Source organism: Chryseobacterium paludis (assembly GCF_025403485.1).
Lineage (GTDB): Bacteria > Bacteroidota > Bacteroidia > Flavobacteriales > Weeksellaceae > Chryseobacterium > Chryseobacterium paludis.
Genome location: NZ_CP099966.1, coordinates 980,418 through 1,038,088 on the forward strand (window position 1 = coordinate 980,418; position 57,671 = coordinate 1,038,088).

Annotated in this window: 55 protein-coding genes, 1 tRNA gene and 1 pseudogene (2 of these 57 cut by a window edge); 26 read left to right on the top strand and 31 right to left on the bottom strand. The window is 33.8% G+C overall.

Annotated elements, in window-relative coordinates; genetic code table 11:
* Positions 1-104 carry the end of a MocR-like pyridoxine biosynthesis transcription factor PdxR gene (pdxR, locus tag NG806_RS04070; RefSeq protein ID WP_261512062.1) on the top strand. 1,360 nt of this gene lie to the left of the window's left edge, so only the last 104 of its 1,464 coding nucleotides appear in the window; the start codon falls outside the window, past its left edge; the stop codon is at positions 102-104.
* 165 nt (positions 105-269) lie between these two features.
* Positions 270-710, top strand: a complete 441-nt coding sequence (locus NG806_RS04075) for a GNAT family N-acetyltransferase (RefSeq protein ID WP_261512063.1) — start codon at positions 270-272, stop codon at positions 708-710.
* Between the two features lie 69 nt (positions 711-779).
* On the opposite strand, the gene NG806_RS04080 is transcribed toward NG806_RS04075, so the two are convergent.
* Positions 780-1,343, bottom strand: a complete 564-nt coding sequence (locus NG806_RS04080) for a 5' nucleotidase, NT5C type (protein ID WP_261512064.1) — start codon at positions 1,341-1,343, stop codon at positions 780-782.
* Between the two features lie 81 nt (positions 1,344-1,424).
* Between NG806_RS04080 and NG806_RS04085 the strand changes: the two genes are divergently transcribed.
* Positions 1,425-2,174: a DeoR/GlpR family DNA-binding transcription regulator gene (locus NG806_RS04085; RefSeq protein WP_214825446.1), complete on the top strand. Its 750-nt coding sequence runs from the start codon at positions 1,425-1,427 to the stop codon at positions 2,172-2,174.
* A gap of 349 nt (positions 2,175-2,523) precedes the next feature.
* Here the strand turns inward: NG806_RS04085 and NG806_RS04090 are convergent, their stop codons facing one another.
* From NG806_RS04090 to NG806_RS04100, 3 genes are all read right to left on the bottom strand, one after another.
* A complete protein-coding gene (locus NG806_RS04090) occupies positions 2,524-2,700 on the bottom strand; it encodes a hypothetical protein (protein ID WP_214825445.1) in 177 nt (58 codons plus the stop codon).
* Positions 2,701-2,774: 74 nt separating this feature from the next.
* Entirely contained in the window at positions 2,775-3,722 is a 948-nt protein-coding gene (locus NG806_RS04095; protein WP_261512065.1) for an MBL fold metallo-hydrolase, read from the bottom strand.
* Positions 3,723-4,569: 847 nt separating this feature from the next.
* The gene (locus NG806_RS04100) at positions 4,570-4,944 is read right to left on the bottom strand and encodes a helix-turn-helix domain-containing protein (protein WP_214825444.1); all 375 of its coding nucleotides are present in this window, start codon (positions 4,942-4,944) and stop codon (positions 4,570-4,572) included.
* Positions 4,945-5,149: 205 nt separating this feature from the next.
* On the opposite strand from NG806_RS04100, the gene NG806_RS04105 reads away from it, so the two are divergent.
* Together NG806_RS04105 and NG806_RS23075 are read left to right on the top strand one after the other, a co-directional pair.
* A complete protein-coding gene (locus NG806_RS04105; RefSeq protein WP_261512066.1) occupies positions 5,150-5,926 on the top strand; it encodes a GLPGLI family protein in 777 nt (258 codons plus the stop codon).
* A gap of 127 nt (positions 5,927-6,053) precedes the next feature.
* On the top strand, positions 6,054-6,218 hold the full coding sequence (locus NG806_RS23075; protein WP_449243617.1) for a bacteriocin-like protein: 165 nt from the start codon (positions 6,054-6,056) through the stop codon (positions 6,216-6,218).
* Positions 6,219-6,489: 271 nt separating this feature from the next.
* Here NG806_RS23075 and NG806_RS04110 read toward each other — a convergent pair whose 3' ends face one another.
* Positions 6,490-6,951: a hypothetical protein gene (locus tag NG806_RS04110; RefSeq protein ID WP_261512067.1), complete on the bottom strand. Its 462-nt coding sequence runs from the start codon at positions 6,949-6,951 to the stop codon at positions 6,490-6,492.
* A 241-nt stretch (positions 6,952-7,192) separates the two neighbouring features.
* Between NG806_RS04110 and NG806_RS04115 the strand changes: the two genes are divergently transcribed.
* The gene (locus NG806_RS04115) at positions 7,193-7,501 is read left to right on the top strand and encodes a hypothetical protein (protein ID WP_214825438.1); all 309 of its coding nucleotides are present in this window, start codon (positions 7,193-7,195) and stop codon (positions 7,499-7,501) included.
* A gap of 560 nt (positions 7,502-8,061) precedes the next feature.
* On the opposite strand, the gene NG806_RS04120 is transcribed toward NG806_RS04115, so the two are convergent.
* The 3 genes from NG806_RS04120 to NG806_RS04130 form a co-directional block, all read right to left on the bottom strand.
* Positions 8,062-9,096 (bottom strand): hypothetical protein, encoded by a 1,035-nt coding sequence (locus NG806_RS04120; protein WP_261512068.1) that lies wholly within the window; start codon positions 9,094-9,096, stop codon positions 8,062-8,064.
* Positions 9,097-9,207: 111 nt separating this feature from the next.
* Positions 9,208-10,212 (bottom strand): hypothetical protein, encoded by a 1,005-nt coding sequence (locus NG806_RS04125; RefSeq protein ID WP_261512069.1) that lies wholly within the window; start codon positions 10,210-10,212, stop codon positions 9,208-9,210.
* A 274-nt stretch (positions 10,213-10,486) separates the two neighbouring features.
* Positions 10,487-10,558: transfer RNA gene (locus NG806_RS04130), tRNA-Arg, on the bottom strand.
* A gap of 166 nt (positions 10,559-10,724) precedes the next feature.
* Here NG806_RS04130 and NG806_RS04135 point away from each other — a divergent pair.
* The 6 genes from NG806_RS04135 to NG806_RS04160 all read left to right on the top strand — a co-directional run bounded on the left by NG806_RS04135 (position 10,725) and on the right by NG806_RS04160 (position 19,182).
* Positions 10,725-11,522 (top strand): SDR family oxidoreductase, encoded by a 798-nt coding sequence (locus NG806_RS04135; protein ID WP_261512070.1) that lies wholly within the window; start codon positions 10,725-10,727, stop codon positions 11,520-11,522.
* A gap of 76 nt (positions 11,523-11,598) precedes the next feature.
* A complete protein-coding gene (locus tag NG806_RS04140; RefSeq protein WP_214825430.1) occupies positions 11,599-12,513 on the top strand; it encodes a helix-turn-helix domain-containing protein in 915 nt (304 codons plus the stop codon).
* Positions 12,514-12,779: 266 nt separating this feature from the next.
* Positions 12,780-13,931, top strand: coding sequence for an efflux RND transporter periplasmic adaptor subunit (locus NG806_RS04145; RefSeq protein WP_261512071.1), 1,152 nt, complete (start codon positions 12,780-12,782; stop codon positions 13,929-13,931).
* A 6-nt stretch (positions 13,932-13,937) separates the two neighbouring features.
* Positions 13,938-17,105, top strand: a complete 3,168-nt coding sequence (locus NG806_RS04150; protein ID WP_261512072.1) for an efflux RND transporter permease subunit — start codon at positions 13,938-13,940, stop codon at positions 17,103-17,105.
* A gap of 4 nt (positions 17,106-17,109) precedes the next feature.
* Positions 17,110-18,495: an efflux transporter outer membrane subunit gene (locus NG806_RS04155; RefSeq protein ID WP_261512073.1), complete on the top strand. Its 1,386-nt coding sequence runs from the start codon at positions 17,110-17,112 to the stop codon at positions 18,493-18,495.
* A gap of 87 nt (positions 18,496-18,582) precedes the next feature.
* Positions 18,583-19,182: a hypothetical protein gene (locus NG806_RS04160; protein WP_261512074.1), complete on the top strand. Its 600-nt coding sequence runs from the start codon at positions 18,583-18,585 to the stop codon at positions 19,180-19,182.
* A 22-nt stretch (positions 19,183-19,204) separates the two neighbouring features.
* On the opposite strand, the gene NG806_RS04165 is transcribed toward NG806_RS04160, so the two are convergent.
* Entirely contained in the window at positions 19,205-19,765 is a 561-nt protein-coding gene (locus NG806_RS04165) for an AAA family ATPase (RefSeq protein ID WP_261512075.1), read from the bottom strand.
* A 15-nt stretch (positions 19,766-19,780) separates the two neighbouring features.
* Complete coding sequence (locus NG806_RS04170; protein WP_214825422.1) at positions 19,781-20,767, bottom strand: GlxA family transcriptional regulator; 987 nt, start codon at positions 20,765-20,767, stop codon at positions 19,781-19,783.
* A 121-nt stretch (positions 20,768-20,888) separates the two neighbouring features.
* Here NG806_RS04170 and NG806_RS04175 point away from each other — a divergent pair, with 121 nt between their 5' ends.
* The gene (locus tag NG806_RS04175; RefSeq protein WP_261512077.1) at positions 20,889-21,338 is read left to right on the top strand and encodes a DUF1569 domain-containing protein; all 450 of its coding nucleotides are present in this window, start codon (positions 20,889-20,891) and stop codon (positions 21,336-21,338) included.
* A gap of 67 nt (positions 21,339-21,405) precedes the next feature.
* Entirely contained in the window at positions 21,406-22,554 is a 1,149-nt protein-coding gene (locus NG806_RS04180; RefSeq protein ID WP_261512078.1) for a hypothetical protein, read from the top strand.
* A gap of 45 nt (positions 22,555-22,599) precedes the next feature.
* Here the strand turns inward: NG806_RS04180 and NG806_RS04185 are convergent, their stop codons facing one another.
* Together NG806_RS04185 and NG806_RS04190 are read right to left on the bottom strand one after the other, a co-directional pair.
* Entirely contained in the window at positions 22,600-24,039 is a 1,440-nt protein-coding gene (locus NG806_RS04185) for a S41 family peptidase (RefSeq protein WP_261512079.1), read from the bottom strand.
* A gap of 85 nt (positions 24,040-24,124) precedes the next feature.
* A complete protein-coding gene (locus NG806_RS04190) occupies positions 24,125-25,981 on the bottom strand; it encodes a helix-turn-helix transcriptional regulator (protein WP_261512080.1) in 1,857 nt (618 codons plus the stop codon).
* 231 nt (positions 25,982-26,212) lie between these two features.
* On the opposite strand from NG806_RS04190, the gene NG806_RS04195 reads away from it, so the two are divergent.
* The 5 genes from NG806_RS04195 to NG806_RS04215 are packed head-to-tail and all read left to right on the top strand — an operon-like array spanning position 26,213 to position 29,293.
* Entirely contained in the window at positions 26,213-26,536 is a 324-nt protein-coding gene (locus NG806_RS04195) for a DUF4870 domain-containing protein (RefSeq protein ID WP_261512082.1), read from the top strand.
* 22 nt (positions 26,537-26,558) lie between these two features.
* Entirely contained in the window at positions 26,559-27,032 is a 474-nt protein-coding gene (locus tag NG806_RS04200) for a hypothetical protein (RefSeq protein ID WP_261512083.1), read from the top strand.
* A 12-nt stretch (positions 27,033-27,044) separates the two neighbouring features.
* Positions 27,045-27,536 (top strand): hypothetical protein, encoded by a 492-nt coding sequence (locus tag NG806_RS04205; RefSeq protein WP_261512084.1) that lies wholly within the window; start codon positions 27,045-27,047, stop codon positions 27,534-27,536.
* A 43-nt stretch (positions 27,537-27,579) separates the two neighbouring features.
* Positions 27,580-28,563 carry a hypothetical protein gene (locus NG806_RS04210; RefSeq protein WP_261512085.1) on the top strand — a complete coding sequence of 328 codons (984 nt, stop codon included), beginning with the start codon at positions 27,580-27,582 and terminating at the stop codon, positions 28,561-28,563.
* A gap of 4 nt (positions 28,564-28,567) precedes the next feature.
* Complete coding sequence (locus NG806_RS04215) at positions 28,568-29,293, top strand: hypothetical protein (RefSeq protein WP_261512086.1); 726 nt, start codon at positions 28,568-28,570, stop codon at positions 29,291-29,293.
* Positions 29,294-29,568: 275 nt separating this feature from the next.
* On the opposite strand, the gene NG806_RS04220 is transcribed toward NG806_RS04215, so the two are convergent.
* Together NG806_RS04220 and NG806_RS04225 are read right to left on the bottom strand one after the other, a co-directional pair.
* Positions 29,569-30,339 carry an alpha/beta hydrolase gene (locus tag NG806_RS04220; protein ID WP_214825391.1) on the bottom strand — a complete coding sequence of 257 codons (771 nt, stop codon included), beginning with the start codon at positions 30,337-30,339 and terminating at the stop codon, positions 29,569-29,571.
* Positions 30,340-30,396: 57 nt separating this feature from the next.
* Positions 30,397-31,506, bottom strand: a complete 1,110-nt coding sequence (locus NG806_RS04225) for an epoxide hydrolase family protein (protein ID WP_261512087.1) — start codon at positions 31,504-31,506, stop codon at positions 30,397-30,399.
* Positions 31,507-31,869: 363 nt separating this feature from the next.
* Between NG806_RS04225 and NG806_RS04230 the strand changes: the two genes are divergently transcribed.
* Positions 31,870-32,508: an NAD(P)-dependent oxidoreductase gene (locus NG806_RS04230; protein ID WP_214825384.1), complete on the top strand. Its 639-nt coding sequence runs from the start codon at positions 31,870-31,872 to the stop codon at positions 32,506-32,508.
* Between the two features lie 62 nt (positions 32,509-32,570).
* Here NG806_RS04230 and uvrA read toward each other — a convergent pair whose 3' ends face one another.
* Entirely contained in the window at positions 32,571-35,363 is a 2,793-nt protein-coding gene (uvrA, locus tag NG806_RS04235) for an excinuclease ABC subunit UvrA (RefSeq protein WP_261512088.1), read from the bottom strand.
* Between the two features lie 655 nt (positions 35,364-36,018).
* Between uvrA and NG806_RS04240 the strand changes: the two genes are divergently transcribed.
* The gene (locus NG806_RS04240; protein ID WP_261512089.1) at positions 36,019-37,830 is read left to right on the top strand and encodes a TonB-dependent receptor plug domain-containing protein; all 1,812 of its coding nucleotides are present in this window, start codon (positions 36,019-36,021) and stop codon (positions 37,828-37,830) included.
* Between the two features lie 52 nt (positions 37,831-37,882).
* Entirely contained in the window at positions 37,883-38,599 is a 717-nt protein-coding gene (locus NG806_RS04245; RefSeq protein WP_261512090.1) for a DUF2490 domain-containing protein, read from the top strand.
* Here the strand turns inward: NG806_RS04245 and NG806_RS04250 are convergent.
* The 10 genes and pseudogenes from NG806_RS04250 to NG806_RS04295 form a co-directional block, all read right to left on the bottom strand.
* On the bottom strand, positions 38,596-39,042 hold the full coding sequence (locus NG806_RS04250; RefSeq protein ID WP_214825373.1) for a phosphohydrolase: 447 nt from the start codon (positions 39,040-39,042) through the stop codon (positions 38,596-38,598). The genes NG806_RS04245 and NG806_RS04250 overlap by 4 nt on opposite strands.
* Positions 39,043-39,122: 80 nt before the next feature.
* Entirely contained in the window at positions 39,123-39,458 is a 336-nt protein-coding gene (locus NG806_RS04255) for a YegP family protein (RefSeq protein ID WP_214825371.1), read from the bottom strand.
* A gap of 102 nt (positions 39,459-39,560) precedes the next feature.
* Positions 39,561-41,342, bottom strand: a complete 1,782-nt coding sequence (locus NG806_RS04260) for an acyl-CoA dehydrogenase family protein (protein ID WP_214825369.1) — start codon at positions 41,340-41,342, stop codon at positions 39,561-39,563.
* Positions 41,343-41,400: 58 nt separating this feature from the next.
* Positions 41,401-41,712, bottom strand: a pseudogene (locus tag NG806_RS04265) (four helix bundle protein).
* A gap of 87 nt (positions 41,713-41,799) precedes the next feature.
* A complete protein-coding gene (locus NG806_RS04270) occupies positions 41,800-42,981 on the bottom strand; it encodes an acetyl-CoA C-acyltransferase (protein WP_214825364.1) in 1,182 nt (393 codons plus the stop codon).
* Between the two features lie 120 nt (positions 42,982-43,101).
* On the bottom strand, positions 43,102-45,507 hold the full coding sequence (locus tag NG806_RS04275; RefSeq protein WP_214825361.1) for a 3-hydroxyacyl-CoA dehydrogenase/enoyl-CoA hydratase family protein: 2,406 nt from the start codon (positions 45,505-45,507) through the stop codon (positions 43,102-43,104).
* 62 nt (positions 45,508-45,569) lie between these two features.
* Entirely contained in the window at positions 45,570-46,019 is a 450-nt protein-coding gene (locus tag NG806_RS04280) for a MarR family winged helix-turn-helix transcriptional regulator (RefSeq protein ID WP_200249134.1), read from the bottom strand.
* Between the two features lie 166 nt (positions 46,020-46,185).
* On the bottom strand, positions 46,186-47,109 hold the full coding sequence (locus NG806_RS04285; protein ID WP_261512092.1) for an ABC transporter ATP-binding protein: 924 nt from the start codon (positions 47,107-47,109) through the stop codon (positions 46,186-46,188).
* A 500-nt stretch (positions 47,110-47,609) separates the two neighbouring features.
* Positions 47,610-48,581, bottom strand: coding sequence for a FecCD family ABC transporter permease (locus NG806_RS04290; RefSeq protein ID WP_261512093.1), 972 nt, complete (start codon positions 48,579-48,581; stop codon positions 47,610-47,612).
* A 25-nt stretch (positions 48,582-48,606) separates the two neighbouring features.
* Positions 48,607-49,170: a TlpA family protein disulfide reductase gene (locus NG806_RS04295; RefSeq protein ID WP_261512094.1), complete on the bottom strand. Its 564-nt coding sequence runs from the start codon at positions 49,168-49,170 to the stop codon at positions 48,607-48,609.
* A 29-nt stretch (positions 49,171-49,199) separates the two neighbouring features.
* Here NG806_RS04295 and NG806_RS04300 point away from each other — a divergent pair, with 29 nt between their 5' ends.
* Together NG806_RS04300 and NG806_RS04305 are read left to right on the top strand one after the other, a co-directional pair.
* On the top strand, positions 49,200-50,324 hold the full coding sequence (locus NG806_RS04300) for a flavin reductase family protein (protein WP_214825352.1): 1,125 nt from the start codon (positions 49,200-49,202) through the stop codon (positions 50,322-50,324).
* A 14-nt stretch (positions 50,325-50,338) separates the two neighbouring features.
* Positions 50,339-50,938, top strand: a complete 600-nt coding sequence (locus NG806_RS04305; protein ID WP_390882597.1) for a SanA/YdcF family protein — start codon at positions 50,339-50,341, stop codon at positions 50,936-50,938.
* Here the strand turns inward: NG806_RS04305 and tamL are convergent.
* A complete protein-coding gene (gene tamL, locus NG806_RS04310; RefSeq protein ID WP_214825348.1) occupies positions 50,935-53,544 on the bottom strand; it encodes a translocation and assembly module lipoprotein TamL in 2,610 nt (869 codons plus the stop codon). The genes NG806_RS04305 and tamL overlap by 4 nt on opposite strands.
* Between tamL and NG806_RS04315 the strand changes: the two genes are divergently transcribed.
* The gene (locus tag NG806_RS04315) at positions 53,530-54,261 is read left to right on the top strand and encodes a TrmH family RNA methyltransferase (RefSeq protein ID WP_261512095.1); all 732 of its coding nucleotides are present in this window, start codon (positions 53,530-53,532) and stop codon (positions 54,259-54,261) included. The genes tamL and NG806_RS04315 overlap by 15 nt on opposite strands.
* A gap of 35 nt (positions 54,262-54,296) precedes the next feature.
* Here NG806_RS04315 and NG806_RS04320 read toward each other — a convergent pair whose 3' ends face one another.
* From NG806_RS04320 to porQ, 5 genes are all read right to left on the bottom strand, one after another.
* Positions 54,297-54,794, bottom strand: a complete 498-nt coding sequence (locus NG806_RS04320; protein ID WP_214825344.1) for a phosphoribosyl-ATP pyrophosphatase — start codon at positions 54,792-54,794, stop codon at positions 54,297-54,299.
* Between the two features lie 3 nt (positions 54,795-54,797).
* Positions 54,798-55,106, bottom strand: a complete 309-nt coding sequence (locus NG806_RS04325; RefSeq protein WP_214825341.1) for a phage holin family protein — start codon at positions 55,104-55,106, stop codon at positions 54,798-54,800.
* 83 nt (positions 55,107-55,189) lie between these two features.
* The gene (locus NG806_RS04330) at positions 55,190-55,537 is read right to left on the bottom strand and encodes a YtxH domain-containing protein (protein WP_214825338.1); all 348 of its coding nucleotides are present in this window, start codon (positions 55,535-55,537) and stop codon (positions 55,190-55,192) included.
* Positions 55,538-55,633: 96 nt separating this feature from the next.
* Positions 55,634-56,308, bottom strand: coding sequence for a (d)CMP kinase (gene cmk / locus NG806_RS04335; protein ID WP_261512097.1), 675 nt, complete (start codon positions 56,306-56,308; stop codon positions 55,634-55,636).
* 64 nt (positions 56,309-56,372) lie between these two features.
* On the bottom strand, positions 56,373-57,362 hold the full coding sequence (gene porQ, locus NG806_RS04340) for a type IX secretion system protein PorQ (RefSeq protein WP_214825333.1): 990 nt from the start codon (positions 57,360-57,362) through the stop codon (positions 56,373-56,375).
* Between the two features lie 168 nt (positions 57,363-57,530).
* Between porQ and pyrH the strand changes: the two genes are divergently transcribed.
* On the top strand, positions 57,531-57,671 hold the start of the coding sequence (pyrH, locus tag NG806_RS04345; protein WP_214825331.1) for a UMP kinase. The gene runs 567 nt beyond the window's last position; the window shows 141 of its 708 coding nt (coding positions 1-141); the start codon lies at positions 57,531-57,533; the stop codon falls past the right edge of the window.

Sequence of the window (57,671 nt, forward strand, 5' to 3'; positions counted from 1 at the left end):
AAAATGAGGTTTTTGCAAGCAATGGAATGAGGATGGGATTTGCGTCATTGAATGAAAAGGAAATGAGACTGGCGTTGAGTATACTGAAAGAGGCGATTGATTAGTTTTGAATTTTGAATTATTGTTGTTATAGCTCTTTATTGTAGTTTTTTTATCCTAAATGCTCACGTTATTAAATTTTTATGTTGATTTGGGCTATATCATATTTCACAATTGGCATATATAGAACGAAATGATCTGTTTTAAATTTGTATTAAATAAAATACATTATGCAGAGTCAATATACCATTTCAGATTTTACGACCGATCTGGAGATTCAACAGTGCTGGGAAGTGATCTCTTTATTAAGACCTCATCTCGATAAAAATAACTGGAAAGAAATCATTCATGAAATGATGGAAAATGAGAAGTACAGGATTTCTGGAATTATGGAAAATGATCAGTGTGTGGCATTTGCCGGATACCGGGTTATGAACTCCTTACACAGCGGACATATTATTTATATTGATGACCTTTGTACCCTGGAATCTCATAGAGGAAAAGGTTTAGCCTCTCAACTACTGGAATATGTAGAGCATATTGCCAGGTCCAATGCGATGGATGCGGTAGTTCTTGATACTGACTTCACTAATAATACTGCGCAAAAGGTTTATCTGAAAAGCGGATTCAGGCTTGCGGCGCTTCATCTTGCACATCCATTGAAAAAGTAAGATCATTTTTATAATATAAAGAAAGGTAACCAATAGATTGATTACCTTTTTTATAGATATGATATCCGATTAAATAGCTTCAGATTGACTTAGGTTTCTAATATTACTAAATAAATCCCTCACCTCATCCCAACTGTGTACCCGCTGATGATGATCTATACTACTATTGTGTCCGGCATTGAACATAATGGGTCTGCCTTTACAGAAATCAAGATTTTTAATATGGTCATCTATCAGATAATCGGTGTCGATAACACTTTTATCACCACACATGATTATATTTTTCCATGATATAAAAGGGAAATGCTCCTGCAGCCATTCGTATTTTTCATATAATGAAAGTGGAAACTCCATAGCAGCAGTCACAATATAAACATCATAATCATTCATCAATTCTTTAACTACTTCCACTGCATTAGGCATTACCGGCAGAGTGCGGAAAAAACCGGGAGTCTGTAAAAATTTTAAGACTGCTTCTCTATCTGGAAAAGCTTCGGGTTCCGGTTTACCGATCATATCTTCTCTACTGATTAAAATACCGTGATCTCTGTGATACCAATCGATAAGTTGCGCTTCTACATCTGCTATTACACCGTCCATATCTATCGCAATGGTTTCTTTCTTATTTTTCATTTTGCAATTATTTGCAACAAAGATATGTATTATTGCATAAAGTTGCATTATTTTGCAATAAATATTTTCTATATTTGTGTTATGATAAAAGCTGAAAGACAGGATCTCATTCTCGAGTATTTAGTAAAAGATAAAAAAGTATTGCTTGATCAGATCAGTAAAATACTTAAAGTATCTGAAGATACCGTGCGTAGAGATATTAAAGAATTATCAGATAAAGGTCTGTTAAAAGCTGTCCGTGGTGGTGCTATTCAAAGGTCTTCAATGCCGCTTCATTTTAAAGACCGTCAGAATATCGACGTCCCGCACAAGAAGATCATTGCCGAAAAGGTATTGGAATATATTAAACCCGGAATGGTTCTGTTAGTTGACTCAGGAACTTCAGCACTGGCGGTAATTGCTAATTTACCAAAGGATATTGCTTTAACTGTAGTAACCAATAGCTTTCCGGTTGCTTCACTTTTGGAAGATCATAAAGAAATTGAAGTTTTATTTATGGGTGGAATGCTGAATAAAATTTCATTCTCTACAAATGGGTATGAGACGATTCAAAGTATAAGGAATATCAGAGCTGATATCTGTTTGCTGGGCGTATGTAGTATCGATCTGAATTTTGGAGTTACCGGTGATGATTATGAAGACAGCCTGGTTAAAAGGGTGATGATAGAAACTTCAAAATGCACGATTGCTCTTTCGACTTCAGATAAATTGGGGAAATCCGAATCCTTTTATATCTGTGCTGCCAATTCACTGAATATTATTATCACTGAGGCAGATCCAAAATCAGATTATTTAAAACCTTATATAGATGCCGGGATTGAGGTTAGATAACGATCGGTATTAAAAACTGAAGACAAAGAAAAATTTCATTCTTTGTCTTCAGAGAAATTTTAATCGATTATGATGGCCATGCATAGTCCATTGGGGCCTGCCTGAGATCTCGGACGGCATGCACCGTTGATGCAACACCAATCGTCACCGCATTCTAAGCTTTCAGGACATGGCGGATAGCCACCGTAGATCATTCTTAATTGATTTCTTTCTAAGGATTTCAGATTTTTCATAGTACATTGTTTTTTTGGATATAATTAAATTTACATGAAGATGAGATAGCATTGCCTATATCATCTAATAATCAAACGACAAAGAATATGATTATTCTTTGCCGTTTGAAAAAATTCTATTCGATTGGTGGTGCCATACATAATCCATTGGGTCCCGCCTCTGATATAGGACGGCAGCCACCATTGATGCAGCATTTTCCAGGGCCACATTCCAGATTCTCAGGACATGCGGGTACGCCACCATTAATTACTTTTAACTGATTTCTTTCTAATGATTTCAAATTGTTTTTCATAGTACATTGTTTTTAGTTGTAAAACAAATGTAATGAATTATATGATAGGATGTTAAGTATTTGGTTATATCTCCTTATAAAGTGATTTTTTCCCCTTGTACAGGGAAAATATACTTGATTCCCAGAGCATTTTTTTCTTTCAGTTGCTTCTTGATTTTTTCAATATGATCACCTACAGGTTTCAGATGGGTAATAATGACAGGAACGTGATGCAGTTTTCCTGGCTTACAGAATCTGTTCAGAGTATTTAGTTCCTGTTCCAGTAATTTTGGAGTAAGGTGGCCAAATAAAGATTTGTCGGGCTGTTCATTAGGGAAGGAAACCTCTATTAGAATTCCCTTTAATTTTTGCTCATTAATATAAGGAGCAATCTGTTTCCATAAATTTTCAAGTTTATTGCTTTTTTCTATAAGATCGCTTCCGGTATCTCCTAAATATAAAAGATAATCACCATCATGTCTTACGAGAAAAGCTGTACTCTCATATGGATTGACATGACTTAGCGGAAATGCAGTCACATACATTTCGGTATCAGTGATCGGTATTTCCTTACCATCCTCAAGACTTACCATCTTATATTTGCTTAAACGGGGAGCTTCACCGGAATCGGTAAAGTTGGCCCAGCTTTCCCATGAGAAATATTTATCTGTAATGATTTTCCCTACGGTAGGAAGGGTATACACAGACTTTTTTGTATCATCTGGACTATTTAAGATCATTCCGCTTACATGATCGAGGTGTGCATGAGAAATCAGGTATCCCTTGATATTTTGTTGCATAACCTGCGATGCAGAGCTTTGTTTAAAATTTCCTTTCTGTATGGCTTTTTCAATTCCTGAACGTATCGTTCCGGCATCAAGCGCTATATAGTTTTCAGAATTTACCGGAGCAGCCATATAACTGGATAAATTACTTTCATCACCACCACCATAAGTTCCCAGTGGAATCACTTTAAAACTATTCTGTGCTGAACAAACAGCTACCGACAAAAAGATAGTCAGATTGAAGAAATATTTTATCATATAGAGTATCGTTGTATTGAGAATTGATCAATCAATGCAAGTACAAATTTAATTCAAAAATATACTTGTACAAAATTACAATCAACAGGAAAGCGGAGTATAAAACTATTAAAATTATGTTAAAGTTTGTATTGTCTCAATTCTTGGCACAATATTTCAATGTAAGAACACAACTCATGTTTAATTTGAGTTTTCATGGTTATTAGTTTTTATCCTCAACTTCGGTTGGGGATTTTTTTGTTTAAAAGAAAACCCTCCATTCAGAGGGTTCCAGTGGCTATAATATGATAAGATCTAAAAAAAGTGTCTCAAACAAAAGCTTCCCGGATCAAGGGGAAGCAATAAAATAATAAGTGATGCTTGATTATTAGTTTTCCCCTTAAAAGTAATAAGTATTTGTATATCAATTATATGATCGTAATCATAAAGATTTGTTTAACATTTTTAAACCAGATCCTATCAATTAGCTAAATAAAAAAGGAGCCTTTCTAAATTGAAAGACTCCTACGCTTATTATGAATTTTAAAGGTATTATAAACTTCCCAAAATAGGGAAGTAAATGTACAAAATGGAATGTAAATTTTTATTATATTGTAAATATAGTAATAAATTTTGATATTATTGTTAATAATAATCATATAATTCGTTATTGTAATTATTATTCTTAATAATAATTGATTATTTTTATATGTGGTATGTGGTTGTTTTTAGCGCTTTTAATGCATGAATTCCATGAAAATACAAGTTTTACTTGTGCCAATTTTTCGAAATGAAAATAGCAGAAATAAGAGAGCATATTAATAAAAAAAAATCATCCCGTTTCGGAGATGATTTTTTATTTATTTATTTATTTTCCTGATCCTATCTGTTGTTTCAGTTTATCGTTTTCCTCTTTTAAAAGAGCTATATAATCCTGTAAATTTTTTATGACTGAAATACTCACATCATTATTAAAATTGGTCACATTACCACCTCCTGAAGAACCTGGGCTATCATTAAAAACAGGGTTTTCAACAATTACTTTCGCTTCTTCCATTTCGTAAATTTCATCAACCTGGACTTCAAGGAAAGCAGCAATCTTTTCCCATTCATCTTTAAAGATTTTTACGTCACCGCTTTCCTTCCTGCTGTAATTAGATACATCCGTTGCAATGATATCAGCAATCTGCTGTTGCGTATAACCTTTTCTCTTTCTTAGCGAACGTAATTTTTCTTTTTGCATATCTGACATTTTTACAAATTTGCAAAAAAAAATGATAACTTCTATGGAAATGGGAAGGCATTTGGGAAGAGGTGCTTTTTTATTTATTCTTTTTTTAATTAAAGTTTCATGTTGTAAATTTATTCTGCATAATTTTTTCTAAAAAGGCGGTAAACAAGTTTGAATTCTTCCGAAAAAAATTATTACATTATTCACAAAAACAAAAATGAAATTATTTGCTTTTTTATTTTTCTTATCTCATTTTGTTTATTGTCAATCTAATAGATTTGTGTATGAATATAAGTCTGTTAAAGACACTATAAAAAATGATACAACAAAAGCAGTAATGTATCTGGATGTATATAAGGAAGGCTCTATTTTTTATGATGTCCAAAATTTTAAAAATGATTCAATTGCATCAATACAAGGTGAAAAATTAAGTAGTTTTGAAAACAGGGTTTATAAAAAATATCCAAACTATGATGTTTCTCTAATTGTCTCGTTGTATAGTGATATTTATATAGTTTCTGATTTAAGAAAAATGGATTGGAAAATTTCTTCAGAAAAGAAGGAAATTAATAAATTCTCTACCCAAAAAGCTACTTTACACTTTGCCGGAAGAATATGGACAGCTTGGTTTTCTACGGATATTCCTATATCTGATGGCCCTTATAAATTTCATGGTTTGCCCGGTCTTGTTTTAAAAATAGAGGATAATACCCATACACATAGTTTTGGATTAGTTGCTATTGAAAAATTAAATCGTATTTTAAGTTACAAAACAAGCAGTAAAAAAATGCTATCCATTGATCATGAAAAGTATAGAAAATTATATAAAGAATATCGAGGAAATCCCAGCAAAAACTTGATGGGTCTAGATATTATAGAGACTCAGGATGGAAAAAGCAACAGTGAATTTAAGAGAAATATGGAAAAATATTACAAGAATAGAACTAAAAATAATAATAATCTTTTAGAGGTTGATTTATTGAAAACTAAATAAATATTAAAAGTGTAAATTACTTTTGTTGTTTGATTTAAGGGTGTAGATTTTCGTAATCATATTTTGTATATTAAATCTATAGTTGGAGAATAATTCTTATATTTAATACCTAATTAAAATAAAAACAATGAATAATTTCAAAAAAATTTCCAGAGAAGGACTAAAACAAGTTAAAGGTGGCGGAGGCATAGATGGTGTTTGCAAACCTCACTTCAAGCTTATTTGCGAAGCCACGGGTATTTGCGGACCAGAACCAGACGCTGCTTGTAATTGCTATTGCGTTCCAATATAATAAATACAATCCCTCAATCTGAGGGATTTTTCATATAAAAAAGGAGCCTTTCGAAATTGAAAGACTCCAGGGGCTGTAAAATGTATAAGTTGCAAAAATTATTCAAATAAAAGCTTCCCAAAAGAGGGAAGCACTACGATTGTAAAAAACGATGAATTATTATTAGACTGGTTTTCTAAATCAAATTTAGCAACAGATTTTAAATTTATTTATGATCGTAATCATAAAGTATTGATTTGGAATGTTTTCAACTTCAAGCCTGTAAAAAATATCAACTGATCTGGCCACGAACCTCTTTGTAATTTTCTGTAAATAGAACCGAATCAACTTTCATTTCTAAAAGCGATAAAATTTTATTGAACTCTGGTTTAAGGTAAACACTCATATTGAGTTCCAGCTTCCCGCCAGAGTAATATATCGTTGCTGATGGTGTTTTAAATTTTCCTAGCCTAATCATATCTATTTGTGTAATGTCACTCCACAAAAAAGAATGTTTCTTCAGACCACCAACAAAACGTACACTGTCATTCGAAATAATAAGTTTTACCCGGGTATAGATAAACATTGAAACGGCAATTAGAAAAATAAAAGCGGCTAAAAAGATAATCCATCCAGCATTTTTTATTTTGAGCACATACCCTCCCAATATTAACATTAAAAGGCTTACAATGCGGTATATAGTTTTTTGCCATCGGGGTGCAGAAAAAACTTCTTCTTTAAGTATTGGTTGCATTATTTAAAAATATAAAAAACAGGTAATAGTGCAACCAATAATTCAAAACAATTACCTTATCTGATTAAATTTTAGCCAAATAATACGGATAAATAATTGTAAATCATCGAGTCATATAAATTGTATATATTTAAGTTTAATAAAAAACTAAAACCTATGAGAACATTAACCATTACAAGTTGTATTGGAGTCCTAGCTATTTGTTTAGGAGAAGGTAATTATTAGTCTTAATTTTGAAAATATGAAAAATTTTATTTTATTCTCTTTGATGATATGTTGCGGTTGTAGTAAAACAGTTAGCCAGCCTATTATTGATTATAGTCCGGATTATGGAGACCAAAGAAATATGATTTCTGATCTTAAAAAAAAGCAAAATGAACAAACTATTGTTTTAATTGGAAGTAAGGTTTATTCATATGATGATTTTAATTCATTAATAAAAAAAGAGAAAATTAAAACTTTTAATATTATTAACAAAAAAGAAGAAATTGAAAAATTAAACTATTCATATAATAAAATAAAGACAATTATTTTAGCAGAAATGAAATAATATAAGGCCGCATTAGCAGCCTTTTTATTTAAATTACATATTCTATTACATGAGAAAAATACTTATACTTACATTTCCGATTGGTCAGCACGATTGGTCTTATGAGGGGGTAGCATTTAAAACTTCAAGTGATCTTCAAAGAATGGTCATTTTTATACAACAAATCTTAATGAACTAGGATGGGCGGAAATGGCTGGACATATGAAGGAGTTGCATTTTATGCAGTAAAATAATAGTCCCATTTAAATATCCCATTTGAAATTTTATCCCTGACCTTGGTTGGGGATTTTTTAAATTAAAAAAGGAGTCCTTCAATTGCGAAAGACTCCTATCCAGTAATATTAAAAAGATCTAAAAAAGTATTCTAAAAAAGCTTCCCGTTGGAGAGAAGCTCAACTGTAAAAATGATGAATTATTATCGGAATACTTTCCATTTCAAATTTAATAACAGATTTTAAGTTGGTTTATGATCGTAATCATAAAGTGTTGAATTAAACCATTTTCAATGCTTGAAGAGTAAATTGGTTATACAAGTCGGAAAGAGATGACACTTTGCTCTTTCATTTTTTAATTTTATTTGTTTTTGGGTATATCCTGTACAAGGTATTGTCAATGATACAAGCGAGTGTATCCATATCATTTTTAGGAATATTCAATTGTTCTGGGTAGGCCAATGTTCTCTCTTTGTATTTAAAGTTAAAATTTTTAGTTCCAAAAGGAATGCTGAAATAATTTATATGGTGCTGCCTGAAAGAAACACGTAGATAATGTGTATGAATAAAATTACTTTCTATGGTTGGTTCGTCTGTTTTCACATAGGTATTCATATTTTTGGTAAGCGTTTGTACACTCATTTTTTTTTTGTAATTGGGGAAAAGTAAGTAGAGACTGTTCCAAACATCTTCAATATTATTTGTCTTTACTTTCGTTTCTTCAACGGTATATAGTTGTCCATTTTTATTGGTATAGAATTCTGTGTCCAATGCTTCATATGCTATTGATACTTTGGTTACAGGGTAGAGTGTTTTGTAGAAATTGGCTTCTTTTGTTTTTTCCTTTAGATAAAGACTGTCTAACTCTTTTTTTTCATTATCCTTAAGGAAATCCTTTATAGAATAGCCTTTTCTTTTTAAAAATTCAGCTTGCGTTTCTTCTATAATAAAATCGTTGAGTTCCCGATTTTCCTGCTTCTGATAATCCGTAAAACGATAACTTATTAATTGTTTTTTTAAATGGTCATCACCCTTATAAATTTCCTTAGAAAAAATAAATCTTTGGTTAAGGGAATCAATGTAAAAGTCTTTTGTTTTCGGGAATCGTTTAATTATTTTTCCTTTTTCTGTAATAGCAGTTACGGTTATAAAATCACCGGTTTTCAATAACAAAATATAGCCTTTACCATTGGGTATATGCAGCACAAAATCTGTCTTTATGTCTGTTTTTTCAATTTCAAAAAAGGGATCTTTATTTTCGGGCATAAAAACCCAATCTCTGTGTTTGTCCCATTGTGGAATTCGATATCCCATCAAAAAAGCAATTGAGCTAAAAACTGCTATAAAGACAATTAATGAAATATATATATTCTTGTTTTTCAATGTGTCTGTTTTTAGAATGTATTGGTGCTAACGTTTTACTGCTTTACGTTCGGTCAGAAAATCGAAGCAATCAGTCCCGCTTTCGGCAAACCTTTGTTAGTGGTTGTTTTTTCAGTAGTATTCATATTTTCTTATAATCAAATATTTGATATTATTTTCAACTTTTATTGATTTTGTTGGATTACCATTATGGTCAAACAGTAAATCTATATTTTTGTCCACAATGGTTTCATTTTCTATTCCTTGAAATTTGGTTGTTATTTTTTCCAGGTAATTATCTTCGTTAAATGTATAATAAATGTCAAACGGTCTTATCTCAGTTGCTGAGTTTGTATATTTTTCTTCTGTTCTTTGATGTGTGATTTTATGATTGCTGTCAACGAATGTCCAAGTTGTTTTAAATAAATTATTCTTACTGTTGAAATATTCTTCTGTATACAGTTGATTTGTTAACCATTTTTTGTGAGTTATAGAAATTGTATCTTTTTTATTTTCAACAACAACTCCTGTCCTTTCTACATTCGTATAATTATATGAGATGTTTGTTTCCATAAATGTAGAAGATGTTTTGGTTTTATACAAAATCTTTAAGCTGTCTAAATTTCCTGTACGGTTATAATTAACAGTAGTATTGCTTTTATAATTCTTGGGATTTTCAGGTTTATTTTTAGTTTGGTCAAATTGTTCATATTCTAAGACTGCTATTTTTCTTATTTGCCCTTTTAAAGCCCATTCATTAATTTCAGAATTTTCATTTTCACCAATTGAAATTTGGTTATTTCTTATTGGGTGAATACCATAATTTGCATCATAATCTGGGCTGCTAAAATATATGTTACCTTCTGAGCGTTCTCCACCATATTTATTTACAGTTAATAATACAGTGTCAAAGTCTAAGGGAATTTCTTTGCTGTCATATACAAAAACGGTGTCAGCAAAAGCATTATTTGAAAAGTCTTTTATTATTGAAAATTTTGAAATAGAAATCATTTCGCCATTTTCATGAGATATGAATTTTGCTATTGCATTTAGTGTTGCGGGTTTTGTTTTACTTACAGATTGTCCATAAGAAAAGGAAAAAAATAATAAAGAAAAAATTGTAATAAGTATTTTCATTTCTTTTCGTGTCGGAATTCTGATTTGAGGTTGTTTGTAAAATTACGCCTAGTGTTTTGGGTTTGCCGAGGTCGGAAACCGAAGAACAAAAGCTTAATTATGATTAAAGTTCAACTGAAACACTGCCGGTGAATTTTGCATTTCAGCCTTCCTCATGCAAAGCCCTTGTTAGCAGTAGTTTTTATTTTCATTTCGTTTATTTGCAATCGTCAATACAATACCATGCGTATGTTTAACTTTCATTTTTCAACTAAATAGCAGAGTATTCAATTTGTAGCCTCACCAGGGATCGAACCTGGATCTAAAGTTTAGGAAACTTTTGTTCTATCCATTGAACTATGGGGCCTCTTTAGATCAAATATATTAATATCAATTCAAAAATTAATAAGGAAGACCTATTTTTCTGTCTTTAAAATGTAAATTCCATTTTGGCTACATCAAAATCCAATTTGGCAACTCTGGCGTTTTTTTGATTGCAGACATTTGTATTGTAATTTTAATACAATAAAAAAATGAAAACAATTTTTATAACAGGTGCCTCAACAGGACTTGGAAAAGCAAGTGCAAAATTATTTCAAAGCAGAGGATGGAACGTGATCGCTACGATGAGAAATCCGGAATCTGATACAGAACTTAGAGCTTTAGAGAATGTAACAGTTCTTCCATTGGATGTAACAAATCCAGAACAGATCAAGTCTACTGTGAAAAAAGCACTTGAGATCAGCAATATCGATTTAGTCTTTAATAATGCCGGATATGGTTTAATGGGACCTTTAGAAGCCTTAACGGATGATCAGGTCGTTAAACAATTAAATACGAATTTATTGGGTGTAATCCGTGTTACACAGGCTTTCATTCCTTATTTCAGAGAAAAAAGAAGTGGAATGTTTATCACAACAACGTCTATTGGCGGGTTGATGGCGTTTCCATTAAGTTCTACCTATCATGCAACGAAATGGGCATTAGAAGGATGGAGTGAAAGTTTAGCTTTTGAACTGAATACTTTCGGAGTGGACATAAAAACAGTTTCTCCGGGAGGAATTAAAACAGATTTTATCAGCCGTTCTCTGGATATGGGAACTCAACCGGAATACGAACCTATAATCAAAAGTCTGTTTTCAAACTTGGAAGGGATGCTGGAAGCAGCTTCGGAACCGGAATTGATTGCCGAGGTTGTATATGAAGCAGCAACAGACGGGAAAAAGCAACTAAGATACATCGCAGGAAAAGATGCCAATGAATTGTATGAACAACGTCAGGAGTTAGGTGTTGAAGCATTCAGAGAGCAATTGGGAAAACAGTTTATATAAATTTTCCTTTTAAAACAGCACAGGTACAGTGTGAGCTGTGCTGTTTTTTCACTTAAATAATTCATACATTTATACTATGGAAAAGAAAGATAACAGCCCTTTGAAAATCTCATCCATTTCCGAGCTTCATCAGATATTGAGGGTGCCAAAACCCCTTCATCCATTGATTAGCTTGATTGACAATACTGAAATGAGTGTCAACAAGGAACTGCTTAACCGCAACTTTGTGATGGATTTTTATAAGATTTCCTATAAGTTTTCTGAGAATGGAAAAATAGGGTATGGGCAAGGGTACTATGATTTCAATGAGGGTGGAATGATGTTTACAGCACCTAACCAGATTTTATCTACTAATGAAGAAGCGAAATACCATGGATATACTTTATTGGTTCATCCTGATTTCATTCGAAATTACCCGCTAGGTAAAAGTATAAAGAAATATGGTTTCTTCTCTTATGACACCAATGAAGCACTTCATTTATCTGATAAAGAAAAGAAACTGATCGTGGGGTTATTGGATAATATTCATGGCGAGTTGGATACAGCGATTGATGAGATCAGTCAGGATGTCATCGTTTCTTATGTTGAGGTGTTATTAAACTATAGCAACCGATTTTATAAGCGCCAGTTCATAACACGTAAAACGGTTAATAGTGATTTACTTTCCAAAATGGAAAATTTACTTGAAGATTATTTTAATAAACAGGAGACTTTAACCGGCGGACTTCCTACCGTGGAGTTTTTAGCTTCGAAACTCAATCTTTCACCACACTATCTCAGTGATATGCTTCGTAATCTGACGGGACAAAATGCCCAACAGCATATCCACGAAAAACTGATTGAAAAAGCCAAAGAATATCTTACGACCACAAGTCTTTCAGTGGCAGAGGTAGCTTATCAGCTCGGATTTGAACATTCACAGTCTTTTAATAAGTTATTTAAGAAGAAAACAAATACCACTCCTTTACTTTATAAACAGTCTTTTAATTAAAATATCTTTTCAAAAATAGGAGTTATCTTCAATAAATATAACAGAGACCAGTCTTTATCCCATCGGGAGAGACTGGTTTTTTATTATATAAAATTCTGTTTCGATTTAATAATTTTTATTAAATGTTAAAATTTATTTAAAATTTGACATTTTTGATCTAACAAAATCCTATTTTTATAATCATAGGGTAGTGCTAAGGGATTTATTTTAAAGCTTGAGATGATAATTCATTTTTTGTAATTCTTATCAGACACAAATATTTTAATATGACGAAAAGTAGATATGTCCTGTTTATTCCAATATTATTGCTTTCTTGTGGCAAAAAAAAGGAACAGACAAAAGAGAAACCTATACAAAGTTATCAGGTATTAACTCTCACTCCGAGATCGGTAACAGTTTATAATGATTTCCCAGCCTCCATACAAGGTGAAAATGTAGTGGAAATAAAGCCCATGGTTTCTGGTTACCTCCAGGATATTTATGTTTCCGAAGGAGCCGCAGTAACTAAAGGACAGCTATTATTCCGGATCAAAAATCCCCAATATGAACAGGACATTGTTACAGCCAGGGGAGCTATAAAAATAGCAGAAGCCAACGTCAATACTGCCCGTATGAATGTGGAGAAAGCAAGACCTCTGGTAGAACAGGAAATTGTAAGCAAATATCAACTGAGTTCCGCTTTATATACTTTACAGTCACAAGAGGCTGCTTTGTCTCAGGCAAAAGCAACTCTTGCCAATGCTCAAACCAATCAAGGATATACCTACATCCGAAGTCCACAAAGTGGAACCATTGGTCTTATTCCTTATAAAATAGGTGCTTTAGTAAGCAGTACAACAACAGATCCGCTTACGACACTTTCCGACACCACAAGTGTTTTCGCCTATTTTTCCCTCAGTGAAAAACAGCTTCTGGATTTTATGAATACAATGAAAGGAAGTACGACGCTGGAAAAATTAAATAATATGCCTCTGGTCACATTAGTATTGGCTGATGGAACCGTTTATCCTGAAAAAGGCAAACTGGTAACAGCCAGCGGTGGCATAAACACGAGTACCGGTACTGCAACATTCAAAGCGATATTCGAAAATAAATTAGGTCTTATCCAAAACGGTGCAAGTGCTACGATCCGGATTCCTGTTAGTCTCGATAATGCTTTATTAGCTCCTCAGACGGCGATTTATCAAATGCAGGATAAATCATTCGTCTATCAGTTAATGAGTGGAAATAAAGTAATGAGTACTGCGGTAGTCACCTCACCTACAGACGACGGTAACTTTGCAGTGATTAAAGATGGTGTTAAAGTAGGAGATAAAGTTCTTCTTAACGGGCTTAATATCAGTGACAGCACGGTAGTAAAACCCATACCTGCCAATGCTGTTGAAGTGTACAGTACCATGAAAACCAAATCTAACTAAGAGGCCATGCTAAAGTTATTTATAAGACGGCCGGTATTAAGTACTGTGATCTCTGTCATCATTGTCGTACTGGGGATTTTAGGAGTGACCAGCCTACCGGTGGCTCAGTATCCTAATATTGCACCGCCTACCATTCAGGTTTCGACTTCCTATCCGGGAGCTAATACAACAACACTGATTAATAGTGTGGTTTTCCCACTTGAGCAGCAGATCAATGGCGTGGAAGGAATGACCTATATGACCTCATCAGCCAGTAATACAGGATCGGCAAGTATCACTGTTTATTTTGCAGTAGGTGTAGATCCTAATCAAGCTGCGGTAGATGTACAGAACAGAATAAGTACGGTATTATCCAAGCTTCCGCAGGCGGTAACGCAAGCTGGGGTAACGGTAAGGAAACAGCAAAGCAGTAATGTGCTGATCGTTGGATTGTACAGTGAACGCTCGCAATATGATCAGAAATTTTTACAGAATTATGCGGCGATCAATTTAGTTCCGCAGCTACAGAGAGCAAAAGGAGTAGGTGGAGCCAACATATTCGGTGGGGCAATGACCTATGCCATGCGGATCTGGCTGCAACCCGATAAAATGGCAGCCTATGGATTGGTTCCCGCTGATATTACGACAGCATTGAATGCACAGAATTTTAATGCTGCACCAGGTAAAATTGGTGATAACATGGCTCAGGCATTTCAGTATGATATTACCTATTCCGGTACGTTGAGCTCACTTGAGCAGTTTCAGAATATTATTATCAAATCAATTGGAACCGGACAGTATCTTTACCTTAAAGATGTTGCCCGTATTGATTTGGGAACCCAGACCTATACCAGTGCTACAGCCATTAATGGTAAACCTGCCGTTGCCATATCGATAAGCCAGACTCCAGGTTCCAATGCCCAGGAAGTGATTGTAGGAGCACAGAAAGTAATGGCTGATGCTTCAAAGAGTTTTCCTTCAGGGATCAAAATGATAGAGCTGGTTAATATTAATAACTTCCTTGGTGAAAGTATTGATAAGGTTCTCCATACATTGGTTGAATGTTTTTTACTGGTGTTTGTCGTGATCCTTATATTTTTACAGGACGTACGTTCTACCATTATTCACGGAGTTTCGGTTCCGGTGTCGATTATAGGAACATTCTTCTTTTTGTATTTATTTGGATACAGTCTGAATTTACTTACTTTATTTGCTTTGGTACTTGCCATAGGTATTGTGGTGGATGATGCCGTAGTGGTTGTGGAAGCTGTACACAGCAAGCTCGAACATGGATATACGTCCCCTCGTAAAGCAGCAATTGATGCAATGGGAGAGATTGCTCCGGCTATTGTTTCTATTACGCTTGTAATGGCTTCAGTATTTCTTCCTGTCACTTTCTTAGGAGGCTCTGCAGGGGTATTTTATAAACAGTTTGGTATTACACTGGCGATTGCTATTATGATCTCGGCAGTGAATGCACTTACTTTAAGTCCTGCTTTAGCGGCTATGTTTTTACGACCGCCAAAACATGAGGTGGAAGGAAGTAAAAGAGGCTTTTTGAAAAAGATAAAAGATGGTTTTAATTCTAATTATGACAAATTAATAAATAAATATATAGCCTCTGTAGGATTTCTGATAAGGAAAAAATGGCTGACAGCACTTCTTGTCGTCCTTTTTGGAGGGTTATTTTATGTGACGATTAAAAGTGTAGCCTCAAGTTTTGTCCCCTCAGAGGATATGGGAACTATTTTCGTTAACGTAACGCTTCCGGCGGCGGCAACTAAAGAAAGAGTACAGACCATAAACACTCAGATAGATCGTATTGCCCATACCATTCCTGAGGTACAGGCTTCAATGACGACATTGGGACAGAATCAGTTGGGAGGAAGCGGAAGTTCTTACGGAATGCTTATTTTAAGGCTTAAACCCTGGAGTCAGCGTCCCGGTGTTACCGATAAGGACATCATCCAGCAACTTACTGAAAAAACAAAAAACATACAAGGAGCTTCCATTAATTTTATGCAGCAGCCTACGATCAGTGGTTTTGGTACGAGTGGTGGATTTACATTTCAGATAGAAGACAGAGGTGGACATTCCATTGCTGACTTTTATGGGGTAGCACAAAACTTTTTAGCAGAATTAAATAAAAGAAGTGAAATTCAATATGCTGCTACGGCCTTCAATCCTAATTTCCCACAGTATGAAGTAGATGTTAATCTTGCCAAATGTGAGGACAATGGAATCCAGCCTGCAGATATTTTAAGTTTAATGAATGTCTACTATGGAAGTTCTTATATAAGTAATTTTACGGAATTCGGACAGCAGTATCAGATCATTCTTCAGGCTGATAATCCTTACAGAGGAACCATTGAGCAGATGAATAACATTAAAGTACGAACCAAAAGCGGAGTAATGAGCCCCATTTCAGAGTATATAACGATGAAAAAAGTATATGGACCATCATCCATATCGAGGTTTAACATGTATAATGCTATTTCAGTGAATGGTTCACCCAATATAGGCTTCAGTACAGGTCAGTCTATGGAAGCTATCAATGAAGTTGCGGCTAAAGTTCTGCCTCCGGGCTACAGTTTTGAATACAGTGGTATCAGTAAAGAAGAGCAGAGCTCAGGTTCTCAGGCTGGTATTATATTTTTGTTAAGTCTTTGTTTTGTCTATCTGTTGCTGAGTGCTTTGTATGAAAGCTACATTCTTCCATTAGCGGTAATCCTTTCGCTACCTGTTGGACTGAGCGGGATATTTGTTTTTGCTAAATTATTTGGGATTGATAATAATATTTATGTACAGATCTGTATGATCATGCTGATAGGACTCTTGGCGAAGAATGCCATTTTGATGGTAGAGTTTTCTTTAGAGAAGAGACACGAAGGAATGGGATTGCTTGAGAGTGCATTAGAAGGGGCAAAAATTAGAATACGTCCGATATTGATGACTTCATTAGCTTTTATTTTCGGTTTGATGCCTTTGATGTTTTCTACAGGTGTTGGGGCTAATGGAAATAAATCTATTGGGATAGGTTCTATCGGCGGAATGTTATTTGGGACATTACTCGGAATATTTGTGATCCCCGGACTCTATGTCATCTTCCAGGGATTGCAGGAGAAAATAAAAAGTAACAAATATGACGAAAATGATGAACTGATTGTTGATAATAAAAATAGCTCCTTACAATAGAAGTATGGTACATTGGAAAATAAAATATAAATTTTTTGTACAGGGAATCATTACCTCAGCTATACTTTATAGTTGTGATGTTACCAAACCGTATGTGAATAAACAGTCAGCTCCTGATAATTTGTATGGAAATACAGTAAAAGATACAACCTCTATAGCAACACTTTCCTGGAAAGAAATTTTTAAAGATCCTTTATTGCAACAGCTTATTACGGAAGGGATTGAAAATAACCTTGATCTGAAAACAGCTGTTACCAATCTGAAAGTGGCTGAAGCCAATTTTGTACAGAGTAAGCAGGCATTTCTACCTTCTCTTTCCGGAAATGCTTCAGGAGGAGAGTATCATCCCTCAAATTCACAGGCCGCGAATAATCAGGTTTATCAGTTGTATGCGTTATCCTCATGGCAGGCTGATATCTGGGGTAAGTTAAGAAGTACCAAAAGATCAATGTATGCCAGTTATCTTGCCAGTGAAGCATATAAGCAGGCGGTACAGACGCAGCTCGTTGCCAATATTGCCGTGACTTACTATCAGCTTCTGGCTTATGATGAGCAGCTGAAAATTGTTCAGCAGTCTTTAGAAGTTTATTCCAAGGATACAGAAACCATGAAAGTTTTGAAAAACAGTGATGTGGTGACAGGGGCAGCAGTAGTACAGAGTGCTGCTAATTACTATGCTGTAAAATCTACTGTTCCGGACATAAAGAATAATATCCGCCAGACAGAAAATACAATCTCTTTATTATTGGGCAGAACTCCAGGTCCTATTCAACGGGACTCACTTTTTAATGAGCAGATGTACAGTGAATTGTCAACGGGTTTACCTACCCAATTACTGGCCAACAGACCGGATGTTAAACAGGCTGAGTTACAACTGAGAAGTTATTTTGAACAAGTGAATGTTGCTCAGACAGCCTTTTATCCTTCATTAACGATAACAGCTCAAGGAGGTTTGTATGCTACACAGCTAAAGTCTTTTTTTAGCGCAGGTGCTTTTCTTGCTAATATTGTAGGAGGTTTAACGCAGCCTATTTTTAATAATGGACTTAATAAACAAAAGCTAAAAATAGCACAGGCCAATTATGAGGCTGCCGAATATAACTACAATAAAATACTCCTTACCGCGGGTCAGGAAGTTTCTAATGCACTCTATCAATATCAGATGGTAGATGAGAAAACATCTTCACGACAGGAGCAGATTGCCAATCTTGAAAAAGCGGTTCATTTTACGAAGGAATTATTAAAATACACCAGTGCAACCAATTATACAGATGTGCTGACTTCAGAACAAAGTCTTTTAAGTGCAAAACAAAGCGCAGTGACTGATAAACTTCAGCAACTTCAGGCGGTTGTTAATTTGTATGCTGCGCTGGGAGGTGGGTGGAAATAGATTCCATTTGTTTATTGTTCTTATTTATAATTTTCGAATGATTATATTGCATGCTTTGTTGCCAATGAATCACTTGAATTTATTTTTATGAAAAATATACTGTTTGCCTTTTTTGCTCTTATACAGATCACCGTCTATTCACAGAATAAGACTGGAAAAGATCATTTTAATATCGTAGTGCGGGAAGAAACAGGTGATTTAAATAATGATGGCCGTAAGGATAAATTAATTCTGGCTATGGATACTGTTGATACAACTGTTCCATTTAGATTGCAGATATTCCTTTCCCAGCCGGATGGAAAACTTAAGTTACATACCTCATCAACGGATATTATTGAAGCTCAGTATCCTGTTGAATTAAAGGGCAAGCACGCAGAAAATCAAACCCCGACTTTTAGTATTGAAAATGGAAACTTATACATCTTATCGGATATCAAAGATGGACATGCCGAGTATACATTCCGGTATAAAAATGGAAACTTCGATTTAATTAATGTATCAAAAGGGACTTGGGATGGTAAAAACTTAACCACAGAAACTGAAATTAATGTATTGACCGGACTTAGAACTGCAACGGTTAAAAGACTGGGATCAGAAGATATCGTTAAGGAAACTAAAAATAGAATTAAGCGAGAATCTCAACCCACATTACAGGACTTTAAAAAGTTCGAAAAAGAATTTGAATGATTAATGAATTCGATGCCAGTCCCTATTGTTGGGAATTTACAATATTCTCTAAAATAAATTTCGCTCTGTTCTCAACCGTTTCCAAAGGAACATCAATGGTTTGATACCCATAAATAGAGTAGGTATTTTTCATCGCATCATAAGTTGCAACAGCTTCTTCCCAGGTTTGTTTTCTTTCATCATCAGTTTCATAAATTTCCGGCCACGGCGGAAGAATGAAAACTTTAGGATTATAACGGTAAGTCTCGGTAATATCTTTCATGTCAGGAGAGATCACTAAGTCTATCATTTCAGCATAACAAAATGCATCTACAATCCCACGGTCAAAGAATACAATATTCCTTTTATCATTTGATATGGCTTTAAAACTATATACTGATGCATTGATCATGAGATGTGTATACAGTTCTTTATCTTTCCAGGGAAGACCATTACCATGATTTTGTACCTGTTCCTGTATGATCTTTCTGGCATCTTCCGATACAGTAAGGTATCCCATCTTTTCGAGTTGCTTGAGAATTGTTGTCTTTCCAACACCCGGACCTCCGGTTATTATATAAAAATTATCGTTTTGGTACTTCATAAATCAAACTTCTACCTAAGCTATTTCCTGGCTTTTATATTTATTTCTATAGTCTATAGGGGTTAATCCAGTAATTCTTTTAAATACAGTTCTGAAAGTTCTAAGATCATTATAGCCCATACTGTAGGTAACATCAGCAATATTATTCTCTCCGGCTTCCAGTGCTTTTTTTGCAGCCTCTACTTTTACCCTTTGAATATATTCTATAGGATTTAGTGAGGTCGCATTTTTAAATCGACGGATAAAATTCCTTCTGCTCATATTCACCTGACTGGCGACCTGTTCTACTGAGATCTCTGTAGTAAATTCCTTCTCTATATAGCTTTGAGCGATATGGATATCATGATCATCGTGCCGGCGTTGTCCGGAGAAAATCGTAAAAATATTCTGAGAGGTCCTTCCGTAATCGAGTTCATAATATTTACTTAAAGAAACCGATATCTCTTTGCCACAGTTTTTTTCTATAAAATACAAAAGGGCATTTAACGATGAAAATCCACCACCACCAGTAATGATCGCTTTTGAATGGGTGACCACATGATCCGGTTTGAAATCAATTAAAGGATACCTTTGCTGAAGATCTTCTATTGCATTCCAATGAGAAGTAGCAGGCATATTATCCAGAAGACCACTTTCGGCAAGGAAATAAGCCCCTGTACATAGACTAATGATCTCAGATTTCTGTTCGTACATTTTCTTGACCCAATCAATCAGTTTTGAGTTCTTAGATAATATAGTATTGATGTCCTCAGGTCCGGCCTTCATTGGCGGAATGATAACAACATCAGTGTCAAATTCATCAGACAGCGTTTTACTACAGCTAAATTGCATAGGCAGACTTGACTGTACATTTTTATGATGAACACCCACCAATTCTATCTGAAAGGGAGGTGGCATTCCTTTTATTAATGCTGCTTCATTGGCGCTGGTAAGTAGTGCTGTTGTAGTAGATAGTGCGGTAGGCATTGCATCTTCATACACTATTATTGAAATATGTTTCATAGGTAGATATGCTTGTGTACTCAAAAATACGTAAAAAAATGGCACAAAATACACTGCTTGTTGTCATTTAACCGTTGCGGATCCCGTTTCCAAACCTTCTAATTTTACATAAAAATCAGTTATGAAAACAATATTTGAAAATACAACCAGACAAGAATTGATCAAAAGGATAAATTCCCTTACGGAAAAGAATACAGCTCAGTGGGGAAAAATGAATCTTTATCAGATGACCAAGCACTGTACCATATGGAATGATTGGATTCTGGGTGTAGATAAGCAAGGTTATAAACAGGAATTTATGGGGAAAATATTTGGGAAAATGGCTTTAAGGAGCTTGGTGAAAAATGATAAACCAATGGATAAGAATATTCCGGCAGGAAATTTTGCCATCAAGGGACTAGATGGTAACCTTGAGCAACAGAAGAAGATATGGATGGAACAGATCGAGGCCTATGGAAATTATTCGAATCCCGATTTTATTCATAATTTTTTTGGAAGGATGAAACCTGATGAATTGGGTATTTTTGTATATAAACATATGGATCACCACCTGCGTCAGTTTAATGCCTGATTTAAACTGAAGTCTAATCATTATTTCTTCTTATATTGGTGTTTTAGAAATAAAATTAACCAATACCATGAAATATTTATCCTATCTCTTTTTTTTATTTTTAATGCTTGCGTGCAATGGTCAGGAAAAAGTAGATCTTTTCAAACTGAATTTAGATGAACCGATTGAAAAGATCGTAGACTTTAACGATAAAAATATGATCGGTGTAGAAACAGTTGAGTATGCATATGGCCTTTTGATAGAAATGGATAACCCGGGAAAATATACATTTGATGGAATTGATCTAAAGGGACAAAAAGTATTTCTTCAGATTAATTCTGAGCGGCTCAAAACAGATAGCATTACCAAGTTTGGTGGAGGGCACTTTGATATGAAGGGATTTAAAGACAAAACAGAGCTTGCTGAAATTTTAAAAGAATACAAAGCAGATCCTACCATTTATGGATTCAGAATGGAAATGCAAACACCAACTCTTAAAAAAGAGATCCTGAAAAAACTTGAAAGCCAATATGGAAAGGGGACCAAGAACCCTAATACAGATAATGGTCTGTATTGGAATGTGAGAAAACAGAATAAGTATATTTTCTATGCACCGGACTATGACAGGCTCATTATTTTAAATAAATCCAATCTATCTAAAAACTGCTATTGGGATAGCATGAATGGTCTTATTGATTTTGGAGGATGTGATCACGAAGCATACATTAAAGAATTAACGAAGAACAGGACAGACTCAAAGGATATTAAAAACAAACCGGTCTTAAAAATTGATAAGAACTGGAATATCAATGACCTTAGACTTGGTACATCAACTGAAGCTGATTTCGTTAAGTCTTTCACCAGCAAAAACTTTGAAAGAGTGATTACATTGAACCCCAAGGGAGGTTTACAGGAAGTTATGCATGAAAACAAATACAATAATTTCTATTTCTATTTTACAGCAGGTAAAAACGGAGAGAATGATCAAAAGAATAATATTTTAAAAGGCTATTCTATTAATGACTTTGAAGCGGTGGAGATATCATTTGAAAATCAGTTAAAAAAAGGAATGAAAGGAGAGGATGTAGTAAAGGTTATCGGTAAAAATGATATCATTGGCGATACCGGATTAAAGTATTCCAATTATTTAGAGATTAAAAACCCTACCTATAAAATCAATTTGATATTTGACGATAATAAACTGTTTTCAAGTATGTATGTTCTTAAAAAAGAGTAATTCTTAAACTCATATAAAAGGCTTCCATAATCGAAGCCTTTTTATTTATTCTAAAATCCATGCAGATGCTTTTTGTATCTCAGCATCGATATTTTTGTCAGTGGATGGAGTTATAAGGACGTCAGGCTCTATCTTTCCCATATATTTTTTTCCTGCTCTGTCCATTTCATAAGTTATTGCTAAGAGAAGGGTCTTTCCATCACTGAGTCTATAAGCCTGATTAGCACTCGTAAGCCCGGCAGAAGGTTGTCCAAAAGTCTTAACATTCTTTTTTCCTATAAACGAAATCGTTGTAGCTTCACCACTGCTAGCCGTACTTGGGCCTATTAAAATAGCAATTTTCTGATCTTGTTTTTTAAGCGTATAAGGTTTAGAAACTTTGACATTATAGCTTTTTCCATTTTTATAACTCCAATTACTTTTGCTTTTTCCATCTTTTGTAAAGTAACCCAGGGTACCTTCACCAGTCAAAGGTCCTAAGCCGGTGATCATCGGATACATATTTCCTCCTGTATTTGGTCTTAGATCAACAATCCATCCCTTGATTGTATTTTCAGAATCCAACGTTTCAATCATATGTTGAATTTTTTCTGCAAATGCATTACCTACTTCCTTATTTAAAGAAGAAAACCCAGGAACCATAACGTAACCGATGTTTTTATCCAACAATTTTGATTCAGGTTCAATCGGAGAACTCTTATTGCTTTTTTTCTCCTCAGAATATTCCTTATTATCAATGAAAGAGTGATTATCACCTGCATTGTTTAATGCTTTCATAATATATTGGATCGCTGGAGTAGTGTCATCCACTGTTTCCATTCCATTAGAAAGTTTTTGCAGATTTGCTTCCAATGTGTTCCAGTCTATTTTATCTTTAAAAATTGAATTTCTTTTTACAATACTTTTAAATTCATCAATATATTTTATAGCTGGTTTAGAGGCTGGTTTTCCAGAAAATGGAATCTCTGAAACTGAAAAATCATCAAACCAAACTTTTCCACCTCCCATTAAAAAGCCTCCTAGTACAAAGTAATTTGCCTGATCATCTAATATAAATTCTAAGAAATATTTTTTCCAATCTTCATTAGGACTTACTTTATGATTCTGTGTAACAGAATTTGCGAAATCAATCATGTTTTTTTTCTCATCACGAACCTGTGTCCAAAGTGCAATATTTCCTTGTACATTTTCTGATTTGATATAAGCACTGATTTCTATCTTTCTTAAGCCTTTTCCAGGAACAGGGACTTTCTGTGAAAAAGTTTGTAATTCATTGGCACTTTCTTTTTTACTTGAGATCTGTAATGAATTTGTACCAGAATGTTTAACTACATTATCTGCCTTCATCTCATAGAGATCAAGGATTTTATTGCTCCAGTCTGTGGGATAATTATTTTCAGTTTTTTCAAAACCTGGATTTAGTAATTGAGCCTGTATAAAGATTCCACCCAGTAAAATGGAAATGCTCACTATTGTTTTTTTCATGGTTTAATTTTAATATTTAAAAATAAAAAGAATAGACGGAATACAATAAGTGATTAAAAAATTAAGTGAGAAATAATCACTTGTTTCAATTGCCTACACTTTGTAAAAATACGTTGAGATCATCATCTTTCTCCAGTCCTAATTTCTGTTTAACTCTATAACGGCTCATTCGTACACTTTTAGGTTCAATATGCATGAGCTGTGAGATCTGCCGGGTATCCATTTTAAGATAGAGATAAGCACAAAGCTTCATATCTAAAAGGGTAAGTTTTTTTTGTGCTTTTTCATTGATGAGGTTAAAAAAGTCCGGGTGTATCTGCTGGATTTGTAGTTTAGCGCCTTCAAAATCATTATCCAGAACCATTTCTTCTCTTACGATCTTTTGCATATTTAATGAATTATCATCAGCCAGTTTATCTTTTATGGTATGCAACATACGGTTTTTATGTTCCAGTTGAAGGACATTGGCCATTGCCTCCTTTTGCAATTGCTGCTGTTGAGCTTCCAGTAATTGCTGTTCCGCTTTTAATCTCGCCTGTTCCTCTTTTTCTAACTTCATCTGCATTTCAGATTCCTGTTTTTCTAACTGCAGCTGCTTTTCACGCTCTAAAGACAGACGCAATTTAAAATGATATGACCGGAACATAAAGAGCAACCCCAGCAAGCAAGCTATCACAATGCAGACATATAAATAGTTTTGTATTTTACGACTTGCTTCTCTTTCTTTTAAAATTTTTACCTCATTGTTTTTCTTTTCAGTTTCAAATTGTATTTCCAGTTTTTGAGCATTCAGTGCCTGTTCCTGATTAAAATTCTTATTGCTGTACTCAGTTACTTCTTCCTGAAAGGCAATGGCTTTCTCAAAATTACCCTGCTTTTTATAAAAAATGGATAAGGATCGGGTGATATTGATTAGTGTGTAGTAATAGGGATGCTGATCAGCTTTCATAAGATTGTAGGCCTCTAATAAGTAGCTTTCCGTTAAACTAGTGTTGCCACTTCGTGATGCATATTCGCTCAATAAACCCAAACTGCTCGCTTTAACTTCTGAAGCATTGGGATTATTTTTTAAAATATTTCCAGCTGTTTGAGCATAATAAATGGCATTTTTTTCAGCATTTTTATCATTGACGGGGAAATATTTGAAGTAGACATTTGCAATGTTGATGCAAGTGATGGCATATGTATAATTGGATACCTGTGTTGGGTATTTAAGGTAGAGGGCTTCTGATTTTTTTAGATAAAATAATACACTGTCAAGTTCCTTTTTTTCTTTAGTGGCATTGTAGTTATATTCATGAGCTACTGATAATGCTGCATAAGAATTACTCAGTAGGTTGTAATCTTTTGTTTTTAATGCATTTTCGGTCGTTTTGAGAGCGTATTTATTAGCCTGTGGTACATTGTTCCAATTGGAATAAGCAGCATAAAGCTGGTAATACAGTTTTGCCGCAATATAAGGATCAGGTGACTTTTCCAGTTCTTTTAATCCCAGTTGACAAAACTTGATTTTTTTCTGTGGATCATCCATCGTTTTATATAAAAAAGCCTGTGCATAATATCCGTAAGCCATCGCCACAGGATTTTTAGCCTGTTGAGCGTATACCAAGGCTGAATCACTGGTTTGCTTCAAAGAGGTCAACTGCTTGTTATTAGCTTTTATAACAGTAATAAGTGTATAAGCTTTTGTAGCTTCAATGTAATTTTTGTAATGCAAAGCTATACGGGCACTTTGTCTCGCGTTACTTTCTGCAGCAGAATAATTTCTGTTTATCCGGTAAACTTCTGCAAGCCGGTTCAATAAAACAGGTTTTTCTTTTTCAGGGAGGTCAGTATTATTGATGGCCAACTGCAGGCTGTCAAGATATATATTTTGCGCAAAACTGTTTAAGCCTACGCATAAACACATAAATAAAAACAATTGATAGCGGACAGGTTTCATATCCCTAAAATTAAGACAAATTGTTAATTCCACACATAAAAGTCAATAAATATAGTGGTTTGTGGTTTGTTGTAATATGTTGTAAATCAGATTTGTTTAATTTCTGTAGACACATTGTAGACGCAGTCTTCCTAATGAGTAGATGCTTTGTAGAATAGTAAAATTTGGAAATTGTCAGCTATTGAATGAATATTTGTAACAGTAATAATGCTAACAATTAATCATCAAATTATGAATAACAAGACCTTATCTATCATTTCCTATATTACTCCTTTTGGCTGGATCATAGCTTATCTTATAGGAAAAGACAACGCAGATTCTCTGCTTAAATATCATTTAAGACAGTCATTGGGACTTATGATCATTAGTATCCTCTTTAATATTGTAATGCGAATCCTTGTTTCTATATCACCAGCATTAGGTTTTTTGGGAATTGTAGGACTTCTGATTATGATATTCTGGATATTAGGAATTATTAATGCGGCTAATAATGCTGAAAAACCAGTTCCCGTATTTGGAAAAATGTTCGAGGATAAATTTGCTTTTATCGGTTAATCCATCGTAAAGAACAACTGAGATGAACGATTACAAATATTTCACACAGGAAGGCAGTAGATTTCATTTGAAAACTAAAATGTCAACTGCTGTCTTACGGGTGTTTGCATGTCTGGCTATAGGTGTCGCTTTATATTGTATTATTCCGCCAGAAAAAAAGATCGGATTATGGGCTGCTCTCTTATTTGTATTTTTCGCTCTTGTCAATCTATTAAAAACAACAAAGCGGTTAGTGATAGACACACAGTCTAAGACAATAACTCATAAAAACAACATCATTAGTGGTGAGGCTATTTATCGTTTTGAAGACTTTGTACAATTTTATGTACTGACAGGAAAATATCTTTTTATTACCCTGGACAGCACTGCTTTCTTCATATTCGACCAAGATGGTAAAGAAAAAAGAGTTCCAATTATTGTAGGATTATTCAGCTCAAAAACAGCACAGAATGCCATTAATGAAATTAGTGACATTATGAATATTGAAGAGAAATAACAGGACACTGCAATGAATAAATATCAATTGGAAATAACATCTACAGAGCTGATTATAAGGCCTTATTTCGGATACTTACCCAAGATAAGAATATTCACTTTTTTATCGGTTATCATCTTTTGTTTTGTTCCGTTTTTTACTCAATTGGATTACAATATAAGGTATATTTTATATGGTATCGGTGGGATAATGCTCTTTTACGCGATATATGATTTTATTTTCCGGGGCAGTGTTAAATTCCTGTTTGATAAAAAAACAAATAGCATTTACAAGATCTATATATTATCAATAAGAAAAAGGTTAATGGCATTGGATGAAATGACCATTATCAACACAGCAGAATATGGAGAAATGGCCTATGCTATAGGCAAAAAGAAAAAACAGTTTATAAAGAATTATCCAATTAGCGATACTTTTTCAGGAGGTAAGAAAAGCACTGCAAGAGAAACGGAATATATAGAAAACATATTAAATCCTATCCTTGAATTTGTAAATAAGAAGTAACTTTAAGATGAAATAAGATCCACCAATCACCAAATAAAAAAATATGAAAAAAGGCTTTGCTATATTCTGGATGCTTTACATGCTGTTTTTTGCAATTCCATTTCCTATGCTTTTGTATTATAACATCAAAAGTGATGATCCGCCTTCACTCACAGATACAAATCCATGGCTTGTGTTAGGCATTCTAACATTATCTGTCATATTGTGGATCATCATTCTGATTGGGTATTTTCGTAAATGGGTATTATCTAATTTTATAGCCAAAAGAAATATTGATTATTTAAATAGAAATGGAGTTCCGAGAAAAGCTGACATAATCGAAGCCGTAAAAATTTCTAAAGATAATGCTAAATACAATTCTTATGAACTTCGACTTTTATTTAAAAATCTAGTTGATACCGATATTATACAAAAAGCAGCTGTAAATGACTCTAAACCTCAGCAGCGTCGTTTCGAAACAGGTAAAAAAGTAGATATTCTTATTGATAAGGAAATGAAAAAAGTACCTTATTTTATTTTTGCAGGAACAGTAGCGACCATAAATATACTTGTTGTCTTTCTTATCATTTTGGGTTGGTTAACATTGGTTGCACTTATTGCAGGCTATTATATCTATTCTTATCAAACAGAAAATGCAGGGATGGGTTGGCGTTTTATAGTCTTCTGGCATCCTTTGATTCTTTGTCCTGCGATACTTTTATTGTATAGAGTAGGGTTGCCTTCTATTTTTAGATTATTTGAGGGTGGTAAGAAAGGTGAAGCTGAACTGATTAAATTTAAAGGACTAAAAACGACTGCAAAGCTGCTCAGTGCTAATCAGACCGGAACTTATATCAATGCACAGCCTATGGTTTTGTTTAAACTTGAATTTGTTGATTATCAGAATAAAACAAGAAGAACGGAATTAAAAAGAATTGTAAATCTCCTTGATCTGGGCAGTTTGAAACAGGAGACTATGGAGATCTTTTACTTAAAGGAAAATCCGGACCGTATCGCATTTGCTGCAGATTTAGAAGAAATAAGCTAACACCATGAAAAAATCAATTATTATAGTTATCAGCAGTATTTTTTTAACAAGCTGTGAGCAGATTTCCAAAAGTATTAAAGACACACTTAAGCCTGTGGCTGATACCACGGCGGTCAATGCAAAAAAAGAGGAATTACCTCCTCCAAGTCCATTTGATCCAGCTGTAGAAAAGCAGATTCAGGATGCTCAGCAACTTGTGACAACGATACTTGAAAAACATACAACAACCCATGTACAAAGACGCCAAGAAGGTAAAAACACTGATTTTCTGACCAATGAAATAGAATTAAATAAAGCTGAGGAAGCCCTAAGAAAGCTTCCTCAGTACATGGGAAAAGAAATTTTTATTTATTCATTGGTTTATTTTTATGATGATGGCAATATTCATGTTATGCTTCAACATCCAAAGAATCCTGAATATGTAGATAATTATGATTATAAAAATGGTATTTGGTCTCAGCCAAAACCTGAGCAGCTGTCTGTAAAAGATGATATTAAAAGCAGATTGGTTCCTTTACAAAAAGTAAGTTTTAGGAACATAGCGAAAGCTGCAGCGATTTATAATGATAAGGTATCGCAGATTGAAGGAGCAAAACCAGTAACCAATATTTATATTTCGGTTTGGAATAATAAGCTGAGATGGTATCCTACAACCATTAACGGAAGTAGAGAACGGTATTCGATTGAATTGACAGAAAATGGATCTTTAAAGAAATTTGAGCGGGAGTAGTCGTATTTAAACAAAAGAATCCGCTCTTTAGAAGCGGATCCAGTAGATAAATACATCTCATTTTTTTAATTAGACAACAATAAAAAGCACAGCCGACAATGCTGTGCTTAAATTTTTATTTCAAATTTAATTGCAATTTCAAAGCTGAAAAAAGCAAAAAATGATTTCATTTCAGTTGTATTACATAGTAAATGTAGGAATATTTTTAATACGAAACATGAATTAAATGTTAAAATTCACAAGTTATCCACATTTTTTTGTGGATAAGTCTGTATTTAATTTTCTTCAAGGTATTTATCAATGAAATTGTTCAGTGTTTTTCTTTCTTCTGCATTACCTTTATCATCCATTTTTCCGTGATTAATACTGGTGTTTTGTACAATGATATTGTATCTTTTTTGTTCTTCTATGGTAGGTAATACTTTTTCATCAGCAGGGTAATCATTTGAGCGCAAAGTATAGATCTTAGGATGAAAAGCTCTGGGAAGGTACATTCTTCTATTGTCCATGGTAATAATTTTATAGACCAAATCAGGATATTTATTTCCAAACAATGCGACCATATCACCACCATTAGAGTGACCCATTAAGGTTAAATGCTTATAATCGAGGTTAGGGTTGCTTTTTTTAAGTTCATTCAAGACAAACAGAATATTCTCAGTTCCTCTTTCCCAGAATGGCATTCGTACTTTCTGTGGCTTGCCATCCGTCGGAATCAATGGGTCAGTTGGAAGTTCATGTTGAATACTTACCACAAAATATCCTTTTGAAGCCAGCTGATTAGTCAGATATGAATATTTTAGATAATCCCCACCCTGATTGGCACCATATCCATGATTGAAAATAATAACCTCCTGATTTGAGATCTTCTTTTTGTTTTTAGGTTTGTAGAAAGCAACGGGAATCAAACGGTCTCTATTTTTGTCATACATCTTTAAAGTATCAAGTTGTACGTCATAAGGACCTTTCAAATCAATGATCTTTTTTGAAGAACAATTGATTAAAAATAGAATAACTGGAAGCAAGAAAAATAATTTGTATTTCATGGTACTATTAAAAGAATGCAAAGATGGTTGTTTATTTCAATTATTCTGTTTAAGATATTATTTCAAAGAATAAAAGAAAGATTTCAATTCATCTGCAAAAGCCTGTGGTATTTCTAAAGCAGCAAAATGGCCGCCCTTATCTAATTTGTTGAAACGTACTACATTTACAAATCTTTCCGCCCATTCACGGGGAAATTGTGCTTCACGAGGAAGAACAACAACTCCTGCAGGAACATTGCTTTTTTGTAAAGGTTGGGAACCTCCCCATTGTGCAATAGCATCAGCTTTATACATTCTCATGGATGAGCCTATTGTCTGAGTAATCCAATAGATCATAATATTGGTAAGAAGTTCATCTTTTCCACCAAATGCTGTTTCAATTAATTCGGGTGGAGCCCCCGCATTTCCAAAACTAATGATCCATGATGCCAATCCAATAGGAGAGTCGTTAAGTGCATAGGCCAAAGATTGAGGTTTGGTAGAATGAACCATTGCATAAGCACCCTCACTATACCACCATTGCTGAACAAACTGAGCAAATTGTTGCTCTTCTTCAGTCATGCTGTTGGGATCTTCCTGTCCCATGGGATAACCCAAATCAGTGAAATGGACAGCCGCAACAACATCCGGATCTTTAGAAGCCAAAGCTTTGGTAACACCCATGCCCACATCACCACCTGCGGCAAAAAACGTTTTATAACCTAATATTTCGGTCATGAGCTTTCTCCATAAGCCTGCAACATCTTCACTGCTAACAGCTGTTTGATCAGAAAATCCAAATCCAGGAATAGAAGGGATAATGAGATCAAAGCTTTGTTCCCCTTCAGTAAGCAATGGAATGATCTTGTGGAAGCGATAATAGCTATCTGGCCAGCCGTGAGTTAATAACAACGGCTTTGAGTTGCTGCTTTTACCTTTTATATGTTGGAAATGAATTTGTATCCCATCAATCTCTACCATATACTGTGGATATTGATTCAGCTGTTGTTCATACTTCTTCCAGTCATATCTATTCATCCAGTAATCAGCAAGTTCTTTTAAGTATTTTTCACTGGTACCAAAATGCCAGCCGGAACCTTCAGCCTCTCCAGGCCAGCGGGTATTTTGAATGCGGTTTTTCAGATCATCGAGAACAGTTTGTGAAATGTTTACGGTAAATGGTTTCATAATATTTTGAATTTGGTTTAAAAGCAACGATTTAGTAATAAATTATGATTTGTTTTACTTCATGAATTGAGGTAACAGGCTGCATGACAATTGATAACAAATATAATGTAATTCTTTATTCGTTGAATAAATTTAATGAAAATTCAGATTGAATTTATTCACCATGTTGTTTTAAAATAAAAGATTACATTTGCTTCATTAATATCTCTTTATAAATAGCACACCCATTCAAGCGCCATTCGAAGCTTGGTACTTAAGGTTCAAAATTCCTGAACCCATTATTATTTATTTTTTAAACTAAAGACAAATTATCTATTTAAGAATTTGTGCTTTTAGTCTATTTATAACAATAAAGAGAACATTATGAAAACAAATACAATTGCCGTAATCGGTGGAACCGGAAAATCGGGAAAATATCTTGTGCAATATCTTTTAGAAAAAGGATACAAGATGAAATTATTATTAAGAACTCCAGAAAATTTTAAACTTGAACATCCTTTAATTGAAATCGTGAAAGGAGATGCAAGAGATTATCACTCAGTCAATACCTTGATTAAAGATTGTAGTGTTGTAATGAGTACTTTGAGTCAACCTGTGGGAGAAGAATCTATATTTAGTGATGCCGCAGAGAATATTACCAGATCAATGGCCTTGCATGGAATTAAAAGATATATCGTAATAGCGGGTTTGAATGTAGATACTCCTTTTGATAAGAAAAGCATTAAGGTGAAACAGGCAACAGAATGGATGTATCAAAACTATCCAAAAACCACAAAAGACAGACAGGCAGAGTATGAGATTCTTACAAAGACCAATCTGGATTGGACTTTAATAAGACTTCCTTTAATTATTCAAACTTCTGAAAGTTTTAAAACCGAGACAAATCTTGAAGATTGTAAAGGAGAGAACATAAGTGCTACAGATTTAGCGGAGTTTTTAACTTCTCAAATTGATGACAGAACTTACATTAAACAAAGTCCCTTTTTGTATAATTTATCTTAAACCAAGAATGGTTTAAACTATTGTTAAAAAAATAGAGAGTCAATTTGACTCTCTATTTATATTTAACTCTCCAGCTTTTCTTTAATATATTTTGCTGTGTGAGATTTTTTATCTTTTGCTAATTCCTCAGGTGTTCCTGCAAAAACTATTTCACCACCATATTTTCCTGCTTCGGGACCAATATCAATAACATGATCCGCAGATTTAATGATATCAGGTTGGTGTTCAATAACAATCACAGAATGTCCAAGATCGATCAGCGCCTGAAGGGACTTCAGTAATTTCTGAATGTCATGGAAATGAAGACCTGTTGAAGGTTCATCGAAAATAAACAGGGTTTTATCTGTTGTTACTCCTTTTACTAAGAATGAGGCCAGTTTTACACGTTGTGCTTCACCTCCTGAAAGAGTAGATGAACTTTGTCCAAGCTGCAAATATCCCAAACCAACATCCTGTAAAGGTCTTAGTTTTGTAACGATCTTTTCTTCATGATTCTCTTTGAAAAATTCAAGAGCTTCATCCACTGTCATATGAAGGATATCAGAAATATTTTTCTCATCAAATTTTACTTCAAGAATTTCATTTTTGAAACGTGTTCCTTTACAGGTTTCACATTCCAATTCGATATCTGCCATAAACTGCATGGAAACATTGATCACTCCCTCTCCCTTACATTCGTCACATCTTCCACCATCTACATTGAAAGAGAAATGTTTTGGTTTATAACCCATCATTTTAGACATCTTCTGTTTAGCAAACAGATCCCTGATGTCATCATAAGCTTTAAGATAAGTAACAGGGTTTGAACGCGAAGATTTTCCAATTGGATTCTGATCGATCAGCTCTATATTTTTAATGAGTTTTTTAGGGAATTCTACAGAATCATAATCTCCTTTTTTACCACCCATTCCTAATTGTATCTGGATGTCATTCGTAAGGATTTCTTTCATTAAAGTAGATTTACCACTTCCTGAAACTCCCGAAATAACAACCAGACTTTCCAATGGAACATCTACATCAATGTTTTTCAGATTATTCTGTCTTGCCCCTTTAATATAAATCCATTCTTTAGCCTTTCTTCTTTTTTCAGGAACCTTAATTTCCAATTTTCCTGTTAAGTATTTAGAGGTTAAAGTATCAGCATTCTTCAATTCTTTATAATCTCCTGCAAAAACCAACTCACCACCCAGATAGCCGGCTTCAGGGCCTATATCAATAATATAATCTGCAGCCCTCATCACATCTTCATCATGTTCAACAACGATAACGGTATTGCCCAGATCTCGAAGATTTTTTAAAACTCCAATTAAATTTTCTGTATCTCTGGAGTGTAGTCCTATAGAAGGTTCATCCAGAATATAAATAGAACCCACCAATGAGCTTCCTAAACTGGTTGCCAGGTTAATTCTCTGACTTTCACCTCCTGAAAGGGTATTTGAAGTCCTGTTTATCGTTAAATATCCTAATCCTACTTTTAATAAAAAATCCAAACGGGTCGTAATTTCATACAAAAGCCTTTTGGCAATATCATGATCGTGATCTGAAATTTTTAAACTATTGATTAAAGGGGAAAGTTCATCTAAAGGTAATTCAATAGTAGACTGAATGTTGTGTCCGTCAATTTTTACCCAACTCGTTTCCTCACGAAGTCGTAATCCTTCGCAGGTTGGACAAAGGGTTTTTCCACGGTAACGCGAAAGCATAACACGGTATTGAATTTTATATAAATTCTCCTCAAGCATCTTGAAGAAATTATTGATCGATGGGAAACTGCTGCTGCCATCTCCTTTCCATAAATAATTCTTCTGTTCCTTGGTTAGTTGATGGTAGGGTTTATGAATAGGGAATTCACCAGCTTTTTTTATAAATGCTTTTTTCCATTCACTCATTGTTTCACCTCTCCAGGAAACCACTGCATCCTCATAAATGGAAAGTGTTTTATTTGGAATCACAAGATCCTCGTCAATTCCAATTACTTTTCCATACCCTTCACAGGTAGGACAAGCACCATAAGGATTATTAAAGCTGAAAAAATGAACATTGGGTTCCAGAAACTCAATCCCGTCCAATTCAAATTTATTGGAAAACTCTTTAGCTGCTCCTGTTTCTATATTTTTAAGAGAGCAATATCCCCGGCCTTCATAAAAAGCCATCTGTATAGAGTCTGCTAATCTTTGAAGAAAACTTTCATCTTCCTCATAAGCGAAACGGTCAATAACAAGGTTGATAACCATTCCTTTTTCAGGAGTAAATCCAAAACTTTCAAGATCTTCAATTCCGGCAACATTGTCATTGATCTCAAGTCTTGTAAAACCAGCCAGTTTTAAGACATTTAAGTTTTCAGTGAAATTGTCTGTATCATATTCCAAAGGAGCTGTTAAAAGAAAAGACGTATCTTTTTTCGATGCTTTAATATAATCTACTACATCAGTCACTGAATCTTTTTTTACCTCTTCACCAGAAACCGGAGAGTAGGTCTTTCCAATTCGGGCAAATAGAAGCTTCATGTAATCATAGATCTCCGTGGAAGTTCCAACCGTAGAACGGGGATTGGAAGAAATTACTTTTTGTTGGATAGCAATAGAAGGAGCCAATCCTTTAATATCATCCACTTTTGGTTTCTCCAGTTTACCTAAAAACTGTCGTGCATATGAGCTTAAACTCTCAACATAACGTCTTTGTCCCTCCGCATAAATGGTGTCAAAAGCTAAAGAAGATTTTCCACTTCCCGATACTCCGGTAATGACAATCAGTTTATTCTTGGGGATTAATACATCGATGTTTTTCAGGTTGTTAAGGTGTGCGTTTTTAACAAATACCTGTTTTTTTATATCTATTTCTGTAATTGATGCCATAGTAAAATTAAGACCAACAAAAATACGAATTTTTGGTGGATTTTTCTTCTATAATTATTCCCATTGCCATTCAAAAAATCTATTAAACAGACTGTTAATATTTTCGTAATTAAATATCAAATCAGGATGGGATTAAAATACAAATGCTATTATGTTCATTAATAAAAAAAATATATTGATTTTTTCAATAATCCAGCAACCTCATTTATTTTCAAATGACTTTTATTAAACAAGGTGTTTTAATTACCTCTCATTTTTATCAGTTAATAAGGGATATATGGGTTTAAAAAATTAAACATCTGTAAGCGAAATATTTAGTTAGTAGTTTAAAGTTTTTTATTTTGAATAAATTTTATGATTTTTTATGTTTTTTTAAGTTAAGCTATTGTTTTGTGTTTCAAAATTATTTAAAATTGCACCTATAAATATGTAATAAAGCGATGGTAAAATTATTCAGAGACCTTGTTACACATTTAATGAGAAAAAGATAATTCCCCCACACAAGATGCAGCATCCACTGCATCTTTATTTTTTATAAATACCAAATCTCATTTTTATTGATGCGCTGGCAACATCTATGATAATAATCATTTGTGAGTGTTGTCTAAGTCATCTATTTTTGGAAATCTTAAAAAAATCTTAAAAATTAAAGTATATGATGAAAAAGCTGGGCGTTGTATTTTTTCTTGGTCTGATAGTAATAACTGAAGCGCAGGAAAAAACTACAGATATAGAAACTGTTGAATTTCAAGGTAAATTTATTTCAACTCCATATAAAAATGCCAATCAGAATATCACTGTTATTTCAAAAGAAGAGATTGCCAATTCTCCTGCGAAAAGTATTGATGAAATCCTTCAACAGGTTCCCGGAATGGATATCAGAAGGAGAGGAGCAAATGGCGTTCAGAGTGATGTCGCTTTTCGGGGAAGTTCATCCGAACAGGTTCTTCTTCTATTAAATGGGATTAGAATGAATGATTCGCAAACGGGGCACAATTCTCTTAATATTCCTATAGATCTTGAAGATGTTGAAAGAATCGAAATAGTCAAAGGTCCTGCTGCCAGGAGATTTGGGCAGAATGCTTATGCAGGAGTCATTAATATCATTACCAAAACAAATCCTGGAAAAAGAGTAAAGATAAGCGCTGAAGGTGGGGATTATGAAACCTATGGATTTGGACTGAATGCTCAATTGGGAAATGAAAAATTTTCTAATTCTTTACAGGCCAATTCTGCAACCTCCCAAGGTTTCATGCATAACACTGATTATGAAATACGGAATGTTTTTTATCAAAGCAGATTAGCTATTAAGAATGGTGACTTAAGGCTACAGGCCGGTATTTCAGAAAAGAAATTTGGGGCTAATGGATTTTATGCTTCTCCAAAAGCAACTGAACAATATGAGGAGCTTCAGGCCTCCGTGATTAGTTTAGCTCACCAACAATCCTTCGGAAAATTAAAATTAAATTCTAATGTGTACTGGAGACGAGGTCAGGATATGTATTTATATGACAGGCAAAAACCTGATGGATACAGAAATATGCACATTGGAAACAATGTAGGAGGGCAAGTCAACTCAAGCTATTCATGGGGATTGGGAATAACTGGTGTTGGAATTGAGTTAAGAAAAGAACTTTTGGCAAGTAATAATTTAGGAAATAGAAACCGTTTTGTTTCCCAGATTTTCTTTGAACATAATTTTTCATTATTAGATAAAAAACTGAATATTACACCAGGAATTTCATGGGGAAATTATTCCAAGGAAGGGAATTTCTTTTATCCGGGATTAGATGTAGGTTATAACTTTAATCCAAATAACAAGATCTATGGTAATATTGCCAAAGTTCATAGAGTTCCTACCTTCACAGATCTTTATTATATAAGCCCAACGGAGCAGGGAAACCCTGATTTGCTCCCTGAAAATGCAGTATCTACAGAAATAGGATATCAATATCAGAATAAAGGTTTATTAGCTAAGATCAGTGGTTTTATGCGTAATTCAAATAATTCGATTGACTGGGTGAAAAAATCACTGACAGATCCTGTTTGGTATGCTCAGAATGTTGGAAAGATAAATACAAAAGGTATTGAAGCTGAAGTTAATCACAGATTGTCAGATTGGCTGAAATACAGTGTCGGATATACGTATCTGGATACCAAAGTTAAAGAATCCAATGATTTTGTTTCAAGGTATGTTCTGGATAATTTAAAGCATCAGTTCATAGCAAAACTGGAAACAAGTTTCTTGCAATGTTTCACCAATGAACTGGTTTACCGATATAATGACAGGTTAAATCTTGGAAGTTATAATCTATTGGATGAGAAGATCAGTTTTGTGAAAAATGATTTTTCTGTCTATGTTTTGATTAATAATATTACGAATACGAAATATACAGAAACATTTGGTGTTCAAATGCCTAACAGGTGGTTTCATATTGGTTTTACGTACAATATTAATATTAAGTAAACTTAATATTAAGGGGTGGTTAATTAATTTTACTTTTGCAGAAATTTTTTTCATGAAACTTTTTTTAGGTTTAAGCTTACTTTTTAGTATTACTTTTTTTAAAGCTCAAGAGCATGTTTCAAGCTTCAATGCAGTGACTCTTACCTATAAATTTCATCCCAAATTTTTCCTGTATGCTGAAGGGCAGCTCCGTGGTAATCAAGAATACTCGTATCCTGATTATTATGAAATAAAAGGTGGGGTAGGATATAATCTTACAAAAAATCATAAACCATTTGTTGGTCTGGGGAGATATGTGAATTATAAAGATCATAGTCTGAGTAAAGAAGAATTCAGAGTATGGCTTCAGGATGTCATTGATATCAAAAAAGGTATTGTAAAGTTTGAAAATCGTTTTCGTGTAGAAAAGAGCTGGTTTTATGAGCCTCAAACAGATAATAGTTCCCAAAGGATGCGTTACCGTTACCGGTTGAATGTAAGTGTCCCATTAAATGCTAAAACCATACAGAAAGGAACCGTTTTCGCCAATGCTTACGATGAAGTATTTTTAGTGAGCCCCATAAAACCTACCTTCGCAAGAAATAGAGTATACGGTGGTTTCGGATACCAGGTCGATGAATACTTTGGGGTTCTCTGTGGTTATTTGTGGCAAAGGGAATTTGAAGCTTCAGGAAACAGGAATTTACACTTTATTTATTTAGCATTAAATATCAATATCGATGGTACAGATCATCATACCAAAACATTTGATTTCCCTGGAGCAGATTAATATTTCTCAATCAGATAATGATAGGCTTTAAGGTATTTATTGAATCTTTTGATATCCTTAGGAGTCAGTTCTCTGTTTACCCTGCGTAAATCCATATTATCGCGAAGATCATTTAATTTTACTGCTACTGCAAGAGGGGATCTTTCTGTTCTTTTTACAAAATCATCGTAATCCTCTTCGGGATCAAATTTTGTAAGACAGCTTACAGCAAACAGAACATACTCAGGAAAGCCTTCGTTACGTAGAAAATCAAGACTAAATTCTGAAGGATGATCTTCTACAACATCATGCAATGCCCCTACAATTTTTTCATCCAGAGTTTTACCATATTCCATAACACGCATTACGTGAGCAATGTATGGAGCGTGGTATTTATCAGTCTGACCTTTATGTGCTTTATCAGCTATCTTTATGGCTCTATGTAAAAGTTCTTCTTTAGTCATTTTTTCTTGAAAAGATTCGTACAAAAATAGAAAATGCCTTACATAAATAAGACATTTTCTAAAATTTATTTTAGATTATTTTATCCGGTAGTTTCTTCTTCTACGGACGCTATTGGAGCATTGGCTTTTACAGATTCTATTCCCTTTTCCATACCGCTTTCCGACTCATACATTTGGCTTGTTCCAACGATCTGCCCATTTCCGGCTTTCAGGTTGAAATAAGATTTCCCATTGGAAGATGCTTTTCTTTCGAATTTAGAATCATCCTTGGAATTTACCCGGACAGATTCAATACCATTTTCACATCCTGATTTAGAACTGTACCCCTGGCTGGTTAAAATTACCTGCCCATTACTGGCTTTTAGATTAAACTGGTAGTCTCCGTTTGTTCTTTTTGAAATAATAAATTTTCCCATAATTTTTAATTTATGATTTCCTTAAAATTATAAAAAAAAATGCAAATAAAAAACGTCTCAAAAAAATGAGACGCTTTGAAAATCAAATTTATATGTAAAAGACTAATAAGCTCCTTTTCCAATATAATGTGCTGCTACTTTTTCAGTTAAAGCAACGACATTCGGATGGTTCGTATATTTTGTAAATCTTCTTAATCCTGAAAGCATCATTCTCTGCTCATCGCCCTCAGCAAATGAAATAATTCCTTCTTTAGCAGCTACGATAATTTTTTCGACAGCTTTGTAAAGATTTAATTGAGCCATTGCAGCTTCTACAGAATCAGGAGAGAAGTGTTTCTCAGCTCTTAAAATAGCAGATTCTGCCATATAGATCTGGTTAAGGATCTCTGAAGCATTTAACAGTAAATGTTGTTGCTTTTCAATATCCATCATATACTTCTGAAGAGCAGCTCCTGAAACCATTAAAAACACTTTTTTAAGGTTAGCAATAATAGCTTTTTCTTCACTCATGAATGCAGAGTAATCAGGAACATCAAATGAAGGAATACCCATCAATTCTTTGCTGATAGCCATTGCTGGAGAAAGCAGATCCAGTTCTCCTTTCATTGCTTTTTTAATCAACATTCCAACAGCCAGAAGACGGTTGATTTCATTGGTTCCCTCATAGATTCTTGCAATTCTTGAATCTCTCCAGGCTGCTTCCATTGGCATATCTTCTGAGAATCCCATTCCTCCATATACCTGAATTCCTTCATCAGCAGTATGTTGTGTTAAATCTGAAACAAAAACTTTCAAAATAGAAGCTTCTACAGCAAATTCTTCAACTCCTTTTAATTCAGCTTGTTGGTGATTCATTCCGCCAGCAACCAATTCATTGATTTTATCTTCAACATCTTTTGCTGCTCTGTAAGATCCTGCTTCAGCAACGAAGATCCCAGTTGCCATTTCAGCTAATTTCTTTCTGATTGCTCCAAAAGTTGAAATAGAAACACCAAACTGTTTTCTTTCGTTAGAATATTGAAGAGAATGGTTTAAAATTCTTCTTTGTCCGTCAAGGTTTGCTGCAGCTAATTTAATTCTTCCAACATTTAAAGCATTTAAAGCGATCTTGAAACCGTTGTTTCTTTCACCTAAAAGATTTTCTACCGGAACTTTCATATCATTAAAGAAAACCTGTCTTGTAGAAGACGAACGGATTCCTAATTTGTGCTCTTCCTCACCGAAACTAAGACCTGTAGTTCCTTCTTTTTCTACGATGAAACCTGTAATGTTTTTATCATCATCAATTTTAGCGAAAACAATGAATATTTCTGCAAAACCTGCATTAGAGATCCACATTTTTTGTCCATTGATGATATAGTGTTTTCCATCTTCAGAAAGTTTTGCTCTTGTCTTCCCTGAATTTGCATCAGAACCAGCATCCGGTTCTGTCAAACAATATGCTCCAAATTTCGTTCCTGTAGCCAGATCCGGAAGATATTTTTTCTTTTGCTCTTCTGTTCCATATAACAGGATAGGAAGTGTTCCGATTCCCGTATGCGCGCCATAAGCTGTAGCCAAAGAACCATTAGCTCCAGAGCAGTAGTCACAAGCAAGCATGGTATTAACGAAGCCCATTCCAAGACCACCATATTCCTCAGGGACAGCAACTCCTAAAAGTCCCATTTCACCCAACTGACGCATCTTTTCTTCAGTTAAGGCATAATCTTTTTTCTCAAATCTTTCTTTTTGAGGAATTACTTCTCTGTCAATAAATTCTTTTGCAGAATCACGAAGCATTTTTTGCTCTTCTGAAAGTTCTTCCAAAGAGAAGATTTCATTAGCAGGAATTTCTTTAATTAAAAACTCACCACCTTTTAATGTTTTATTAAGTGTATCACTCATTATTGATTATTTTAAATTTTAGTTATTTAATTTTGAATTTTAGATTGTGGATTTTGAATTATGATTTCAGTCTTAACTTATCTTGAAGCGTTTTAACAATCGATGTTAAAATATTTACAATACTTTGAATCTCTAATTTATATCTTATCTCATCAAACTGAACTAATTTAGATTGTGATAGTAAATCAATCCAGTATTGAGACTCTCTAGCTTCTTTACTTGCTATTGACATTTTATGGAGGAAATCTTTTTCCGAAAATCCTGCTAAAGCTTCTTAAACATTAGCGTCAATAGAAGTTCCACTTCTTAATAATTGTTTTGAAAGAATAAATTCATTCTGAGATTTGCAGATTTTATATAATTCGATAATTGATAAAGCAAAATTGAATACATATCTTTAATTAGATTTTCCTTTTGCATTCAATCCAAAATTTAAAATTCATAATTCAAAATTGTTCTAAAGTAGTTCAAAAATAGAAGCTGCTCCTTGTCCTGTTCCTACACACATTGAAACCATTCCATATTTGTTTCCGCGCTTTCTCATTTCATCAAGTAGCTGAACGGTTAATTTTGTTCCTGTACATCCCAGTGGGTGACCAAGAGCAATTGCACCTCCGTTTACATTCAGAATATCAGGATTTAATCCTAATTCTTTTTTTATAGCAACAGATTGAGAAGCAAAAGCCTCATTTAATTCAATCAGTTCAATGTCTTTTAATTCTAAGCCTGCTTGTTTTAAGGCCTTTGGAATAGCATAGATTGGTCCCATACCCATAATTCTTGGTTCAAGACCAGCCGCAGCATAAGCTACTAATCTTGCTTCAGGTTGAAGACCAAGTTCTTTTACCATTTCTTCACTCATTACCATTACGAAAGCTGCTCCATCACTCATTTGAGAAGAGTTTCCGGCTGTTACGCTTCCTCCGTTTGCAAAAACAGGTCTAAGTTTAGCCAAACCTTCTAAAGAAGTATCTTTTCTTGGACCTTCATCTACTGAAAAGTCAAACTTTTTAGTCTGCATTTTCTGATTTTCGTCTAAGAAATTATATTCAACAGGAATTGAAACAATCTGGTTGGCGAATTTACCTTCAGCATTAGCTTTTAAAGCTTTCATATGGGATTCAAAAGCAAACTGATCCTGTTCTTCTCTTGTAATATTATATTGCTTAGCAACCTCTTCAGCGGTATAGCCCATTCCCCAATAATAATCAGGATTTGTCTTTGCTATATCTGTTTCAGGAACTGGCTTATAACCACCCATTGGGATATAAGACATTGATTCTGTACCCCCAGCAATGATACAATCTGCCATTCCAGCCTGGATTTTTGCTGAAGCAATCGCTATAGCCTCACTTCCTGATGCACAGTATCTGTTTACGGTAACTCCCGGAACTTTATCGGTATTCAATCCCATTAATGAAATTAAACGGGCAACGTTCAGGCCTTGTTCAGCTTCCGGCATTGCGTTTCCAACGATAAGGTCATCAATTCTGTTTTTATCTAATTGTGGAAGCTCTGCCATTAATTTTTCAATGACTGTAGCCGCCATTACGTCGGGTCTGGTAAATCTTAAACTTCCTTTTGGAGCCTTTCCAACGGCAGTTCTAAAACCCTTAACTATATATGCTGTCTTTGACATTTTTTTTAGTATTAATTGATTAATTATAAAAATTATACACTTAGTTTGTCATGCTGGAAGCATCTTAACGTAGTTTAGATTCCTACGGAATGACAAGGTGTGTGTTAATTTTTGAAAATCCTAATTTCTTAACGGTTTTCCATTTTGTAACATATACTGAATTCTTTCAAGAGTTTTTCTTTCACCACAAAGCTGAAGGAAAGTTTCTCTTTCAAGGTTCAATAGGTATTGTTCAGTCACTACAGTTGGTTCAGAAAGATTTCCTCCCACCATTACATTGGCTAATTTATCTGCAATTTTCTTGTCGTGTTCAGAAATGAAGTTTCCTGTTAACATTTGATCTGTTCCTACATAGAACATTCCAAGAGCATCTCTTCCTAACACTTTTACTTTTTGTTCGATTGGCTGAGTGTAACCTTGCTCAGCTAATAATTTTGCAATCTTTTTAGCTTCGGCAATTTGTCTGTTTTTACTTACAGAAACGATATCTTTTCCTTTTTCAAGGATTCCCATATCATAAGCTTCATAAGCAGATGTTGCTACTTTACCCATGGCAATATTCATGAAAGCCTCACGAAGTCTGTTATTTTTAACATCATCACTATGGAATTCTCTAGAAGTTCTTAAAGTCAATTCTTTAGTACCACCACCACCAGGAATTACACCAACTCCGGTTTCTACTAAACCAATGTAGGTTTCAGCAGCAGCAACTACCCGGTCTGCATGCATAGTCATTTCACAACCACCTCCAAGAGTCATTCCGTGAGGAGCTACAACGACAGGAATTGAAGAATAACGAACCCGCATCATTGATTTCTGGAAGTAGGCAATGGCCATATTCAGATCATCCCAATCTTGCTCAATAGCCATCATTAGGATCATTGCTAAATTAGCTCCTACTGAAAAGTTAGTTCCTTGATTTCCGATTACTAAACCGTCGTATTCTTTTTCTGCTAAATCAATGGCTCTGTTTAGTCCATCAAGAACTTCGCCTCCAAGAGAATTCATTTTAGAACGGATCTCAAAGTTGATAATTCCGTCTCCTAAATCTTCTATAGCAGCACCTGAATTACTCCAAAGTGTTTTGTTCTTTCTGATATTGTCTAAAATAATAAAAGCATTCTGACCTGGGATATTGTTGTAATTTCCAGAGTTTTTATCGTAATAGATACTTTGTCCCTCATCATTTACTTTATAAAAAGTTTCTCCTTTTTCTGCCAGGGTTTTTGCCCAGTCTGACACATCATAACCTGCATCTTTTGCCAGTTCAACTCCTTTTTGAATTCCTACTGCATCCCAGATTTCAAATGGTCCATTTTCCCATCCGAAACCAGCCCGCATGGCATCATCAATTTTATAGATATCATCAGAGATTTCAGGAACTTTATGAGAGACATAGGCAAATAATGCTCCTAAAGATTTTCTGTATAGTTCTCCTGCCTTATCTTTTCCACCAATTAAAACTTTAAATCTGTCAATTGGTTTATCAATAGCTTTTGTTAATTCCAGAGTAGGGAAAGAGGATTTTCCTTGAAGTTCATATTCTAAAGTATCAAGATTTAATCCATGAATTTCAGATTTTCCTTCTGCGTTCTTCACCTTCTTATAGAATCCCTGTTGAGTCTTGGATCCTAACCATTTGTTATCCATCATTTTCTGGATATAATCAGGTAAAGCAAATACATCATTAAAATTATTAGCTTCAGCACCACTTTGGCGAACGCCATTAGCCACCATAACCAATGTATCTAAACCAACAACGTCAGCCGTTCTGAAAGTCGCAGATTTAGGACGACCAATTACAGGGCCTGTTAATTTATCAACATCAGAAACGTTTAAACCTAATTTTTGTACGTTATGAAGAAGATCCATCATAGAGAATACCCCAATTCTATTGGCAATGAATGCTGGAGTATCTTTTGCTAAAACAGTTGTTTTACCTAAAAATTTAGCTCCATAGGTCATATAGAAATCTATAATTTCAGGATCTGTATCATTTGTTGGAATAATCTCCAAAAGAGGAAGATACCTTACAGGATTAAAGAAGTGGGTTCCCGCAAAATACTTTTTAAAATCCTCGCTTCTTCCTTCTGTTAGAAAATGAATAGGAATTCCGGATGTATTAGAAGAAATTAATGTTCCCGGTTTTCTGAATTGTTCAATTTTTTCATAAACTGATTTTTTGATGTCTAGTTTTTCAACAACAACTTCAATAATCCAGTCTGTATTTTTTATTGTCTGTAAATCATCATCAAAGTTCCCCACTTTAATTCTATCTGCAAATTTTGGAGAATAGAGTAGTGCAGGGCTCGCCTTTTTAAGTTTTTCAAAGTTTTCTGCAGCAATTCTGTTTCTCACCGCTTTATCATCTTTGGTCAAACCTTTTTTTTGCTCCGCTTCAGTTAATTCAAAAGGAACAATATCCAACAGCAAAACTTCTACACCAATATTGGCAAAGTGAGCTGCAATACCGCTTCCCATGATTCCTGAACCAAGAACCGTTACGTGTTTGATTCTTCTTTTCATTTGTAAACTATTTATTGTTTATTTTTATTTTGTCACATGGAACCTTTCGGTTTCAGTTTAATTTATTTTCTATTATTTAGATCGTTTGCAATTTTCATGATTTCATGCATAACCTCTTTGAAGGTTTCCAATTTTTCGGGAGCAATCTTTTCCATAACTCTTTTATTAAAGCTTACGACAACTTCTTTAGAGAGATTTCTGGAGTTTAATCCTTTATCAGTAAGTTTTATAATAACTTCTCTCTTATCAGTGGTTGTCTTTTCCTTATAGATGTAACCATTGTCTTCCAATAGTTTTATAATCCTGGTTAAAGATGTTGGTTCAATGGCCATTTTAGGACCAAGATTAGTACTTCTTGTGCCTTCTTTAGGATCTATTTTAAGAAGTGTGAGAGCTTGAACTGCTGTAGAATCATGTTCCTGAGCCAGTTCTGTATACATTTTAGATACAGCCAGCCAAGTTTGTTTCAGGACCAGATCTACGTTTTCTATTTTTTCCTTGTTATTATCCATCATTTTTGTGGTAATAGGTTTTTATCAAATTTAGTAAATATTATGCATGCATAGTATTTATTAACGTTAAAATTTGTTAACAATCTGGTAGTAAGTCGATTAAATTGTATGAGTAGCATAATACTATGCATGCATAGTATGTGAAATATTTAATAAAAACTAAGTATTAATGAATGTTCTTAATGTAATTGATGATTTCCTCAAAGGATTCGCATTGCTGTTTTGTGTTATGATGAGAAATAACCCAAAAGCTATCCTGGAAGTCAAATTGGAAAGAAGAAAGGTCTTTTTGGAAGTTTTTTTGAAGTAATGAATACAGCATTTCCCTATGAATGGCGGGAGCAACAATTGCTGGTGCAATAAAACGCTCGTTTACCTGAAATAAAGAGACATTAATAAGCTCTTCATGCTGAAGAAGTATATCCTCAACAATTCCTGAGTATAGCAGAGTATCCTTTACGTACCATATCTTATCTGCGAACTCTTTTGCCAGTCGCCAGTCGTGAGAGGAAAACAAAATTAGTTTATTTTGTTCTTTGGCCAATTTTCGAAGTGTTTTAAGAATAATTAATTTATTTTTTTCATCAAGATGAGTAGTTGGTTCATCCAAAATGATAATAGGTGAATTTTGTGCTATAGCACGACCTATGAATGCTTTTTGAAGATTGCCATCTGAAAGGTTTTTAAGCAGAACATGTTTATATTGATCCAGGTCCAGTTCATTAATGATATTTGATACCTCTTGTTTATCCTCTTTTTTGAGTTCAAAATAATAGGGGTAATAAATATATTTACCTAATGAAATAAGATCTTCCACCGTATAATTTTGAGGGATAAGAGCCTTTGAAAACACAACCGCGATATTTTCTGCGATCTCTTTAACAGAAAGTGTTTTTATATTTCTATTGTTAATTAGGATGTCTCCTCCTAATAAGAGCGTCTGGTGAAGAATGGACTTAATTAAAGTAGTTTTTCCTACACCATTATTTCCAATTAACAAGCATACGTCTCCCAGATTCAAATTTGTATGAACATCTGAAATTAAAGACTTATCATAGCCGATAGTTGCTTGTTTGATTTGTAGGTGCATGTTGAATTTTAATAAGTTAGATAAATCATTATCAAAAATAAAATAAGTGGTATTGCACTAAAGATTAAATATAAAAATTTATTTTCTTTTCCCTTCCATAAACTGTAAATAGCTAAAGCAAGAGAACCACAGAAACATAATGGTAAAGTAATCAGAAAATGATAATTACACCCTGCTGAATAGATCCAATGTAGATCTTTATTAAATCTAAACATACTAGATAATTCCAAAAAAGCAATACCAAACACAAATAGAAAGATGTGAATAGTAATTAATTTTTTTTGTGATACTCTTATACTCATTGTTTATCTAGCTTATTCTAATAAGGGTACTTATTTTATTGGTACAAATCTATGAACTTGCGTTCTTCTATGTACTTCCTTTAGATTCTTTCAGAATGACAAATGTTAGGAGTTATTCCATAGGAATCTAAACCATTTTTTGAAATAATAAAATTCATATTCTAAGATCTAATCTTCATCTTTTTCTTTAATTGTACTCTAAACTTTACTTTGCTTCAAGAGCATCACCAAAATTACAGGTATTCCAAATATAGAGCTTATCACATTTAAAGGAATCTGACTTTTTTCTGCTATAATTGAAAATACCAGCATCATAAGCATTCCAAGCATCATATTTAATATCCATTGCTGCCATAGTTTTGCGGGGTTATAAATTAATCTGCAAAAATGGGGAACAATAATCCCAATAAATAAAATAGGTCCCAAAAAGGCTGTAATTGATGCCGATAGGAGGGAAGATGCTACAATTATCGATAATTTCAGATGATGCAGGTTCACACCCAAGCTTTGAGCATATGAACTTCCCAATGAGTTTCCTATAAGTGGTTTTATCGTTTTGAAGGACATAAACAAACCTAGTAATACTAAAATCAATAATACTAAAATCTGATTTCTAGTTACCATATTATTAGCCCCGAAAGACCATAGAATATAGTTTTTTAAGTTTTGATTTTCTGCATATAATTGAAGTAATGAGACAATCGCTCCGGCTAAAGCAGAAACCAAAAAACCAAAAATGATCAGATAGGATTTGTCCTGGAATTTATTGGAAATAGATAATAGAACCAACATTAATAATAAGCTGCCAACAATTGCTGATAAGCTTAGAAAACTATTTTGTAAAAATTCAGGGAGCAAAATATCATGTGAAAAGAAAATATAAAACGAAACGGATAAACTTGCTACTGATGTGATTCCTAATATATCAGGACCTGCTAATGGATTTTGGAAATATTCCTGCATCAGAAAACCTGAAGTAGGAATTGATAAACCCGCTAAAAGCATTACCAATACTCGATTGATTCGAATATCTGCAATTTGACTATTGGGTGAATTGTAAAAAAAGTCCTGGAGTTCTAAGCTTAAAAATCCTGTATTCATATTGATAATCGCAGTAAGAATAATAGCGACTACAAATAATGAACACAGGATTTTAAATTTTTTAGACATTGTTCAGAAATAATTCTGTAGGATTTTATTTTAAAAATGAACTGATTTTTGAATCTAAAAGTTCTTCACTCATCATTCCCAAAGACTCATCAGTTTTAGTCCCTTTTCTCATGTATGTAAAAGGAATAGATCCGCCATCCCATTGCTTGAAATTTTTAGGGAAGAAATTCTGATCCAGCTTTTTTCCATCCAATAAAACAATATTTTTTGCTAGATCGTTTTCCTCTGCGAATTTCTTAACGGAGGTATTCCATTCAGACTGATCATCCAGATTAACGAAAGTGAATTTAACAGGTTTTCCTTTTAATTCCTCCATCTTTTTCTTGAAATGAGGAATTTCTTTCATACACGGCCCACACCAGGTAGCAAAGAAGTTGGTGACATACAACGTATCATTATTTTTAGCAAGATAATCACCTATATTATTAGGTGAAATTTCTTTGGAAATATATGCTGTATTACCAGATCCATTATTGTCTACGACAGAAATCGAATCTTTAGGACTTGCTGTATCATCAATTTTTTGATTTTCTTTTTTACAGCTTACCAGTGTAATAATAACAAGCGTTGATAAAATTATCTTCTTCATAATTATTTTAGTATTTTTGAATTTGAAGTATGGAACAACAAATCTATAAAGGGAAACTTACGCAGTTTCATTGGTTAAAAATAGCGAAAAAGGAAGACCTGACCAAAAATACTTTTTCTCTGGAATTCGAAATTCCAGAGAATTTACAAGAGAATTTTCGATTTGAAGCAGGGCAGTTTGTTAGTATTAAATTTCAGTCTCACGGAGAAGATATCGTTAATGATTATTCAATGACTTCGGCTCCTTATGAGAAAAAGATAAGTTTAGGAATAAAGATAAATTCATCTGAAGGAGCAACTTCAGAACTCTTTAGAAATTACAATGTAGGCGATCAATTACTAATCAGTGAGCCAAGTGGTAGATTTACTTTAGTATCAAAACCGAGTGAATTCAGAACAATTATCGCCTTTGCTGCAGGAATTGGTATCACCCCTGTTTTAAGTCATTTTAAAAATATTCTCCATAATGAACCACGAACGAGATTGTTCTTATTCTTTGGAAACAAGAGTTCTGAGGAATTAGTTTACAGAGATCTTCTGGATAATCTTGCACGGAAACATAATAATAGATTACAAATTTTTTATTTTTTTTCTAAGGAAAAAACTCCGGATCAATTTTTCTATGGCAGGCTGGATGCTAAAAAATTAAATTTAATTATCAACCAGATTTTACATCTTGATGATACGGATGAAGAATCTACCATTTGGGATGCTGTAGATGAAGTTTTGATCTGTGGAAAAGGAGAGATGATCAAAACCCTTGCAAATGCTTGTTACCACCATGGTATTCCCAAAAAAAATATTCATTTTGAGCTTTTCGAAGAATTTAATGATGATATATATCCTATAGAAAAAGAATTTCCATTAATAGAAAATGTGGAAGTAGACTTTAAGATACAGGGGCAAAAATATTCGACAGAACTTCCTGATAATAGAGAGAAAATTCTACAGCAATTACTTATTCAAAAATTCCAAGTTCCGTATTCCTGTAAATCAGGAATCTGTGGGAGCTGCGAATGTTATCTGGAAGAAGGAGAAGTTGAATTACTAGAGAATGAATATTTGACCGAAAAAGAAGAATCGCAAGGAAAAATATTAGCTTGCATGTCTATTGCAAAAAGTAAGAAAATAAAGCTTAACTTTGATCTCATTTGAGAGTTGTAAGAAACATATTTAATCTTATTATATCATCAATAGAAATTGGAATTCTAGTGATATGTCTTGCTAATGCATGGGTTTTTGCTCTTACTAATGGTAGGACCTATACCAAAATATCAAAAATACCACCACGCGAAATTGCTTTAGTGTTAGGAACATCTCCTAAAATGAGATCAGGCTTATCCAATCCTTATTTCACAAAGAGGATGGATGCTGCTGCTTTACTCTATCACCATGGAAAAATTAGAAAGATAATTGTAAGTGGCGAAAAAAGCAAAGGCTATAACGAACCGGCAGCGATGAAAAACTATTTAGTCTATCAGGAAGGGGTACCTGAAGAAATTATCATAGAAGATCCCAAAGGTTTTAACACCTACAAAAGTATTTTACGCTGTAAAGACATTTATAAGGAAAATAATGTAATCATTGTTTCACAGGGTTTTCATAATCTACGTGCTTTATTTTTTGCAAGAAATAATAATATGAATGCTTTAGGTTTTGATGCACAAGATGTTAATAAACCTGAAAGTTACTACAGAAACCAATTCAGAGAAATATTCGCCAGAATGATTGCTGTAGTGTATTTTTTACTGGGAATTTCTCCTGATTAGAAAGGATAACCAAATGCGATATTTAATGTTGGCTTGAAAGGTTGGAAATCTTTAAATCTCCATCGGTCTCCATTAGGTTTATTGGGATCATAGATCTTGTAAGCAAAATCTAGCCTTAAAGTAATATAAGCTACATTCACTCTTAATCCAAATCCACTACCAACACCAACCTGGCCTAAGAATTTATTGAATTTAAATTCATCACCATATCCGTCATTATAATTACGAAGACTCCATGTGTTACCAATATCGGTGAATAAAGCTCCCTCATACATATCAGTAAAAGGAATTCGATATTCGATATTGGTTGTCAGTTTTAAATTATCCGTCATGTAGGTTCGAACCCTTTCATCAATCTGAGAATCAGCAGGACCTAAACCACCAAAAGCAACCCAGGCTCTGATGTCATTGGAACCTCCATTGAAATAAGATCTTATCACAGGCATTGAAGTGGAATTTCCGTAAGGAATTCCTACACCAATAAACTGTCGAAGAACCAAGGTTTGATTTCCATTAAATTTAAAATACTTTCTTACGTCAAAGTCGAATTTCACAAACTGAGCATAAGGTACTCCGAAAATAGTTCTTTGCGGGCTGGTTACAACCCCTCCATCATCTCTTTTCTGGTTAAATATACTCAATATATTACCTGCCAATTCTACCTTTCCATTAAAATAAAATGCATTAGGGTATTCCTTTTTTCCGATCTCATTATACACATAATTATAGATCATAGATGAAATCAGAACATCTTGAGTTTGTCTGTCCTTATTGACCAGGGTTCCTGTAAATGCGGTAAAAAGATCCCTTCCTTTTTGATCAAGACTTGTAATGTAATTGGTATCAGTTACAATTTGTTGGGAAACTTCATCAATTGTAAGTTGTCCGGCCAAATATTTAGTTTCCGTTGACTGACCTACCGGGCCGCTTTGAAAGTAATTAGTAAATATTTCTTTTCTTAACTCATTATCATTGGTGAAAAAATCATAATAAGCCGATTTATTCTTTGTTAAACTTAACTGTGTGTTGAAAAGTGTTAACCTATGAGATACTTTATCATTTACTGTTGCCAGATAATTTAATCCTGTATTAAAGTTAACCCTTCCTAAACCTATATTATTTTGTACGGTGGCACCAAGAACAATAGATGATGTTGGGCTGTATCTTTTAGGAATCAATTTATAATAATCAAAAGGTAGCAAAAGTCTTGGAAAATTAATTGATGCCTGTGCAGATAGTTCATAAGCTAAAATTCTCTGGCTAATATCCTTGGTACTTCTTATCGACCCAAATGTCCCCGATAAACTTGTTGAAAGGTTTTCTGCGCCTTTAAAAATATTTCTTGTGGTAAGATCAATAGAAGGTGAGATTCCTAAATTTAATATTTGAGAATAATTAATATCTGTTCCCACTTTTAATTCATATTTGGGAAGCGGTTTCAGCAAATACAAGACATCAATAATACTGTCATTTGGAGATCCTTCGCCGCCCTGTCTTAAAGAATCTTTAGCTTTCAGAATGGTGAAGTTATTCATTGACAAAATATTTCTTTTGGTCAGATCAAGTTTCTTCTGATCATATATTTGTTTATGACCGACAATAATATTTCTCCATATAGATCGTGTCTGATATTTATTATTAACCTTATGAAATCTGATTCCTCTTAAACTGTCCTTCGCTGTATTTTTACGAAAATCTCCTGCCTCATTTACTATAGCAACATCAATATTGCCAATTGTAGCCACTTTATATGGAGTATCAATAGAATCATTGTGAATCTCTAAAGTAAGAGGTACCTGTTTTCTGCTTTTTAATGAATCAGCAACAAAATAAACTTCATCATTAAAATTATTAAACCTATAATAGCCATAATCTTTCATGATCTCATTGATCCTCATTACTTCCTTTTCAAGTACTGTCTGATCCAGAACCTGCCCTGATCTGATAAGGGTTTCATGAATCTTTTGCTGATATATATTATGAACAACCGGATCTGGAATATTGTAATAATATTCTTTGATATAAGTTGGATCATTGTGAGTGATAAAATATGTAACTGCTGCCTTTTTTGCTGCTGAATCAATCTTTGTCTTAAATTTCACTTCACCATCCCAGTATCCTCTGTAGGTAAGTCTTTTATTAATAGATTCAGCTCCTTTCTCAACTTTTGTCTGATCCAGAATAACAGGTGCTGCACCCCAGTTGTGGTATAATCTGTCAAGTAATAAGCTTTTTCCTATGCTGCTTTTCATGTTGTACTTAATGAAAAGAGAATCTCTTAATTTTTGAGTTCGCATTTCACTAGGGTAGGTCATGTATTCATTAAGAATAGTATCGTATTTAGGATTAGCTGCATTATATAACCATAACCCTAATGGCATAAACAGGAATTGTTTTTTATTAGGTTTTTGCTGTACATAACCCTTTAACTCACTGTCAAAAGCTTCTTTTTGATCTTCAAAATTAAATTTGTTTTCTGTAAGCAAATATTCACCATCAGGAACTTTTTTTGTAGTACTACAAGCACAAAGAAGAGCAATAAATGTTGCAAATGATATAATTTTATAATATTTTTGAGGAGAATTCTTATAATGCTTACAGCTCATACAATAAAAATTTTACAGTCTTTAGATAAAAAGAAGTTCAGACAAAAATACAATTTGTTTTTGGTTGAAGGTAATAAAATCATTTCTGAACTTCCGAATTCTAACTTTAAAATTAAAGAAATATTATCTACGGATCCACATAAATTGGATTTTCCGGGAATAATGATGACTCATATATCTGAAAATGAGTTGAAAAAAGTTAGTTTTCTGAAAACTCCTAAAGATTCTATTGCTGTTTGCCATATTGAGCCTGAAAAAAAAATAACAGATCAAAATATTCAGCTTGTACTGGATGGGATTCAGGATCCTGGAAATTTAGGCACTATCATTCGTCTGGCAGATTGGTTTGGAATAGAACAGATTATTTGTAGTGAGGATACTGTGGATTTCTATAATCCTAAAGTGATCCAAGCCAGTATGGGATCTTTTACGAGAGTAAATATTGTATACTGTGATCTTGTAGAGTATCTTTCTGAGACGGATAATATAAATATAGGAACTGATATGGATGGAGAAAATATTTATCAGTTTGAAAAGCCTCATAAATTAAATCTAATCCTGGGAAATGAAGGAAATGGAATGCGTCCCGAAACCGAAAAATTACTTCATAAGAGCATAAGTATTCCAAGATTTGGAAAGTCTCAGTCTACAGAGAGTCTAAATGTATCAATGGCTGCGGGAATAATATTGGGACAATTGTTTTCATCTGAAAAATAAAAAAAACCGCTGAAATGCGGTTTTAAATTTTAAACTTATATAAGTTGTTCCATACTGGATACACTTTTATTTTTTTGATAGCTTTCAAGCTTTTTTCTGACATATTTTAAGGCAATCGGCGCCAGATAGATCATTGCAACACCCAATAATTTCTTTTTCCAGTTGGAGCTGCGCATATTTTTCTTTGCATAATTTCCAACTAAAGCAGTGGCACCCAACCTAATAATACCATCTAATGCATTTCCTGACAATGCAGAACTTGCAATTCCCATAGCCGTATTTTTACTAATAAGCATATCTTTTACTTCAGAAGTAAGCTGCTTTGCAATAACATCTTTTCTCAAAACAATCTTTTCATCACCATCTTCATCTACTTTTTCTTGTAAATACTGATCAGTTAAACCATTCGTAAATGCGCTTAAACTTTCCTTTGTATTTTTGAATGTAAGAAGGTTTTCCAAATCACCTAATTCCTCTTTCAGTAATTTCTTTTTTATTCTTAATTCTTTTAAACTTTCATAGTTTCTGCCCATTGGTTAATGATTTAAAAATTTAATAACTTGATCTGCCACGGAATTTACTATTCTCTTTTTAAATAGAATAACAAGAATCATTACTGCAAGGTAGAATGCAGCAACAATTAAAAATCCGTAAGAATAATTATCCATTGCCTTACCTATAAGAAATGCAATTCCAAAGTTAAAAAGAATAATAAAAAAGGCAAAAGCAACAAGTAATACAACCAGATAGGTAATCATACCTGCGGAAAGTGATGACTTTTCGGTAGCTTCTATTTTAAGTAGATCTATTCTCTTAGATGCATATTCTTTAATAGTTTCTATCATCTGTTTTTTTTTAAAGTTACAAAAAAAGGAACTTTAATGCAAAAAGTCCCTTTCATAATTTAAAAATTAATTGAAAATTATTACTATTTAAGATCGTTCAATTCTGCTTCTACATCTTTTACTACATCAGTAGTTTTAGAAACAATCTGATCTTTATATTTGTCGTATCCATCTTTTACGGTGTGAGCAACACTATTTGCTGTTTCTTTGAAGGTAGAAGATATATTACCATACTGATCTTTTACTCTTTCAGAAACTTCTCCGTACTTGCTTTTAGCCTGATCTTTAAGATCGTTAGCTTTAGTCTTTATTTTTTTTCTAGTTTCTTTTCCTTCTTCAGGTGCGTAAAGCATTCCCAGTACTACACCCGCTGCTGCACCTGCAAGAAGACCTGCTAATATACCTGCTGTATTGTTTCCTTTTCTTGACATTTCTTGTTTTTTTTAATAGTTAATAATATTAGTTTTTTACTGTGATAAATATTACAATTAATATACCAAATGACGGATTGTTCTTATTAAATATTGTTAAATCTTTCTGATATAGGCCAGTATCGCCTCAATAGTTTCCTTTTTGGAAAGTTCTGTATTGTCAATGATAATAGCGTCTTCCGCTTTTTTTAATGGCGCAATCTCCCTCTCACTGTCTATTTTATCTCTTTCGATAAGATTTTCCTTTACCTGCTGCTCATTAGCTTCTATATCTAAACTTAAAAGTTCATTATATCTTCTTTTTGTTCTTTCATCAATACTGGCTGTCAGGAAAAATTTAAAATCAGCATCAGGTAAGACAATAGTTCCGATATCTCTGCCATCCATTATAACTCCGCCTTTTTCGGCAATAGATCGTTGTGATTGCAATAGAAAATCACGTACTTCTTTTTGCTTGGCAACAAGACTTACATTATCGGAAACTTCATTGCTACGTATCTCTTTCGAAATATCATTATGATTAAGGTAAAGAACAAGTTCACCATTGTTATTTTTAAATTCCAAATGAATTTTATGTAACGATGAAAAGAGTAGGTTTAGATCTATAGAATCATTTTCGTTCTTACAATTTTGCAAAGCAAACCAGGTAACTCCTCTATAAAGCGCCCCTGTATCTAAATGGATAAGCCCCAATTTGTCAGCAATGACCTTTGATATTGAACTTTTTCCGGTAGACGAGTACCCATCGATAGCTATTACTGGTTTTTTCATACCACAAATTTCAAGATTTTTTTTAAAAAATCAAGGAAATGGAAAATTAAATGTTGAAAAAGTTTTAGTAGCGGTGTCCGCTAAGGTCCATAGAGATTCCTATTTGATTCACATTAGAAGAGTTATGATACCTTACATGTGCATAGTCAATTCGGAATTTTGAAATCTTAATTCCAAATCCACCAGATAAACCAGAGAAGTTTCTTTGGTCTGCTACAGCAAGTTCATTACCTCTTTTTACATTATATCCCAGTCGGATGTTAAAGTTCTTTTCAGGGAATAACTCAGCGCCTATTGAAAAGTGATCAGCAATTTTTCTTCCTACATTAACTTCCTGGCCGTCTACATTAAACTGTGAAGAGATATCGAATTGTTGTAAATCGTGTGCCGTAATCGTGATAGCAAGAGGAATTGCCTTTAATATTTTGGTGTATCCTAAATCGATACGGAACGGAAGATCTTCTCTTGTTCCATTAAAGGATTTAAACTGGTATCCGAAATTTCTGGCAACAAGGGAAACGACTTCTTTATTTTTCTTATTATGATACGTTATCCCTGCAGTACCTGAAAGCGCTGATGAAGTATAAGTATCAATTTTTGAAGTGATAAAATTAATTCCACCTCCAATTGTCCAGTCTTCTTCAAACTGATAAGCATAACCTGCACCTACAGCAACATCAGAAGCCGTGAATTGCCCATTTTCAAAACCACTTTCATCTGTTCTGGGGATATCACCATAGCTCATATATCGAGCATTGATCGTAGCCATATGGCCATTATCAAAGTCTTTAGCAAAAGCAATAGTTCCATATTTAGAATCTGCGAGATACGCAGCTCCGTTCACAGAAAGCTGTTTGTCTGAGTCCTTATTAAGTAAAGCCGGATTTGCAATAGCAAAGGAAACATCATAATCTCTTATAGTAATTGCATCGCCACCTAATGCAGCTTGTCTGGCAGATACGGGAATGTTTAAGAATGGATAAACATTTGTTCCCGTTTGTGCAAAAGAAACAATTCCTGACAGAAATAATGAAAGAATGATAATTTTCTTCAATTCAGTTTATAATTATTGCAAAAATAATCCTTTTTTGTAGTTGTCAAAATATTTCCCACATTATTTACAGCTAAATATTTTTCTTTCTCCAATATTTTTAATGATTATATTTGCAAAATCAAATTTCAGGGAAATAAGCCCTATTAAAAAAGTTATTAAAAATTAAAAATGAAATATAAAAGAATCCTTCTAAAACTTAGTGGTGAAGCCTTAATGGGGAATAGACAATATGGTATTGACAATGACAGGCTACAGGAATATGCTGTTGAAATAAAAAAAGTAGTAGATAAAGGTTGTGAAGTTGCCATT

Bases quoted from the DNA above. Each gene is read 5' to 3' on its own strand.
- NG806_RS04255 (WP_214825371.1), bottom strand. From the start codon at position 39,458: ATGGGAAAATTTATTATTTCAAAAAGAACAAACGGAGACTACCAGTTT.
- NG806_RS04275 (WP_214825361.1), bottom strand. From the start codon at position 45,507: ATGAAAAGAAGAATCAAACACGTAACGGTTCTTGGTTCAGGAATCATG.
- NG806_RS04135 (WP_261512070.1), top strand. From the start codon at position 10,725: ATGAAAACAATTTTTATAACAGGTGCCTCAACAGGACTTGGAAAAGCA.
- NG806_RS04270 (WP_214825364.1), bottom strand. From the start codon at position 42,981: ATGTCAAAGACAGCATATATAGTTAAGGGTTTTAGAACTGCCGTTGGA.
- NG806_RS04245 (WP_261512090.1), top strand. From the start codon at position 37,883: ATGAAACTTTTTTTAGGTTTAAGCTTACTTTTTAGTATTACTTTTTTT.
- NG806_RS04170 (WP_214825422.1), bottom strand. From the start codon at position 20,767: ATGAAACATATTTCAATAATAGTGTATGAAGATGCAATGCCTACCGCA.
- NG806_RS04285 (WP_261512092.1), bottom strand. From the start codon at position 47,109: ATGCACCTACAAATCAAACAAGCAACTATCGGCTATGATAAGTCTTTA.
- NG806_RS04190 (WP_261512080.1), bottom strand. From the start codon at position 25,981: ATGAAACCTGTCCGCTATCAATTGTTTTTATTTATGTGTTTATGCGTA.
- NG806_RS04090 (WP_214825445.1), bottom strand. From the start codon at position 2,700: ATGAAAAACAATTTGAAATCATTAGAAAGAAATCAGTTAAAAGTAATT.
- NG806_RS04185 (WP_261512079.1), bottom strand. From the start codon at position 24,039: ATGAAAAAAACAATAGTGAGCATTTCCATTTTACTGGGTGGAATCTTT.
- NG806_RS04325 (WP_214825341.1), bottom strand. From the start codon at position 55,106: ATGATAGAAACTATTAAAGAATATGCATCTAAGAGAATAGATCTACTT.
- NG806_RS04200 (WP_261512083.1), top strand. From the start codon at position 26,559: ATGAACGATTACAAATATTTCACACAGGAAGGCAGTAGATTTCATTTG.
- NG806_RS04230 (WP_214825384.1), top strand. From the start codon at position 31,870: ATGAAAACAAATACAATTGCCGTAATCGGTGGAACCGGAAAATCGGGA.
- NG806_RS04205 (WP_261512084.1), top strand. From the start codon at position 27,045: ATGAATAAATATCAATTGGAAATAACATCTACAGAGCTGATTATAAGG.
- NG806_RS04290 (WP_261512093.1), bottom strand. From the start codon at position 48,581: ATGTCTAAAAAATTTAAAATCCTGTGTTCATTATTTGTAGTCGCTATT.
- NG806_RS04165 (WP_261512075.1), bottom strand. From the start codon at position 19,765: ATGAAGTACCAAAACGATAATTTTTATATAATAACCGGAGGTCCGGGT.
- NG806_RS04115 (WP_214825438.1), top strand. From the start codon at position 7,193: ATGAAAAATTTTATTTTATTCTCTTTGATGATATGTTGCGGTTGTAGT.
- tamL (WP_214825348.1), bottom strand. From the start codon at position 53,544: ATGAGCTGTAAGCATTATAAGAATTCTCCTCAAAAATATTATAAAATT.
- NG806_RS04100 (WP_214825444.1), bottom strand. From the start codon at position 4,944: ATGCAAAAAGAAAAATTACGTTCGCTAAGAAAGAGAAAAGGTTATACG.
- NG806_RS04125 (WP_261512069.1), bottom strand. From the start codon at position 10,212: ATGAAAATACTTATTACAATTTTTTCTTTATTATTTTTTTCCTTTTCT.
- NG806_RS04145 (WP_261512071.1), top strand. From the start codon at position 12,780: ATGACGAAAAGTAGATATGTCCTGTTTATTCCAATATTATTGCTTTCT.
- NG806_RS04295 (WP_261512094.1), bottom strand. From the start codon at position 49,170: ATGAAGAAGATAATTTTATCAACGCTTGTTATTATTACACTGGTAAGC.
- NG806_RS04085 (WP_214825446.1), top strand. From the start codon at position 1,425: ATGATAAAAGCTGAAAGACAGGATCTCATTCTCGAGTATTTAGTAAAA.
- NG806_RS04215 (WP_261512086.1), top strand. From the start codon at position 28,568: ATGAAAAAATCAATTATTATAGTTATCAGCAGTATTTTTTTAACAAGC.
- NG806_RS04300 (WP_214825352.1), top strand. From the start codon at position 49,200: ATGGAACAACAAATCTATAAAGGGAAACTTACGCAGTTTCATTGGTTA.
- NG806_RS04180 (WP_261512078.1), top strand. From the start codon at position 21,406: ATGAAATATTTATCCTATCTCTTTTTTTTATTTTTAATGCTTGCGTGC.
- NG806_RS04330 (WP_214825338.1), bottom strand. From the start codon at position 55,537: ATGTCAAGAAAAGGAAACAATACAGCAGGTATATTAGCAGGTCTTCTT.
- NG806_RS04195 (WP_261512082.1), top strand. From the start codon at position 26,213: ATGAATAACAAGACCTTATCTATCATTTCCTATATTACTCCTTTTGGC.
- NG806_RS04250 (WP_214825373.1), bottom strand. From the start codon at position 39,042: ATGACTAAAGAAGAACTTTTACATAGAGCCATAAAGATAGCTGATAAA.
- NG806_RS04210 (WP_261512085.1), top strand. From the start codon at position 27,580: ATGAAAAAAGGCTTTGCTATATTCTGGATGCTTTACATGCTGTTTTTT.
- NG806_RS23075 (WP_449243617.1), top strand. From the start codon at position 6,054: ATGAATAATTTCAAAAAAATTTCCAGAGAAGGACTAAAACAAGTTAAA.
- NG806_RS04160 (WP_261512074.1), top strand. From the start codon at position 18,583: ATGAAAAATATACTGTTTGCCTTTTTTGCTCTTATACAGATCACCGTC.
- NG806_RS04110 (WP_261512067.1), bottom strand. From the start codon at position 6,951: ATGCAACCAATACTTAAAGAAGAAGTTTTTTCTGCACCCCGATGGCAA.
- NG806_RS04095 (WP_261512065.1), bottom strand. From the start codon at position 3,722: ATGATAAAATATTTCTTCAATCTGACTATCTTTTTGTCGGTAGCTGTT.
- NG806_RS04105 (WP_261512066.1), top strand. From the start codon at position 5,150: ATGAAATTATTTGCTTTTTTATTTTTCTTATCTCATTTTGTTTATTGT.
- NG806_RS04075 (WP_261512063.1), top strand. From the start codon at position 270: ATGCAGAGTCAATATACCATTTCAGATTTTACGACCGATCTGGAGATT.
- cmk (WP_261512097.1), bottom strand. From the start codon at position 56,308: ATGAAAAAACCAGTAATAGCTATCGATGGGTACTCGTCTACCGGAAAA.
- uvrA (WP_261512088.1), bottom strand. From the start codon at position 35,363: ATGGCATCAATTACAGAAATAGATATAAAAAAACAGGTATTTGTTAAA.
- NG806_RS04220 (WP_214825391.1), bottom strand. From the start codon at position 30,339: ATGAAATACAAATTATTTTTCTTGCTTCCAGTTATTCTATTTTTAATC.
- NG806_RS04280 (WP_200249134.1), bottom strand. From the start codon at position 46,019: ATGGATAATAACAAGGAAAAAATAGAAAACGTAGATCTGGTCCTGAAA.
- NG806_RS04260 (WP_214825369.1), bottom strand. From the start codon at position 41,342: ATGAGTGATACACTTAATAAAACATTAAAAGGTGGTGAGTTTTTAATT.
- NG806_RS04140 (WP_214825430.1), top strand. From the start codon at position 11,599: ATGGAAAAGAAAGATAACAGCCCTTTGAAAATCTCATCCATTTCCGAG.
- NG806_RS04175 (WP_261512077.1), top strand. From the start codon at position 20,889: ATGAAAACAATATTTGAAAATACAACCAGACAAGAATTGATCAAAAGG.
- NG806_RS04240 (WP_261512089.1), top strand. From the start codon at position 36,019: ATGATGAAAAAGCTGGGCGTTGTATTTTTTCTTGGTCTGATAGTAATA.
- NG806_RS04225 (WP_261512087.1), bottom strand. From the start codon at position 31,506: ATGAAACCATTTACCGTAAACATTTCACAAACTGTTCTCGATGATCTG.
- NG806_RS04150 (WP_261512072.1), top strand. From the start codon at position 13,938: ATGCTAAAGTTATTTATAAGACGGCCGGTATTAAGTACTGTGATCTCT.
- NG806_RS04320 (WP_214825344.1), bottom strand. From the start codon at position 54,794: ATGGGCAGAAACTATGAAAGTTTAAAAGAATTAAGAATAAAAAAGAAA.
- NG806_RS04080 (WP_261512064.1), bottom strand. From the start codon at position 1,343: ATGAAAAATAAGAAAGAAACCATTGCGATAGATATGGACGGTGTAATA.
- NG806_RS04155 (WP_261512073.1), top strand. From the start codon at position 17,110: ATGGTACATTGGAAAATAAAATATAAATTTTTTGTACAGGGAATCATT.
- NG806_RS04315 (WP_261512095.1), top strand. From the start codon at position 53,530: ATGCTTACAGCTCATACAATAAAAATTTTACAGTCTTTAGATAAAAAG.